56 protein-coding genes (2 of these 56 running past the window's edge) are annotated in these 57,671 nt (G+C 45.2%); 37 read left to right on the top strand and 19 right to left on the bottom strand.

The genetic code is table 11. The annotated features are described in order from the left end of the window. The 19 genes from mnmE to AC0J2X_RS12065 form a co-directional block, all read left to right on the top strand. Positions 1-526 carry the 3' end of a tRNA uridine-5-carboxymethylaminomethyl(34) synthesis GTPase MnmE gene (mnmE, locus tag AC0J2X_RS12155; RefSeq protein ID WP_014951461.1) on the top strand. It extends 863 nt beyond the left edge of the window, so only the last 526 of its 1,389 coding nucleotides appear in the window; the start codon falls outside the window, past its left edge; its stop codon occupies positions 524-526. A gap of 97 nt (positions 527-623) precedes the next feature. Then, positions 624-1,061: an FMN-binding protein MioC gene (gene mioC, locus AC0J2X_RS12150; protein ID WP_014977843.1), complete on the top strand. Its 438-nt coding sequence runs from the start codon at positions 624-626 to the stop codon at positions 1,059-1,061. A gap of 27 nt (positions 1,062-1,088) precedes the next feature. Then, entirely contained in the window at positions 1,089-1,757 is a 669-nt protein-coding gene (locus tag AC0J2X_RS12145) for a DnaT-like ssDNA-binding domain-containing protein (RefSeq protein WP_278711887.1), read from the top strand. A gap of 6 nt (positions 1,758-1,763) precedes the next feature. Beyond that, complete coding sequence (locus tag AC0J2X_RS12140) at positions 1,764-2,591, top strand: ATP-binding protein (RefSeq protein WP_014951458.1); 828 nt, start codon at positions 1,764-1,766, stop codon at positions 2,589-2,591. Between the two features lie 895 nt (positions 2,592-3,486). Then, entirely contained in the window at positions 3,487-5,388 is a 1,902-nt protein-coding gene (gene mnmG, locus AC0J2X_RS12135; RefSeq protein ID WP_039228881.1) for a tRNA uridine-5-carboxymethylaminomethyl(34) synthesis enzyme MnmG, read from the top strand. Positions 5,389-5,696: 308 nt separating this feature from the next. Next, positions 5,697-6,332, top strand: a complete 636-nt coding sequence (gene rsmG / locus AC0J2X_RS12130; RefSeq protein ID WP_014951456.1) for a 16S rRNA (guanine(527)-N(7))-methyltransferase RsmG — start codon at positions 5,697-5,699, stop codon at positions 6,330-6,332. Between the two features lie 35 nt (positions 6,333-6,367). Next, positions 6,368-7,162, top strand: a complete 795-nt coding sequence (locus AC0J2X_RS12125) for a ParA family protein (RefSeq protein ID WP_014951455.1) — start codon at positions 6,368-6,370, stop codon at positions 7,160-7,162. 45 nt (positions 7,163-7,207) lie between these two features. After that, positions 7,208-8,086 carry a ParB/RepB/Spo0J family partition protein gene (locus AC0J2X_RS12120; protein WP_014951454.1) on the top strand — a complete coding sequence of 293 codons (879 nt, stop codon included), beginning with the start codon at positions 7,208-7,210 and terminating at the stop codon, positions 8,084-8,086. 206 nt (positions 8,087-8,292) lie between these two features. Continuing rightward, positions 8,293-8,679 (top strand): ATP synthase subunit I, encoded by a 387-nt coding sequence (locus AC0J2X_RS12115; protein WP_014977839.1) that lies wholly within the window; start codon positions 8,293-8,295, stop codon positions 8,677-8,679. Between the two features lie 101 nt (positions 8,680-8,780). Beyond that, positions 8,781-9,614, top strand: coding sequence for a F0F1 ATP synthase subunit A (gene atpB, locus AC0J2X_RS12110; protein WP_012520223.1), 834 nt, complete (start codon positions 8,781-8,783; stop codon positions 9,612-9,614). 99 nt (positions 9,615-9,713) lie between these two features. Beyond that, complete coding sequence (gene atpE / locus AC0J2X_RS12105) at positions 9,714-9,935, top strand: F0F1 ATP synthase subunit C (RefSeq protein WP_012520222.1); 222 nt, start codon at positions 9,714-9,716, stop codon at positions 9,933-9,935. A gap of 45 nt (positions 9,936-9,980) precedes the next feature. After that, positions 9,981-10,451, top strand: coding sequence for a F0F1 ATP synthase subunit B (gene atpF / locus AC0J2X_RS12100; RefSeq protein ID WP_014951452.1), 471 nt, complete (start codon positions 9,981-9,983; stop codon positions 10,449-10,451). Positions 10,452-10,465: 14 nt separating this feature from the next. Next, positions 10,466-10,999 carry a F0F1 ATP synthase subunit delta gene (gene atpH / locus AC0J2X_RS12095; protein ID WP_014951451.1) on the top strand — a complete coding sequence of 178 codons (534 nt, stop codon included), beginning with the start codon at positions 10,466-10,468 and terminating at the stop codon, positions 10,997-10,999. A 13-nt stretch (positions 11,000-11,012) separates the two neighbouring features. Beyond that, positions 11,013-12,554: a F0F1 ATP synthase subunit alpha gene (gene atpA, locus AC0J2X_RS12090; protein WP_014951450.1), complete on the top strand. Its 1,542-nt coding sequence runs from the start codon at positions 11,013-11,015 to the stop codon at positions 12,552-12,554. Between the two features lie 58 nt (positions 12,555-12,612). Then, on the top strand, positions 12,613-13,473 hold the full coding sequence (atpG, locus tag AC0J2X_RS12085) for a F0F1 ATP synthase subunit gamma (protein ID WP_012520217.1): 861 nt from the start codon (positions 12,613-12,615) through the stop codon (positions 13,471-13,473). Positions 13,474-13,506: 33 nt separating this feature from the next. Further along, on the top strand, positions 13,507-14,892 hold the full coding sequence (gene atpD / locus AC0J2X_RS12080) for a F0F1 ATP synthase subunit beta (RefSeq protein ID WP_014951449.1): 1,386 nt from the start codon (positions 13,507-13,509) through the stop codon (positions 14,890-14,892). Positions 14,893-14,952: 60 nt separating this feature from the next. Then, positions 14,953-15,366, top strand: a complete 414-nt coding sequence (locus AC0J2X_RS12075; RefSeq protein ID WP_014951448.1) for a F0F1 ATP synthase subunit epsilon — start codon at positions 14,953-14,955, stop codon at positions 15,364-15,366. Positions 15,367-15,565: 199 nt separating this feature from the next. Then, entirely contained in the window at positions 15,566-16,552 is a 987-nt protein-coding gene (locus AC0J2X_RS12070) for a hypothetical protein (protein ID WP_039228875.1), read from the top strand. Positions 16,553-16,715: 163 nt separating this feature from the next. Continuing rightward, positions 16,716-17,315: a glutathione S-transferase family protein gene (locus AC0J2X_RS12065; RefSeq protein WP_239238881.1), complete on the top strand. Its 600-nt coding sequence runs from the start codon at positions 16,716-16,718 to the stop codon at positions 17,313-17,315. A 23-nt stretch (positions 17,316-17,338) separates the two neighbouring features. Here the strand turns inward: AC0J2X_RS12065 and AC0J2X_RS12060 are convergent, their stop codons facing one another. After that, positions 17,339-17,920 (bottom strand): tRNA-uridine aminocarboxypropyltransferase, encoded by a 582-nt coding sequence (locus AC0J2X_RS12060; RefSeq protein ID WP_278711888.1) that lies wholly within the window; start codon positions 17,918-17,920, stop codon positions 17,339-17,341. Positions 17,921-17,999: 79 nt separating this feature from the next. On the opposite strand from AC0J2X_RS12060, the gene AC0J2X_RS12055 reads away from it, so the two are divergent. From AC0J2X_RS12055 to AC0J2X_RS12045, 3 genes are all read left to right on the top strand, one after another. Next, positions 18,000-18,338, top strand: a complete 339-nt coding sequence (locus AC0J2X_RS12055; protein WP_014951444.1) for an MGMT family protein — start codon at positions 18,000-18,002, stop codon at positions 18,336-18,338. Between the two features lie 67 nt (positions 18,339-18,405). Next, positions 18,406-19,605 (top strand): HD-GYP domain-containing protein, encoded by a 1,200-nt coding sequence (locus AC0J2X_RS12050; protein WP_101566496.1) that lies wholly within the window; start codon positions 18,406-18,408, stop codon positions 19,603-19,605. A gap of 350 nt (positions 19,606-19,955) precedes the next feature. After that, complete coding sequence (locus AC0J2X_RS12045) at positions 19,956-20,597, top strand: YiaD family glycine zipper/OmpA-like lipoprotein (protein WP_014951442.1); 642 nt, start codon at positions 19,956-19,958, stop codon at positions 20,595-20,597. Between the two features lie 52 nt (positions 20,598-20,649). Here the strand turns inward: AC0J2X_RS12045 and AC0J2X_RS12040 are convergent, their stop codons facing one another. Continuing rightward, positions 20,650-21,117, bottom strand: coding sequence for a nuclear transport factor 2 family protein (locus AC0J2X_RS12040; RefSeq protein ID WP_014977834.1), 468 nt, complete (start codon positions 21,115-21,117; stop codon positions 20,650-20,652). Between the two features lie 201 nt (positions 21,118-21,318). Between AC0J2X_RS12040 and AC0J2X_RS12035 the strand changes: the two genes are divergently transcribed. Continuing rightward, positions 21,319-22,488 carry an acetyltransferase domain-containing protein gene (locus tag AC0J2X_RS12035; RefSeq protein ID WP_278711889.1) on the top strand — a complete coding sequence of 390 codons (1,170 nt, stop codon included), beginning with the start codon at positions 21,319-21,321 and terminating at the stop codon, positions 22,486-22,488. 140 nt (positions 22,489-22,628) lie between these two features. Here AC0J2X_RS12035 and AC0J2X_RS12030 read toward each other — a convergent pair whose 3' ends face one another. The 3 genes from AC0J2X_RS12030 to AC0J2X_RS12020 are packed head-to-tail and all read right to left on the bottom strand — an operon-like array spanning position 22,629 to position 26,638. Then, complete coding sequence (locus AC0J2X_RS12030; RefSeq protein WP_014977832.1) at positions 22,629-23,630, bottom strand: LacI family DNA-binding transcriptional regulator; 1,002 nt, start codon at positions 23,628-23,630, stop codon at positions 22,629-22,631. A 45-nt stretch (positions 23,631-23,675) separates the two neighbouring features. Further along, complete coding sequence (locus AC0J2X_RS12025) at positions 23,676-25,283, bottom strand: MFS transporter (RefSeq protein ID WP_069945250.1); 1,608 nt, start codon at positions 25,281-25,283, stop codon at positions 23,676-23,678. Between the two features lie 17 nt (positions 25,284-25,300). Continuing rightward, positions 25,301-26,638, bottom strand: coding sequence for a GH1 family beta-glucosidase (locus AC0J2X_RS12020; RefSeq protein WP_069945249.1), 1,338 nt, complete (start codon positions 26,636-26,638; stop codon positions 25,301-25,303). Positions 26,639-27,164: 526 nt separating this feature from the next. Between AC0J2X_RS12020 and AC0J2X_RS12015 the strand changes: the two genes are divergently transcribed. From AC0J2X_RS12015 to AC0J2X_RS12005, 3 genes are all read left to right on the top strand, one after another. Further along, positions 27,165-30,095: a TonB-dependent receptor gene (locus AC0J2X_RS12015; protein ID WP_240491629.1), complete on the top strand. Its 2,931-nt coding sequence runs from the start codon at positions 27,165-27,167 to the stop codon at positions 30,093-30,095. Between the two features lie 143 nt (positions 30,096-30,238). After that, complete coding sequence (locus tag AC0J2X_RS12010) at positions 30,239-31,912, top strand: tryptophan halogenase family protein (RefSeq protein ID WP_069945247.1); 1,674 nt, start codon at positions 30,239-30,241, stop codon at positions 31,910-31,912. After that, the gene (locus tag AC0J2X_RS12005) at positions 31,890-33,395 is read left to right on the top strand and encodes a tryptophan halogenase family protein (protein WP_069945246.1); all 1,506 of its coding nucleotides are present in this window, start codon (positions 31,890-31,892) and stop codon (positions 33,393-33,395) included. Before AC0J2X_RS12010 ends, AC0J2X_RS12005 begins: the two co-directional genes overlap by 23 nt. Before the next feature lie 158 nt (positions 33,396-33,553). On the opposite strand, the gene AC0J2X_RS12000 is transcribed toward AC0J2X_RS12005, so the two are convergent. Beyond that, positions 33,554-34,417, bottom strand: coding sequence for a YicC/YloC family endoribonuclease (locus AC0J2X_RS12000; RefSeq protein WP_014977829.1), 864 nt, complete (start codon positions 34,415-34,417; stop codon positions 33,554-33,556). A 301-nt stretch (positions 34,418-34,718) separates the two neighbouring features. On the opposite strand from AC0J2X_RS12000, the gene rph reads away from it, so the two are divergent. From rph to tusA, 3 genes are read left to right on the top strand one after another with little or no spacing between them, the layout of a single operon-like run. After that, positions 34,719-35,432, top strand: coding sequence for a ribonuclease PH (gene rph, locus AC0J2X_RS11995; protein ID WP_014951432.1), 714 nt, complete (start codon positions 34,719-34,721; stop codon positions 35,430-35,432). A 57-nt stretch (positions 35,433-35,489) separates the two neighbouring features. Next, on the top strand, positions 35,490-36,131 hold the full coding sequence (gene pyrE, locus AC0J2X_RS11990) for an orotate phosphoribosyltransferase (protein ID WP_039228851.1): 642 nt from the start codon (positions 35,490-35,492) through the stop codon (positions 36,129-36,131). Beyond that, on the top strand, positions 36,121-36,381 hold the full coding sequence (tusA, locus tag AC0J2X_RS11985) for a sulfurtransferase TusA (protein WP_014951430.1): 261 nt from the start codon (positions 36,121-36,123) through the stop codon (positions 36,379-36,381). Before pyrE ends, tusA begins: the two co-directional genes overlap by 11 nt. Positions 36,382-36,402: 21 nt before the next feature. Here the strand turns inward: tusA and AC0J2X_RS11980 are convergent, their stop codons facing one another. From AC0J2X_RS11980 to AC0J2X_RS11955, 6 genes are all read right to left on the bottom strand, one after another. Beyond that, entirely contained in the window at positions 36,403-36,582 is a 180-nt protein-coding gene (locus AC0J2X_RS11980) for a hypothetical protein (RefSeq protein WP_014951429.1), read from the bottom strand. Between the two features lie 25 nt (positions 36,583-36,607). Further along, entirely contained in the window at positions 36,608-37,069 is a 462-nt protein-coding gene (locus AC0J2X_RS11975) for a hypothetical protein (RefSeq protein ID WP_014951428.1), read from the bottom strand. Positions 37,070-37,231: 162 nt separating this feature from the next. Then, positions 37,232-37,822: a YqaA family protein gene (locus AC0J2X_RS11970; RefSeq protein ID WP_049586428.1), complete on the bottom strand. Its 591-nt coding sequence runs from the start codon at positions 37,820-37,822 to the stop codon at positions 37,232-37,234. A 24-nt stretch (positions 37,823-37,846) separates the two neighbouring features. Continuing rightward, positions 37,847-39,139, bottom strand: a complete 1,293-nt coding sequence (locus AC0J2X_RS11965) for an amidohydrolase family protein (RefSeq protein WP_069945234.1) — start codon at positions 39,137-39,139, stop codon at positions 37,847-37,849. Between the two features lie 149 nt (positions 39,140-39,288). After that, complete coding sequence (locus AC0J2X_RS11960; RefSeq protein WP_069945233.1) at positions 39,289-39,873, bottom strand: DUF1285 domain-containing protein; 585 nt, start codon at positions 39,871-39,873, stop codon at positions 39,289-39,291. Next, positions 39,860-40,720, bottom strand: a complete 861-nt coding sequence (locus AC0J2X_RS11955) for a DUF3014 domain-containing protein (protein WP_069945232.1) — start codon at positions 40,718-40,720, stop codon at positions 39,860-39,862. The genes AC0J2X_RS11960 and AC0J2X_RS11955 overlap by 14 nt, the downstream gene beginning before the upstream one ends. A gap of 381 nt (positions 40,721-41,101) precedes the next feature. On the opposite strand from AC0J2X_RS11955, the gene AC0J2X_RS11950 reads away from it, so the two are divergent. Continuing rightward, complete coding sequence (locus tag AC0J2X_RS11950; protein ID WP_014951423.1) at positions 41,102-41,494, top strand: hypothetical protein; 393 nt, start codon at positions 41,102-41,104, stop codon at positions 41,492-41,494. Positions 41,495-41,584: 90 nt separating this feature from the next. Continuing rightward, positions 41,585-41,893 carry a DUF6482 family protein gene (locus tag AC0J2X_RS11945; RefSeq protein ID WP_014951422.1) on the top strand — a complete coding sequence of 103 codons (309 nt, stop codon included), beginning with the start codon at positions 41,585-41,587 and terminating at the stop codon, positions 41,891-41,893. 175 nt (positions 41,894-42,068) lie between these two features. Here AC0J2X_RS11945 and AC0J2X_RS11940 read toward each other — a convergent pair whose 3' ends face one another. The 4 genes from AC0J2X_RS11940 to AC0J2X_RS11925 form a co-directional block, all read right to left on the bottom strand. Further along, positions 42,069-43,436, bottom strand: a complete 1,368-nt coding sequence (locus AC0J2X_RS11940) for an ABC1 kinase family protein (RefSeq protein ID WP_069945231.1) — start codon at positions 43,434-43,436, stop codon at positions 42,069-42,071. A 375-nt stretch (positions 43,437-43,811) separates the two neighbouring features. Next, entirely contained in the window at positions 43,812-44,231 is a 420-nt protein-coding gene (locus AC0J2X_RS11935) for a hypothetical protein (protein WP_014951420.1), read from the bottom strand. 283 nt (positions 44,232-44,514) lie between these two features. Then, positions 44,515-45,099, bottom strand: coding sequence for a DUF6702 family protein (locus AC0J2X_RS11930; protein WP_014977821.1), 585 nt, complete (start codon positions 45,097-45,099; stop codon positions 44,515-44,517). Next, positions 45,089-47,551: a M1 family aminopeptidase gene (locus AC0J2X_RS11925; protein ID WP_014980757.1), complete on the bottom strand. Its 2,463-nt coding sequence runs from the start codon at positions 47,549-47,551 to the stop codon at positions 45,089-45,091. The genes AC0J2X_RS11930 and AC0J2X_RS11925 overlap by 11 nt, the downstream gene beginning before the upstream one ends. Positions 47,552-47,744: 193 nt before the next feature. Here AC0J2X_RS11925 and proB point away from each other — a divergent pair, with 193 nt between their 5' ends. The 4 genes from proB (at position 47,745) to AC0J2X_RS11905 (ending at position 51,340) form a co-directional block, all read left to right on the top strand. Continuing rightward, on the top strand, positions 47,745-48,845 hold the full coding sequence (proB, locus tag AC0J2X_RS11920) for a glutamate 5-kinase (RefSeq protein WP_014951417.1): 1,101 nt from the start codon (positions 47,745-47,747) through the stop codon (positions 48,843-48,845). Positions 48,846-48,970: 125 nt separating this feature from the next. Beyond that, positions 48,971-49,408 carry an acyl-CoA thioesterase gene (locus AC0J2X_RS11915; protein ID WP_472996057.1) on the top strand — a complete coding sequence of 146 codons (438 nt, stop codon included), beginning with the start codon at positions 48,971-48,973 and terminating at the stop codon, positions 49,406-49,408. Between the two features lie 3 nt (positions 49,409-49,411). After that, on the top strand, positions 49,412-50,428 hold the full coding sequence (locus AC0J2X_RS11910; protein WP_278711890.1) for a D-2-hydroxyacid dehydrogenase: 1,017 nt from the start codon (positions 49,412-49,414) through the stop codon (positions 50,426-50,428). Between the two features lie 9 nt (positions 50,429-50,437). After that, a complete protein-coding gene (locus AC0J2X_RS11905; RefSeq protein ID WP_278711891.1) occupies positions 50,438-51,340 on the top strand; it encodes a DMT family transporter in 903 nt (300 codons plus the stop codon). A 16-nt stretch (positions 51,341-51,356) separates the two neighbouring features. Here AC0J2X_RS11905 and AC0J2X_RS11900 read toward each other — a convergent pair whose 3' ends face one another. Continuing rightward, positions 51,357-51,632 (bottom strand): hypothetical protein, encoded by a 276-nt coding sequence (locus AC0J2X_RS11900; protein WP_014951413.1) that lies wholly within the window; start codon positions 51,630-51,632, stop codon positions 51,357-51,359. Between the two features lie 210 nt (positions 51,633-51,842). Between AC0J2X_RS11900 and AC0J2X_RS11895 the strand changes: the two genes are divergently transcribed. Then, a complete protein-coding gene (locus AC0J2X_RS11895; RefSeq protein WP_278711896.1) occupies positions 51,843-52,349 on the top strand; it encodes an RNA polymerase sigma factor in 507 nt (168 codons plus the stop codon). Beyond that, on the top strand, positions 52,342-52,962 hold the full coding sequence (locus tag AC0J2X_RS11890; RefSeq protein ID WP_278711892.1) for a hypothetical protein: 621 nt from the start codon (positions 52,342-52,344) through the stop codon (positions 52,960-52,962). Before AC0J2X_RS11895 ends, AC0J2X_RS11890 begins: the two co-directional genes overlap by 8 nt. A gap of 42 nt (positions 52,963-53,004) precedes the next feature. Here the strand turns inward: AC0J2X_RS11890 and AC0J2X_RS11885 are convergent, their stop codons facing one another. Next, positions 53,005-56,889, bottom strand: a complete 3,885-nt coding sequence (locus tag AC0J2X_RS11885) for a translocation/assembly module TamB domain-containing protein (RefSeq protein WP_278711893.1) — start codon at positions 56,887-56,889, stop codon at positions 53,005-53,007. Further along, a protein-coding gene (locus tag AC0J2X_RS11880; RefSeq protein ID WP_278711894.1) for an autotransporter assembly complex protein TamA crosses the window boundary here: on the bottom strand, positions 56,886-57,671 show its end. The gene runs 1,053 nt beyond the window's last position; the window shows 786 of its 1,839 coding nt (coding positions 1,054-1,839); its start codon lies off the right edge, out of view; its stop codon occupies positions 56,886-56,888. The genes AC0J2X_RS11885 and AC0J2X_RS11880 overlap by 4 nt, the downstream gene beginning before the upstream one ends.

Genomic DNA, 57,671 nt, shown 5'->3' with positions numbered 1-57,671 from the left:
TGGTATTGAGCGCGCGTGGCAAGCTATCAATGAAGCTGACCACGTATTGTTCGTTGTAGACTCTACCGCAACTGCTGTTATCGACCCTTATGAAATATGGCCAGAATTTATGGCCCGATTGCCACAAGGCATCCCAGTTACCGTAGTTCGCAATAAGGCCGACCTTAGTACCTTAGATATTGGACAAAGCACGGTTGCCACCGAGCAAGGTGATATCTCAGTTATTAATCTATCAGCCAAAGAAGGTAGCGGTGTCGACACGCTAAAAGCACATCTAGCCAAAACCATGGGCTTCGATACTACAACGGAAGGTCAATTTATTGCGCGCAGACGACACATAGATGCACTCGACCAAGCCTACAGTTATGTAAGCACTGGCGAACAACAACTGCATGATGCTATGGCGGGTGAGTTGCTTGCTGAAGAATTGCGCTTGGCTCACCAGGCACTATGTGAGATAACCGGTGAATTCACGTCAGACGATCTACTTGGTAAGATTTTTTCATCGTTCTGTATTGGTAAGTAGCGCAACCAATAAAGTTACAAGTAAGATGGTGAATAACGTAACGGATAAGCCGTACTTACGTTAAGACGATAATCGTAAATAGAGAAGCAACCTAATAATGAGCAAGCATTTTGAAATCATCGTTGGCACCATGTTAGGCGCCGCAGAATACGTGGCAGATGCCATTGCGGAAAAACTTGATGCGAGCGGGCACACCCACACTATTCACGCTGAACCAAATTTAGATGAGATTAAAACAGAATCAACGTGGATCGTGTGTACATCAACCCACGGTGCTGGCGAATTACCTGACAATATCCAGCCGTTCGCAAAACAGCTAGAGGGCGCGGATTTAAGCGCAGTAAATGCCTACGTTATTGGGCTAGGTGACACAAGTTACGACACCTTTTGTTTCGGCGCAAAAGAAATGGAAAAGCATATTAAAAACGCAGGTGGCACGTTAATTACCGACGCGCTATACATCGATGTGCTAGAACACCCTATCCCTGAAGATGCCGCCGTAGAATGGTTTGACGAAAAGCTTGCCAATGCTTAACAAGCGTTTTTACGTGGAACCAATGCGATGAACAGCAACCTTACCCAAGCTGAACTGGCGGCGTTGCAATCTCCCCTTTCTAACGATTGCCGGGTACTATATTTACTTGGCCTTCGAACAGGTGCAAATGCGGCAACGACATCGTCTTCCCCTATTGATTATAAGCAATTATTGAACTTGCTAAACGGCGACAGCAAAGACGAGCCTTACCAACGCGGTCGTCAAATCAATAGCTTGGTGAAGCAGCTTGAACAAGTGGGTTTGGTTGCCCTGCCCCTTGAACTTGATCTTGAGCATACAATCAACGGGAAAACCCTACTTCTTCCGCTTCTAAGCGAGCCACAATCGGACTTCGACCAACTACATGCCCGTCATAGCGCCATGACCCCTAATTGGACGCCCAATAAAGCGTTGTTTGAAGAAATGGCCTCGCTACTGGGTATTATCGATAAAACATTTGATGACAACGAGGTGGGTGAATTCATTGCCTATTGGTTGGGAAGGCCAAGTTCGGTGTTTAGCGAATTCCAATGGACACAAAAGTTTGCCAACAATATCAAGCGCAAGCGTCTCGCTTCAGGCTACGCCCCAACAAAAGTAGTGGGAACGCAACAAGTGAAAGTTGCAGCCGGCATAGAAGCAGATGATAATGCTAGAAAGCTGGTGGAAAAGTATGCCGCAACTAAGAAGAGTTAATTCGTTATGGATCGTATAACCGACAAAATTGCTAATTTAGCGAGAGCGCTCAACAAAGACGTCGATCCCAATCGTGAATACATCGACTATAAAACGCTGCGTAAGCAGTACGAGGCGAAAGCGAACGAAGAAGTATCACAACTACAGCAGCGTAGTAAAAAAGCCCGTGTAGAGGCTATTCATGGCCGTTCTGATCTGAATCCTAAATGGACCTTCGCCAACTTAGTTGAAGACAGTGACGATGTGATTGAAGCCGTTTCGATAGCTCAGTCTTTTATTGCTGCCCATGACGACCCTGCATGGCGTCAAAGCGGCTCGCATATGATGCTGTTTTACGGCGATTACGGTCGTGGTAAATCACATATTGCCGGTGCCATTGCCCATCAACTTATAGAGCAGTACGAAATTTCAGTGCTTTATCGTCAACTGTCTACACTGCTTGAAATGCGCAATTTCTCGTTTGATTTTGGGGCTTCAGACAACGCAGGGCAGCGCTTTAGGGAGATCAATCAGGAACTGCTAGACGTTGATCTGCTTATTCTTGATGAGGTGTGTGTAAACGAAAGCGTGTTAAAGAAAAATGCGCAGAGTTGGTTTGGTAACCTGCTTAGACAGCGCTTAGTAAACAAGAAAAACTGTATTTTGATCACCAATCACAATTTAGCCGAACTTGAAAATGCCCTTGGCCCCTATTGTTTTGAGTCGATTAAAGAGTACGACACTTACAAGGTTAGGTTCCAAGGTCCAAGCCGCCGTGAAGGCTTAACCATTGAACAAGAAGACATGCAAGGCTCTGTTTCACAGCCACGCTATCAACCCAACCAGGTGCGCTAATAGCACCTGGTTTCCTCTCTCTCGAAACCTAGCCTTTACTCTGCTAGGTCTTTTCCTTCATTAAACCTTATTGCATGTTCCTGTTGTGCCAGGTAATAGCGAATCACTTAGCCTATTGATCACACTTTTACCAAAACAATACTGTTTTAATTCATAGATACACTCAACGAACTCCTTCAGTCAAACAAATAACCATTCTTACAGACTGACTTCTTCCTTGTAAAAGTGACTGTATTTTGGTCATCTTCTATGTTTTTCTCCTGAAAAATGGTCTGTTTTGAAAAAATAATCTTGTCGTCCATAAAAACGTGCACATTTTTTGAAGGTGTTGATAAATGCGATCGGGCGATCTAATCACAGCTTTTGGAAAAGATCTCCTCCACAATGTGATCACGCTATAACGCACGTATCTACACGATCTTTTGATCGCGATACATAAATAGCAAACATTTTATCCCCAGTTGGATCACATCTTGATCACCCCTGTGGATAGGATCCTACAAACCACTGTGCATAAGCTTTGATCGAAAAAAGAATAACTTTTCAAACGATTCGGGGTGTGGATAAAAAGGCCATTTATACACAAGTTTGAGGTAGGGTTATGGATCGGGGTTTCCCAATGTTATTGATCGCGTAACTTGATGATCTTTATGTGCTTTGATCGGTTACCCACAGATCTTGATGATCCTAATAAAAGTAAAAATAAACAGATCTAAAAGAGATCTTAAGATCTTATAATTCGATCACACCTTTTCAAAAACAGGTTTTGAGGAAAATTTAATCATTTTCTTTATCCAATAAGTCAGATAAAATACGCGCCCTTTTTTCAGCAGTCTCTGCGTAAGAAAAATTAGTTTTTAATCGGCTTATCGTAAGTTAATAGTGAGGTTTAACCATGTTTTATGCTGAAGCATTTGATGTCATCGTTGTAGGTGGTGGACATGCAGGTACAGAAGCGGCACTTGCAGCTGCTCGCATGGGTGCAAATACGCTGTTGCTCACTCACAATATTGAGACGATAGGCCAGATGTCGTGTAACCCTGCAATTGGTGGGATCGGTAAAGGCCATCTTGTAAAAGAGATCGATGCGTTAGGTGGTGCAATGGCACTGGCTATCGACAAAGGTGGTATTCAGTTTAGAACATTGAATTCTTCTAAAGGCCCAGCGGTTCGTGCAACGCGTGCGCAAGCGGACCGTACGCTTTACAAAAACGCTATTCGCGACATTGTTGAAAATCAAGAAAACCTAACCTTGTTTCAACAAAGTGTTGATGATCTGATTGTTGAAAACGATCAGGTATGCGGTGTTGTTACGCAAATGGGCTTGAAGTTTAAAGCTAAGTCAGTGGTACTGACAGTGGGTACTTTCCTTGGCGGAACCATACACATTGGCTTGGAAAACTATCGCGGCGGTCGTGCCGGCGATCCACCGTCTATCGCACTTGCAGATAGACTACGTGCCCTTCCGTTTCGTGTTGACCGTTTAAAAACTGGGACACCAGCAAGACTTGATGCTCGCTCGTTAGATTTTTCTGTAATGCAGCCTCAACCTGGTGACAATCCTACGCCGGTATTTTCGTTCATGGGTGATAGAACCATGCACCCTACACAGATCCCGTGCTATATCACCCACACTAACGAAAAAACCCACGATATCATTCGCGGGGGATTAGATCGCTCACCCATGTTTACTGGGGTTATCGAAGGTATCGGACCGCGCTATTGCCCAAGCATCGAAGATAAGATCACTCGTTTTGCAGACAAGACATCGCATCAAATTTTCGTTGAGCCTGAAGGTTTAAACAGCATTGAAGTTTATCCAAATGGTATTTCAACCAGTTTGCCATTTGACGTACAGATGAACCTTGTCCGCTCGATCAAAGGTTTTGAAAATGCGCACATTGTTCGCCCGGGTTATGCGATTGAATATGATTTCTTTGATCCACGCGATCTGAAACAAACACTGGAAACGAAGTTTATTCGAGGTTTGTTCTTTGCTGGCCAAATTAACGGTACCACTGGCTATGAAGAAGCGGGTGCGCAAGGGTTAGTAGCAGGCGCAAACGCAGCGCTACAAGTTCAAGAAAAAGACCCGATGATTTTACGCCGCGATCAAGCATACATGGGCGTACTTATCGACGACTTAGCTACCATGGGTACGAAAGAACCGTACCGCATGTTCACTAGCCGTGCAGAATACAGACTTCTGCTTCGTGAAGACAATGCCGATAGCCGCTTAACCGCGATGGGCCGAGAGATTGGTCTTGTTGATGATGCGCGCTGGGCGAAATTTAACGACAAGATGGAAGCGGTAGAAAGTGAGCTACAGCGTTTACGCGGTCAGTGGATCCACCCTGATCACGCGGCAACGCCGGAACTCAATACCATGCTGAAAAATCCTGTGAGTCGTGAACATTCTCTTGAAGAGCTGATCCGTCGACCTGAAATGACTTACGGTCAGTTAATGGAAATTGAAAGTGTTGGCCCAGGTCTTGAAGATCCGATTGCTGCAGAGCAAGTGGAAATTCAAATTAAGTACGCCGGCTACATTGCCCGTCAAATGGATGAAATCGCGAAAACGCAGCGACACGAAAACACCCTGTTGCCGGTTGATATGGACTTCAGCAAGATTTCCGGCTTGTCTAACGAGGTTGTTGCCAAGTTAACCGAAGCCAGACCGGAAACTATCGGTAAAGCATCGCGTATTTCGGGCATTACCCCGGCGGCCATCTCTTTACTGCTGGTTTACCTTAAAAAACACGGCATGTTGCGCAAGCAAGAGAAAATCAGTGCGTAAAACACGCGCTTAACTCAACACATTACTCGCAGCGCTTAGTTTTTCCTATTTATTGGCGTATTATGATAATCATAATTGCCTAAACTAGAAAAACTCGGCGCTTTTCACACTGTCCCATTGCACCAATTTACATTCGTTGTGCGGCTTTGATTAATTTATGTGCACTTCTTCAAGTGCAGTTGTATCGAGCATGAAGAGCTGCATTAAGAAACGGCTGTAAATGAGCGGCAAATTACGATTCGCCACGCGTGTTTATGGTATGGACTGTGTAGAGCAAAAAACATTAACGCGAACAGACAGATTTTTCGATGACGATACAGCAAGAATTGCACACCATTTTGGTGTCTGGACTCGATGCCCTTTCACTAGATTTAAGTGATAAGCAACAGCAGCAGTTAGTTGACTATGTGCTGCTTATGGACAAATGGAATAAGGCGTACAATCTGACTTCTGTGCGCGATCCTAAGCAAATGATGGTGAAACACATTCTAGATTCGCTGGCGATTGTGCCCTTTCTTGATGGTAACAATATCATTGATGTTGGAACGGGCCCTGGCCTTCCAGGTATGCCGTTGGCAATCGCGTTTCCAGATAAATCATTCACATTGCTTGACTCATTGGGCAAGCGTGTACGGTTTATGACCCAATGTGTGCACACGCTTGGATTAACTAACGTAACTCCTGTGCAAAGCCGCGTTGAAGAGCACAATGGCGATACGCCTTACGATATTGTGCTAAGCCGAGCTTTCGCTTCGCTAAAAGATATGTTGCACTGGTGTCAGCATCTGGTAGATTCAGAAGGTCAATTTTTGGCGCTTAAAGGTCAGTTTCCACAAGATGAGATAGACGAAGTGAGTGATCACTTCCATGTGAGCAAAACGGAAAACCTCACTGTGCCAAATTTGGTAGGCGAACGACATCTGGTTTGGCTAAAAAAGAAATAGCCGAAAAATAGAAATAGACGAGAACAGGATCTAACGTGGCTAAGGTAATCGCGATCGCGAATCAAAAAGGTGGTGTTGGAAAGACAACCACTGCAGTTAACGTGGCAGCGTCAATGGCAGCAACCAAGCGTAAGGTGTTGCTCATTGATCTCGATCCACAAGGTAATGCGACCATGGGAAGCGGCGTTGATAAATACGACGTTGAATCTACGGCATTTGAATTGTTGATTGAAGAAAAGCCAATAAACGATGTTATCGTTAAAGCGACAAGCGGCAAGTATGACCTCATCGCGGCGAACGGTGACGTAACCGCGGCAGAAATCAAGCTGATGGAAATGTTTGCCCGTGAAGTAAGGCTTCGCAACGCGCTGAAGCCCGTTATGGATTACTACGATTTTGTCTTTATCGACTGCCCGCCTTCGCTAAACCAGTTAACGGTGAACGCCTTGGCGGCTGCCGATTCGGTAATGGTGCCTATGCAGTGTGAATATTACGCACTAGAAGGCCTCACTGCCCTTATGGATACCATTCAAAAATTGGCATCCGTAGTGAATCCAGAATTGAAGATTGAAGGCGTATTGCGTACTATGTACGACCCGCGCAATCGCCTTGCTAACGACGTTTCAGAACAGTTGAAGCGCCATTTTGGTGAACAGGTTTATCGCACGGTTATTCCGCGCAATGTTCGTCTAGCTGAAGCACCAAGCTTCGGTACGCCAGCGATGTACTATGATAAATCATCGACAGGCGCTAAAGCCTACTTGGCACTGGCGGGTGAAATACTGCGTCGTAGGGACAAAACAACGCCTGCACAGGCAAAAGCAAGTTAAACGACAATAAGCTGAACACTATCAGCACATGCCATAGAGGACACTATGTCAGCACGTAAAAGAGGCCTTGGCCGCGGTTTAGATGCGCTACTCGCAACCAGCCAATCATCTGCTCAAAAAGAACAAGATGCCGCCGAGGTAAATTCAACCAACGGTGAGTTAAGCAAGCTCCCTATTGAATACTTAGTGCCGGGCAAGTATCAGCCTCGTAAAGACATGTCACCTGAGGCATTAGAAGAATTGGCATCGTCCATTCGTGCGCAAGGTATTATTCAGCCTATCGTAGTGAGAAAAGTCGACGAGCACCGCTATGAAATCATTGCCGGTGAACGTCGCTGGCGAGCTTCACAACTGGCACAGCTAGACGAAGTGCCTTGTTTGGTTAAGAACGTGCCTGATGAAGCGGCAGTGGCCATTGCGCTTATCGAAAATATCCAGCGTGAAGATTTAAATGCCATGGAAGAGGCGCAAGCCCTCGACCGTTTAATGAATGAGTTCGCGCTTACCCATCAAGAAGTTGCTGAAGCGGTGGGCAAATCACGCACCACAGTGACAAATTTGCTTCGTCTGAATAATTTGAACGACGACGTGAAACTGTTAGTCGAGCATGGCGATATTGAAATGGGTCATGCTAGAGCGCTGTTAGCACTAGAAGGTGATACCCAGTCGGAAACTGCGCAAGTAGTATCGGGCAAAGGCCTTACCGTGCGCGATACAGAAAAGCTTGTGAAAAAGCTTTTGGAGCCAGCTAAACCTAAGCCTGAGAAGAAAGTTGATCCTGATGTGCAAAACCTTATGACACGACTTTCAGAAAATTTAGGCACTCCTGTGAGTATTGACCACAATGCGAAAGGCAAAGGCAAGCTGACAATTAGCTTTAGCGACCTTGAACAATTAGATGGGATTATCTCTAAAATTCAATAGCTTAAAATAAAATTAGTAGAGAAACCCCCTTTGCCTACCCGCAATTGATACGCTGTTCGGTGCAAACGCCGGACACTCTCCTTTCCGGTTATAGCAATAGAAAATTTTCAGAATAACTTTCAAAAAGCGTTGTACTGTTGAAAATTGTCGGTAAAACAGTATACTTCTGACGCTTTTTGTAAGACGTGAACAAGCTGCGAGTAAAAGTGACGAACAAGTTAGCAAAACGCGGGTTAGACCTCGCCAAGAAAGGGCTACTTTTTCAGGCTGTCACGGCCCTAGTCGTTACCGCTTTCGCAGGCGCCGCAGGAGGAAGTCATTCCGCCATGTCGGCAGCGGCAGGCGCTTTAATCAGCATTCTGCCGAACAGTGTTTTTATGGCTTTCGCGTTTCGTTACGCAGGTGCCAGTAAAAACGACCTTGTTGCACGGAGTTTTAGCCAAGGCTCAAAATTGAAGCTGGCACTGACAATCATTTTATTTGTAATTGCTTTTAAAGGCTTAAACGCCGCGCCATTAGAGATTTTCATGGCATTTGTGATTACAACCGCTAGCCACGGGCTAGCCATGTTTCATTACGGTACGAAAGAATAAAGACAGCGCGAGGCGTTGCGATAACGAAAACAACGTATTCGACTGATTGAGACAAAAGAACCAGTCACCAAATTTTTACACTTTACAACTTGGGTTAAACAATGGCATCTGAATACACTACCTCAGAATACATCAAGCACCACTTGACCAATGCCACCATGTGCTCAACTGACAACGGAATTGCTTTTAACAAAGCGTGTTCTGACGCCGGTTTTTGGGCATGGCATGTTGATACACTGGCATGGTCTATCGGTCTTGGTCTTCTTTTCCTAATCATCTTTAGAAGCGTTGCTTCAAAAGCGACAACCGGCGTACCTGGCAAAATGCAGGCGTTTGTTGAGCTAGTTGTTGAGTTTGTTGACGACAACGTTAAAAGCACCTTCCACGGTAAGAGCGCACTTATCGCGCCATTAGCGCTAACTATCTTTGTATGGGTATTGCTAATGAACCTTATGGATTTGGTGCCAGTTGACCTAATTCCATGGGTGTCTGGTCTTATCGGCCAAGCGGCTTTTGGCATGGATCCACACGACGTTTACAATAAGGCAGTTCCAACCACTGACCTTAACTTGACGTTCGCACTGGCTTCAGGCGTGTTTATTCTTATTCTTTTCTACTCAATCAAGATGAAAGGCATCGGTGGTTTTGCGAAAGAACTTACTATGCAGCCTTTCGGTCACCCTATCTTTATTCCGGTGAACTTTATTCTTGAAACGGTTACTTTGCTTGCGCGTCCGCTTTCACTAGCACTGCGTTTGTTCGGTAACTTGTATGCCAGTGAGCTAATCTTCATTTTGATTGCTACAATTGGTTATTTCCAGCTTCCACTGCACTTCATGTGGGCTGTGTTCCATATTCTGGTACTTCCGCTTCAAGCGTTTATTTTCATGATGCTTACCATCGTGTACTTAAGCCTGGCGTGTGAAGACCACTAAGCATTAACGGGTGTCGGTTTTGATTTTTAATCGACACCGTTTTTACAGAGTTTGACTTTTAAACATTAACTTTAAATTTAACTTAAATCGGAGACGTAAATGTTATACATCGCTGTTGCACTACTGATTGGTCTTGGTGCCCTAGGTACCGCTATTGGTTTCGGTCTACTAGGTGGTAAATTCCTTGAATCTGCTGCTCGTCAACCTGAACTAGCACCTCAACTACAAGTTAAGATGTTCATCGTAGCGGGTCTTATCGACGCCATCGCGATGATCGGTGTTGGTATCGCTCTATACCTATTGTTCGCTGTTGGTGCCTAATTCTACTAAACACTTTTTTAGCGAACTTTAAGAGGAGGGGCGATTGTGAATTTTAACGCCACTTTTATTGGTCAATTAATCGCCTTCGCTGTGTTTGTGGTGTTCTGCATGAAATATGTATGGCCTCCACTAATGGCAGCGATTGAAGAACGTCAGAAGAAAATTGCCGATGGGCTTGAAGCTTCTGAGCGTGCAGAGAAAGACCTAGAGCTTGCTCAAGCGAAAGCTACTGAGCAATTGAAAGATGCGAAAGCGCAAGCAGCTGAAATTATCGAGCAGGCTAAAAAGCGTGCCAACCAATTGGTTGACGAAGAAACGCAAAAAGGCCATGCGGAACGCGAAAAGATTATCGCTTCTGGTTATGCCGAGATTGAAGCTGAACGCAATCGTGCCAAAGAAGATTTGCGCAAGCAGGTTTCTGCACTTGCAGTAGCTGGCGCACAGCAAATCTTACAACGTGAAATCGATGCAAACGCACAAAACGACATTGTTGAAAAACTTGTCGCTGAGCTTTAATAGGGAGATGAGCCATGTCTGAATTGACAACCGTTGCTCGTCCTTATGCTAAAGCTGCTTTCGATTTTGCTGTCGAGAAAGACGCCGTTGCAAAATGGCAAGAAATGCTCGCCTTTGCAGGCGCTGTAGCAGCGAACGATGACATGCACCAGCTTTTGTCTGGTGCGGTTGCCGCTGACACGCTTGCCGACATTTTTAACAATGTTTGTGGTGAGCAACTCGACGAACACGGCCAAAACCTGGTTAAGGTTTTGGCTGAGAATAAACGTTTAGCCGCGTTGCCTGAAATTTCTACTTTGTTTGATGCATTTAAAGCAGATTACGACAAAGAAATAGAAGTGGACGTAACCTCAGCATCTACGCTGACTGATGCGCAACAAAATGAGTTGGTTGCATCTTTGGAAAAACGTTTGGCACGTAAAGTGAAGCTTAATTGTAACGTGGACCCTGCCCTGATCGCTGGAATGGTAATTAATGCCGGCGATACAGTTATTGATGGTTCCGTAAAGTCGAAATTGAACCGTCTAGCAGACGCGTTGCAAGCATAACGGGGATAAGAGCATGCAACTTAATTCCACTGAAATTGCTGAACTGATCAAGAAAAGAATTGAACAGTTCAATGTAAGCAGTGAAGCACGTAATGAAGGTACTATCGTCGCAGTAACTGACGGTATTATCCGCATTCATGGCCTTGCAGATGTAATGCAAGGTGAAATGATCGAGCTTCCTGGAAGCCGTTACGCAATTGCACTAAACCTTGAGCGAGACTCTGTAGGTGCAGTTGTTATGGGTCCTTATGCGGACCTTAAAGAAGGCGATAAAGTACAATCTACTGGTCGTATTCTTGAAGTACCAGTAGGTAACGCACTACTAGGTCGTGTTGTAAACACACTAGGTGAGCCTATCGATGGTAAAGGCGCAATCGACGCTGCTGGTTTCGAACCAGTTGAAAAAATTGCACCTGGCGTAATCGAGCGTCAATCGGTAGACCAGCCAGTACAAACTGGTTATAAGTCAGTTGACGCCATGATCCCAGTAGGTCGTGGTCAGCGTGAGCTTATCATCGGTGACCGTCAGTGTGGTAAAACAGCAATGGCTGTTGACGCTATCATCAACCAAAAAGGTACAGGCATTAAGTGTGTGTACGTAGCGGTTGGTCAGAAAGCATCTACTATCGCTAACGTAGTACGTAAACTAGAAGAGCACGGTGCACTTGACCACACTATCGTGGTTGCAGCATCTGCATCTGAGTCTGCTGCGCTTCAATACCTAGCGCCTTACTCTGGTTGTACTATGGGTGAATTCTTCCGTGACCGCGGTGAAGACGCGCTAATCGTATATGATGATTTGTCTAAGCAAGCTGTTGCTTACCGTCAAATCTCACTACTACTTAAGCGTCCACCAGGCCGTGAAGCTTACCCAGGTGACGTATTCTACCTTCACTCACGTCTACTAGAACGTGCTGCACGTGTAAACGAACAATACGTTGAGCGTTACACAAACGGCGAAGTGAAAGGTAAGACAGGTTCATTGACTGCGCTTCCAATTATCGAAACGCAAGCTGGTGACGTATCTGCATTCGTACCAACTAACGTAATCTCAATTACCGACGGTCAGATCTTCCTAGAAACTGACTTGTTTAACGCAGGTATCCGTCCAGCGGTTAACGCTGGTATCTCGGTATCTCGTGTTGGTGGTGCTGCACAGACTAAAATCATCAAGAAGTTGGGTGGCGGTATCCGTCTAGCCCTAGCTCAGTATCGTGAACTTGCGGCGTTCTCGCAGTTTGCTTCTGACCTTGATGATGCAACTCGTGAGCAACTTGAGCACGGTGAGCGCGTAACTGAGCTAATGAAGCAGAAGCAGTACGCACCACTTTCAATTGCTGATATGGGTGTATCTCTGTTCGCGGTAGAAAAAGGTTTCCTTAAGGGTATCGAGCTTAACAAAATCCTAGATTTTGAAGCCGCTCTTCACTCTTACATGAACAGCGAACACGCTGACCTTATGAAGACTATCAACGAATCAGGTAACTACAACGACGAGATTGCCTCTAAGTTGAACGACGCTTTAACAAACTTTAAAGCGACACAAACTTGGTAATCAATGGTGCTGGTGTTTAACCACCAGCGCAATTCGTTGAGTAATCGGAGAGATAGTCATGGCCAGCGGTAAAGAAATAAAAGGTAAGATTGGGAGTATCAAAAATACTCAGAAGATTACCAGTGCGATGGAAATGGTTGCTGCGTCTAAAATGAAAAAGGCGCAGGAACGCATGGCTTCTGGCCGTCCATATGCACAAAATATGCTTAAAGTGATTGGTCACATTGCAAACGGTAACCTTGAATATCGCCATCCTTATTTGGAAGAGCGTGAAGTCAAGCGCGTCGGTTACATTGTGATTTCCACTGACCGAGGCTTATGTGGTGGCTTGAACACCAATGAATTTAAGCTCGTCACTCAAGACGTCAAAAAATGGCGTGAACAGGGTGTAGAAGTGGATTTCGCTGCATTAGGTTCTAAGGCGTGCAGTTTCTTCAACCGCTTTGGTGGCAAGTTGCTTGCTGCTGAATCTGGTTTAGGTGACAAGCCGTCTGTGAGCGATGTAGTGGGTGTTGTACGCGTTATGCTTAAAGCGTACGACGAAGGACAAATTGACCGAGTATTCTTGGTATTCAATGACTTCGTTAACACCATGACACAGAAACCTGTGATCAATCAGTTATTGCCTTTGCCAAAGTCAGAAGACGAAGAATATCAACATCGTTGGGACTACATCTACGAGCCAGATCCAAAAGAAATTTTGGAAGCACTAATGGTTCGTTACATTGAGTCTCAGGTGTATCAGGGTGTTGTAGAAAACGCGGCGTCAGAACAAGCTGCGCGAATGGTTGCCATGAAGGCAGCAACCGACAACGCCGGTAACCTCATTGATGAGTTACAACTGGTATATAACAAAGCGCGTCAGGCTGCAATCACACAAGAAATCAGTGAGATTGTGAGCGGTGCCGCAGCGGTGTAGGCAAAGGTTTAAAAGAGATAACGAGGACAAATTATGAGTCAAGGTAAGGTCGTCCAAATCATTGGCGCCGTTGTGGATATTGAATTTCCACAAGATGCGGTACCAAGAGTTTATGACGCACTACGAGTTACCGAAGGTGACTTGTCAGGTCTAACCCTGGAAGTGCAACAGCAATTAGGTGGTGGTGTTGTTCGTGGCATCGCACTAGGTACTACTGACGGACTAAAACGTGGTCTTGCAGTAGAAAATACCGGTAACCCAATCATGGTTCCAGTTGGTACGAAGACACTTGGTCGTATCATGGACGTATTGGGTAACCCAATCGACGAAGCAGGTCCAATTGGTGAAGAAGAGCGTATGTCTATTCACCGTGAAGCGCCTAGCTACGAAGATCAGTCTAGCTCGGTAGAACTACTAGAAACTGGTATCAAAGTAATCGACTTGGTTTGCCCATTCGCTAAGGGTGGTAAAGTTGGTCTATTCGGTGGTGCGGGTGTAGGTAAAACCGTAAACATGATGGAACTTATCCGTAACATCGCAATCGAGCACAGCGGTTTCTCAGTATTCGCGGGTGTTGGTGAGCGTACGCGTGAGGGTAACGACTTCTATCACGAAATGAACGAATCAAACGTACTTGATAAAGTATCGCTTGTATACGGTCAGATGAACGAGCCACCGGGTAACCGTCTACGTGTTGCACTTACCGGTCTAACAATGGCTGAGAAGTTCCGTGACGAAGGCCGTGACGTTCTATTCTTCGTAGATAACATCTATCGTTATACCCTAGCAGGTACTGAAGTATCAGCACTTCTAGGTCGTATGCCATCTGCGGTAGGTTACCAGCCTACTCTTGCAGAAGAGATGGGTGTACTTCAGGAACGTATTACGTCAACGAAGACAGGTTCAATCACTTCAATCCAAGCGGTATACGTACCTGCGGATGACTTGACTGACCCATCTCCAGCGACAACCTTTGCTCACTTGGATGCAACGGTAGTACTTTCTCGTGATATCGCGTCTCTTGGTATCTACCCTGCGGTAGACCCACTAGATTCAACGTCTCGTCAGCTAGACCCGCTAGTAATTGGTCAAGAGCACTATGACGTAGCACGTGGCGTACAGACTGTTCTTCAGCGCTATAAAGAGCTGAAAGACATCATCGCGATCCTAGGTATGGACGAACTATCTGAAGAAGACAAGCAAGTGGTATCACGTGCTCGTAAGATTCAGCGTTTCCTATCTCAGCCGTTCTTCGTAGCAGAAGTATTTACTGGTGCACCTGGTAAATATGTATCGCTAAAAGACACAATCAGTGGCTTTAAAGGCATCCTAGACGGTGAGTACGATCACCTTCCAGAGCAAGCCTTCTACATGGTTGGTTCTATCGAAGAAGCGCTAGAGAAAGCCAAGAAAGCATAATGACAGGGCTAGCAGTTGCTAGCCTAGCATCATGCTAACGTACCTAATCAGGAGGTTCACATGGCAATGACAGTACATTTGGACGTAGTAAGCGCGGAGAAAGCGATTTTCTCAGGTCGCGTTGAAGCGATTCAGGTGACAGGTAGCGAAGGTGAGCTGGGTATTCACCCAGGGCACGCGCCACTTATCTCTGCTATTAAACCTGGTATGGTGCGTTTGGTTAAACAGCACGGTGAAGAAGAAGTAATCTATGTTGCTGGTGGTGTACTAGAAGTACAACCTGGCAATGTTACCGTACTGGCTGATACCGCGGTTCGAGCTGAAGATCTTGACGAGCAGGCAGCAGAAGAAGCCAAACGACGTGCAGAAGAGCACATCGCCAACCCAGGCGCTGACTTTAACTACGCTGAAGCAGCTCACGAGCTTGCAGAAGCTATTGCTCAACTTCGTCTTATTCAGAAGTTACGCAAATAAAAAGCACAGCTTTGAAAAAACCCGCCAAATGGCGGGTTTTTTATTGCCGAACGAAAAGTGGTCGTTCACATTCTCTTACGTTTATTTTTATTGCTATCGCACTACACAAAGCTTATCGTTAGAGCGTTTTAACCGATTTAAATTAAAACGTAATCGGCGCTAATTCTAGTGCCACCTTTGCCTGTAACGAATTATAGAAATGAAGCTTAACCCGTATTCCAACATGCACAAAGGTGCCTCTATTGGATTTTTTCCTCTGCTAACAACACTGATTTTACTTTCAGTGCATTATTTTACGGGTGCGTTAGATTGGCCTGAAGTGGGAAATGTACGTGCACAGCGGGATTTCAACTCTGCTATTGGTATGTCGCTTATTACAGGATACTTTTGGTTTGCGCTTCGTTTAATGCATCAAAACGTGGCTAGCACCCTTATTTCTTTGCTTGTAAAAACAAATCAGCTTAGTCAGTTTTCGGCGCATAGGCGAGAACTCGCCATTGAATTTAGACACCATATTTTCAATGCAATCATCATTTCTATTATGATCACGATTGTGTACTGCATATTCGAAGGATTGATCACGGTAAAACAAGAAATACACGTTTTATTCTTAACGGCCACAGCCGTCCCCTTTTGGTTCTTGGCCATTTTATTTTTGTTTCAGATCTCCTCCAACATTAAGTACCTAACTTCTAAAGTTTTGCCCCAAGCCGGTGGAAATATTGACCGACTTAAGTCCATCATGACGATTTTAAAATTAGGAACAACCAACAGCATATTTGCGATGGGGGCACTGGCCATTTTTCCTATCTTTTGGTTGAAAAAAGACATTCCTTCCATTGATGTACTAGTAGTCACGTTCTTCACGGGGATAGTGAGCGTTTATCTATTTTGGCCGGTAATAAAGCTTAAAAGTATGCTTGAGAAAGAGCAGAAAGCTGCTGTACTGCACCTAGAGGAAAACATAGAAGACGGTATTAAACGATGTGCAAAGCACGAAGAATTCTCTACAGCTGCGTCAATTGAGCAACTAGAAAGCGAAAAAGAACGAGTCTTAAAAATGGGGGCGCGGGTTTTTGCCCCAAGAGATAAGGCTAGAGTGGCTGCGTGTATTGCGTTAATACCGATTTCTTGGGTTCTGTTGTTCATTGTTGAATGGTTAATTCAACTCCCTCGCTATCATTAGTCTATTCGGGTCTGTTGTTCTTAGCCTTATCTTTTCGCAGCGGTCTATGTGGTATCTAGACAAGGCTCGCTTAATCCCTTCTCGCACCCTAACAGCTATTAATAATTGTCGTATTCACATTGCGTTGGTATGGTAAATCTTCTTAGGTCATAGAGATATCATTGTGCGAATATACGGCGACACGCGTTCAGGAAACTGTTACAAACTCCAACTGCTTCTTTCTTTGTTAGGTAAAACCTGCGAATGGATTGATGTGGACATTATGAAAGGAGAAACACGCGCTCCTTCTTTCCTAGAAAAGACCCCAAATGGGAAAATTCCGTTGCTTGAATTAGACGACGGCAGGGTGTTGTCAGAATCCAATGCCATCATGCACTATCTAGCATCTAACACTCCTTTAATCCCCTCTTCTCCCTATAGTTTTTCGCAACTTTTACAGTGGCAGTTTTTCGAACAATACAGTCACGAGCCTTATATCGCCGTTGCTCGTTACATCAATGTTTATTTAGGGCTACCCGAGGACAGGAAAGCGGAGTACGAATCTAAACAAGCGGGTGGATATCGCGCACTAGCTGTCATGGAGCATCAACTTAAAACTACGCCGTTTTTGCTAGGTGACATGTTAACTCTTGCGGATATTTCATTGTTTGCGTATACCCACGTTGCCCACGAGGGCGGGTTTGACCTTTCCGCCTATCCTGCCATTCGAAATTGGATAAGTTTAGTCAAAGATCAAAAGGGCTTCATTCCCATGAACGCGTAATGTGCGCTAAACGAAGTTCTACGCTACAAATGCCTTCTATGTGACATAGGGCCTTGCCACTTATCTTGTAAGGCTGTCTGTGCTCTGTAAAGCCCATAAACGTCGATTTGATCTAAGCACTGTAGTGCATAAGCTGTTGCTTCTAGCGTAGAAAGTGCATTGCTTAATGTCGTATGACGAATAGCATAGTTAGAAGTGGGTGCAGAAATGAAGTGAAACGCTGGTAACTTTGTTAACCATGGGTTCTGTTTAACTAGACCAAATGCTTGTTTCCAACTTCCATCTATTAGAATTAGCGTTGTGATCTCAGAACGTGCAACGGCATCGACATTTTCTATCGGTGTACTGCATTCACTTGGGTAAACAAGCACTGAATGTCGACGTGAGCAGTGTTCGGATAGGGATTGCATAGCGACGACATCATTAGCAAGTATGATTCGCGTCGAAGGAATACACAATGAAACTAAGCGCGCCGTATTCTTGGCGTGAAGTGCTTCTTTTTCGTGTTGAATTATCACAATCTCTAACGATGTATCTACTGTGTTAATGTGAGAGCAAATACAGGTTTTTTGAGGATATCCACAGTGTTCACAATAAAGGCGCATAACTGAATTTCTTTATTCTCTTTTGAACGTTTATCGCACTTATTAACTAAGTAACTTAATAGATAGGATAATATACAACATGCCGAATGAAGCAGTACAATCTCGAGTAGAGAAAACGCTTTCTTTAGTGCCTGAGGGGCAGGTAATAAGTTACGCCTTGCTCGCTGACCTGTGTGGATTACCCGGCAGAGCTAGAATGATGGGAAAGTGTTTAAGAGAGATAAATGCTGACTGCCACTGGCATCGCGTACTACGTGCTGACGGTAAAATTGCTTTTCCTGCTGGCTCTGATAAAGCGGATGAGCAGCGAGAGCGATTAGCAGAGGAAGGTGTGGTCGTTAAAAACTACCGAGTGAATATGACGAAGTTTGGTTGGAAGCCAGATTTACACACTATACTAGTAGAGTTAGAGTACTGAGCTTTCACTTTTTATACGAAAGCAGTTAGCAAATATATGGCGATTAATATAGTGCAGTGCATATAAGATGATAAAAAAGATTACTATTGATCAGTTAGTGCCAGGCATGTTTGTTCATCAAATTTTAGAGCAAAAAGGTGCGTTGAGGGTTACGAGCCAAGGCCGCGTTACGTCTGATGACGTGGTTAAAACACTTAGAAAGCGAGGTGTGAAAACCCTCGCCATTGATACAGATAAGGCGTTTAACGTTGAGCAACCTAGTTCATCGGCTACTGTGGAAAAGCACCAAAACTCGTCTTCTAATCAACCGGTAAAATCAAAAAAGATATCACTCGAAAATGAGCTGGTAAGAGCCGCAAAGCTTCACGAGCAAGGAAAGGCAATTCAAAAGTTGTTACTTGCCAATGTACAAAAAGAGACGCCTTTTGATGCGAGTATTCCCAAAGCATTTTCAAACAAGTTGGTAGAGTCGGTAGATAGAAACCCCGATGCGTTACTTTGTCTGACTAAAATTCGAGAAAAAGACGACTATTTACTAGAGCATTCTCTGAACGTTGCTATTTTACTCGCCAATTTTGGCAAGTATTTAGGGATGTCTGAAGAAGAGGTGCAAGACCTTTCCTATGCTGGCTTTCTACACGACTTGGGCAAAATCAAAATTCCAGATGAAATTCTTCATAAGCCAGGCCGCCTTACGGACAGCGAAATGGAGATCATGAAAGGTCATGTAAAGCACGGGGTCGACTATTTAAAAAGTACGGAAATTGCGCAGCCACTGATTCAAGCGATTAGTGAGCATCATGAGCGATTGGACGGGTTAGGCTACCCTGCTGGGACCAAAGGTGAGGATATTAGTCAAGCAGGCCGAATGCTTGCCATTGCCGATATGTACGATGCACTCACCGCGGACCGGGTGTATAAGGCCGGTATGTCTAGCCAAAAGGCATTCTCTATTTTGATGAGTGATGCGCCAACGCGTCTTGACCAGTCGCTCGTTCAACAGTTTATAAAGTGTCTGGGCGTATACCCCGTAGGGAGCCTAGTTCTATTATCAAATGATAAATTAGCGATGGTGCTTGAACAGAGAGACTCCCCGCTTACGCCACTCGTAAAGGTTTTTTATTCGGTTCGCAGTAACCACTATCTAACGCCGAAAGATGTTGACCTATCATCGGATAAAACAATCAGTATCAACAAAGCCGTCATAGCGTCTGACTATAAGATTGATGTGAACGCATTTTTTGAGCGTTCAGTTTCAATAGGCTAAAACGTTACTTTTTAGCAACACAGTGTAGTATTTACACTGTGTACCAACGCATTTTTTCTTCTTTATTCCAACGTTCATTTAGCTAACGTTCAGGTTTGATGTCCTACAATCCTCTAAACATGAAGTGCTGTAGTGCCTTTGAGTGCTGATTTTTAGAAAAAGTTAAGCAGGAAGCGAACTCGTGGCGCTCAGATACTCGTTGTTGCTTATATACAGAATATTTGCCAGTGGAACGCTTATTGCTATCACTGTAGTTGTTTAATGCAAAACTAACACTGAGCTTATTGAGAGTGGCAATGGATAAATGCAACTCATCAATATTGAGCTTTTAATTGAAATAAGAGGAAGTTATGAAAAAGACTCTTGCTGTAAGTTTGATTGCTGCGTCACTAACGGTAGCAGGTTGCGCAACTGATCCGAATAATACGCAAAAAGGTGCCGCTATTGGTGCGGTAGTAGGCGCATTGCTGGGTAAAGCGACAGGTGATAACGACAAAAGTCGTTATGCGTGGGGCGCTGCGGTAGGTGCAATCGCAGGTGGTGCGATAGGTAACTACATGGACAAACAGGAAGAAGAGCTTCGAAATGAGCTTTCTGATACTGGCGTTCAAGTTGTGCGAGAAGGCGATAATCTGCGATTGATCATGCCGGGCGACATTACCTTTGCTACTGACAGTTCTAGCATCAGCCCTAACTTCAATCCGGTTCTTCAAGACGTTGCCAAAGTCGTAAACAATTACGAAAAAACCGTTCTTATGATCAAAGGTCATACGGATGACACTGGCTCTGAGCAGTACAACCAGTCTTTATCTGAGCGTCGCGCAGGAGCGGTTAAGAATTTACTTATTAACTATTCCGTTAACCCGACGCGTATCACGACGGTAGGTATGGGCGAATACGCACCTAAAGTACCTAACAATAGTGCAGCAAACCGCTCGATGAACCGTCGAGTAGAGATGGAAATTCAACCACTCACACAGTCTAATACCTAAAGGTAGTTAAGACCCAAAGAGAAACAAAGGCCACGTTACGTCGGGGCTTTTTTTATTGCATGGTTTTAATTTGATTAGCAACGCTATCTGCAAGCGCGTTGGGGATAGGGATCGTTAAATGGTATTGGGTGACTTTCCACTTTGCTCCCTCTTTTATTAAGACACCCGTGCCTCGTGTTTCTCCCAGGCTTTCATTATCGAGCAGTTCATCGAACCAGGCTACATCGTGATTAGGGGAAAAATAGATATGCCTGTCTCGCGGGTGGTATGTCCATCCTCTGCCCTTGTCAAAGTGAGGTTTGGCATACGCCTTAAACGCTTCTTTGGTCCATACCTCAGATGCGTCGGTGCCAATAAAGATCGCGCTGTCGTGATACAAACCAAAATACTGCTCAAAGTCTGCAATAGACGCATTGTGATGTAGAGCATTAAGTGTCTGATTCACTGCGTCGCGGTCGTTGTTCGCAACGGCCGTCGTCGCAACAGCAAGCATGACCAGACCTAACAATAGATATTTCATAGTGACTCCGTTTTTCTTCTAGTATTTCTTATTATGCTGTTGAACGCATCATTAGTATATTCGAAGCAAATAATTGCCACTGTTTACTGCAATGTTATAGCATTGGGTTAATCGTTTAACTATCGATGCTGTGAGTGGCTAAAACTACCGCTAAATTCTGAACGAAGTTGTGTTGATAGCAAATATTTCCTCCTTGATGTAATGGCTAAAATGTCTTCTAGTATTCAACGAAACCGTATTCGAAGCATCGATATGATGCGTGGCTTGGTCATGCTCATTATGCTTATCGATCACGTGCGAGAGCGCTTTTTTCTGCATTTGCAGGTATCTGATCCTATGGATATCGATACTACGTCACCTTCTCTATTTTTCACACGGTTAGCCGCCCATTACTGCGCACCCACATTCGTGTTTTTAACGGGGCTGTCTGCATGGCTCTATGCCAATCCAATGGACTCAGCGAATAAGGCTAAACCGACACGTAATGTCAGAGAGTTCTTAATTAAGCGTGGATTGTTTATTTTGTTCTTAGAGGTCACATTTATTACGTTTAGCTGGGGGGCGAGTTTCCAAACGCTTTATCTTCAGGTGATGTGGGCCATAGGTATCAGCATGATTGCTCTGGCTGTATTGAGTTATCTTCCAAGAACTCTGTTGCTCATTTTAGGCCTCTTAATTGTCTTTGGACATAATGCACTAACGCCAATTAGCTATGTTCCACATGAAACAGGCTATACGCTTTGGACAATGCTGCACGATAGAGGATATATACTTCAGTCAGCCGCCCTAAACATTAAAGTGAGTTATCCCGTGCTTCCTTGGATAGGGGTAATACTGCTCGGTTATGCATGTGGGCCTCTTTACAGTCAACAGCTTGATAAAGCGCGACGCGGTCGGTGGTTGCTTGGTTTATTTGCAGTGTCGCTCAGCCTATTTTTCCTACTTCGCGGTTTAAATATTTATGGTGAGACCTTGCCTTGGGAGCTACAACAAAGTGCCATCACTACGTTGATGTCATTACTTAATTTGACTAAGTACCCCCCGTCTTTAGCATTTTTGCTCTTTACGCTGGCCGGCATGTTTCTATTGTTGTTTGCTTTCGAGCGCGTTAAGGATAAGCAGTTTGCGTTTCTCGACACCTTTGGCTCGGTCCCGATGTTTTTCTACATCCTGCATTTGTACGTATTGCTGGTGATGTACGGTATTGCATTCTTTATTTGGGGGGCGAATAAAGGAAAATACGTGGGCGTAGACCATATTTATCAAATATGGTTAATAGCTGCTGGCCTTAGTTTAGTGCTTTATTTCCCTGTTAAATGGTTTAGCGCCTATAAATCAAAGCACCACGCCCCTTGGCTTAAATACTTGTAAGACAGGCCTTCGCGTCTATTGTGGGTCGTATCATCATTAAGGTGGATAGCAAAGTGCGCTATTGGGAGCGAAAGGCGCTTAATTGAAAGTTTTAATTAAGAGTTTAGATGAAAGTCGGTTTTCGACTTACCAGCTTGGCTTCATCCTTCATGTTTTACCGTAGATTCCCGAACAACCAAGGAAGGTTCGAAATACAGCTGAACGTTATTAGCCTGACCATATACTTTATTAAGAATGTACTTGGCTGACATTTCAGCCATTTCCGCAATTGGGTTACTGACCGTGGTAAGACGAGGAAAAACATGGTGGGCAAATACCACGTCATCGAAACCAACCACAGACAAGTCGTGGGGAAGGCTCATGCCTAAATCTCTCGCGCAGCTTATCGCACCCGATGCCATCCAATCGTTGGCGCACACTAAAGCCGTGAAAGGAACATCGCGCGCCATGAGCTCTAACAAGCCAATCTTCCCGTCTTCTTCAGAATAGTCGCCGTTAAATATCAACTGTGGGTTTATGGGCAACCCTGCTTCCGACAAGGCGCGTTTATGTCCTTCCAAGCGCAAGCTCGCGTCACACTTGTCAGTCGGTCCAGAAATATATGCAATGTCTTTATGGCCTAGCTCGAGTAAGTGGCGGGTAGCCAGATATCCGCCCTTTTCATTATCGAGGCTAGTGCATGCCTCAGGTAGCCCCTCCACTTGTCTGTTAACCAAAGCAACGGGAAGTTTCGACTGGTTTAACTCCAATAAATACTCATCGGATAATGCTTCTGCATGCATGATGAGTGCATCGCAGTTACGGCTAATAAGAAACTCTACCGCATCTTTCTCTGTTTCTAGGCAATTCCGTCCTACCGAAATAATGACATGTTTATCTGCGGCGCGCAGCGTTGACTCTACAGCTTGCATCAGATCGCCAAAAAACGGGGCGTTGAGTTCAGGTACAAGTACCCCGACGCTGTCAGTGCGGTTATTTGCCAATGAACGAGCGACAGAGTTTGGACGGTAATTTAGCTCTTTAACCGCTTTCTCTACGCGTTCTTTCAGTACTTTGTTTACCGAAGCCTTACCATTTAATACGCGGGATACCGTAGATAAAGAAACACCTGCACGCTCGGCAACTTGATAAATGGTGGGCACGTGATAAGACCTCGTTCTCTAAAACAATCACTCTAACTGACTGTATTATGCCGATATCGGCGGTTGTTCGCTACGTCGAGAGAGTAAAGCTTGTGTAACTTCTTTTTGTTTTTCGTCATTTAATGGGTACAGACAGATTAACGCTGCGCCAGCAAAGCCAAATAGCGCCGGTATCCAACTCATTAAAGACTTCATACCTGGAAGCGTTTGATCAATTGTATTGATATCAAGACCGTTATAGCCATAGCTTCCCAATACTAGCAAGACGAGCGCCCCTGCAAAGCCTCCCCCTGTTTTTTGAACAAAAGAGCCTGCAGAGTAGACGAGTCCGGTGGCTCTTCGACCTGTCTTATATTCGCTGTAGTCTGCCGAGTCTCCTAGCATAGAGAAAAATAAGGTAGGCAATATGGCGGCAAAAAACTCTGCACTGCAACCTAGAATGAATATGGCGCTCACGCTTTTCTGAGGAACAAAATAAATGCCAGAGGTCAATACGCTACTTGCTAACAGCGCGATAATAAAGAGCTTCTTGCGACCAAACATAGCGGCTAATTTGGACGTTGCTAATGCGCCGAAAATCGACACTACCAGCAGTGAAATGAAAAAGTAGCCTGTGAGTAGCTCATTGCCCATGTAATATTTGAAATAGTAGGCAATAACGCCATATTTGATGCCATTAAACATCATGGTTAGAAAACCCATTCCTAACAGAATTAGCCAGGGTTTATTGGAAAGCAGGTCGATAATATCCTGCTGAGAACGGGTGTTTTCGGCATCCGGTCGGCGAGTTAACCGTTTAATTGCAATAGTAGTAAGCGCTATAACAGTAATGAAGATTGCCCCAGTTACAACGTCTCGATAATAAAAGAAGGCGGTTATTGCTGAAAGAGGAACTAGAATTAACGGTAGTTGCTTTCCCAAGTCGATGAGTTCAGATGTTAGTGAACGAGGAGCGGGCGCTACTTGGGTACCTGTCTCTGTTTTTGGAGAGTCCAGTTTAGTGTCTTGAGGCTTTGAAACCTGCTGCAACGTAACGCGCTCTTTCGTGGTAAAAACTGTTACACACATTAATATGACAAGCAACGTGGCAAACAACCACATGGTATATTGATACCCTACAGCAGTGTTCCCTTGGCCTAGCAAGTCCACCAGCATAGGCAAACAACCCATAACAAGCAGTCCACCAAAGAATGCCCCAGCAAAACGAAAGCCAGACAAACTTGTACGCTCTCTATCATCACTGGTCATCACGCCCATTAGCGCTGAGTACGGTACATTATTAACCGTATACGCTAAGGTTAGTCCGATGTAGGTCAGGTAAGCGTAAATGAGTTTGCCTGAATACGAGAGATCAGGTGTGGTAAAGCAAAGGACCATGAAAAGGCCAAGAAAAGGAGTGGAGCCTAATATCCAAGGGCGAAACTTTCCCATCTTAGTCTGGGTTCTGTCAGCAATCATTCCCATGATAATATCGGTCACACCGTCAGAAAGACGAACGACAAGAAATAGCATCGCAGCTGCAGCGGCTGTAATACCGAACGTATCGGTATAAAATACCGCCAAATATGCTAGTGCGCCCCGCCAAACTAAATTGGCCGCAGCGTCGCCCATGCCATAACCCACTTTTTCTTTTAATGTCAGCTTATGGTTCATTGCTATTTCCACTGTTGTTATGTTCGACTTGCTATGAGCGCTTTATAAGCATTGGCGCTAAGTTTAAGCGTACGCTTTTGCGTTTCAAAATCCACATAAACTAGCCCAAATCGCTTTTCATATCCTTCCGCCCACTCGAAGTTATCAAGGAGGCTCCATGCGAAGTAACCACTCACTTCCACTCCATCAATCACTGCGTTGTGTACCATGTTTAAATGGGCATTGTAGTAATTAACCCGATCCACATCATTAACAAGACCATCTTTGAGTTCGTCTGCCATTGCTGCACCATTTTCAGTTATAAAAATGGGAGGGAGCGTATATCGTTCGTTTAATGAAGTAAGTAAATCATAAAGCGCTTTTGGATAGATTTCCCAACCAATATCGGTCAATGGACCTTGATGAGGATGCTCGAAATACAATGCGCCTTTCTCTTTGGGCGCAGAATAGTGTAATCGCGTGTAGAAATTTACCCCTAAGAAATCGATGGGCTGACAGATTGTCTCCATATCACCAGCTTCAACTGGTGGTCTATCCGCTTCGTCTATATCAAATAACACTTCGGGGTAGCTTCCCTCCATTACAGGCTGCATATACCATTGGTTGATATAGTCATCTGCTTTGCGGGTGGCTAAGAGGTCTTCTTTCTTTTGTGTGGCGGGGTAGCATGGCGTAAAATTCAATACTATACCGGCTTCGCTATTTGGAACATTTTTTCTAAGCACCTTCATCCCAAGGCCGTGTGCTAGCAAAATGTGATGAGCCGCAGTTCTTCCGTATTTTCTACCCGTTCTGCCCGGGGCGTGTACGCCTATTTCATACCCTAAATAAGCACTGCAAAAAGGTTCATTGAACGTTGCATACGAAAAAACGGACTCGCCTAACGCCTGCGTTATTTTGTCAACATAGTCTTCAAATGCAAAAGCAGTTTGTCGGTAAAGCCACCCACCTTTATCTTCCAGGTGCTGCGGGAGATCCCAGTGATAAAGGGTAACAAATGGCTTAATGCCTTTTTCATTTAACGCATCAACTAGCGTTTTATAAAAGGCAACGCCTTTTGGATTTAGCTCACCTTCTTGAGTGATAACGCGCGGCCAAGAAATAGAGAAACGGTAAGCGTCTACGTTTAAGTCTAACAAAATGTCGAAATCTTCTCTCCAGCGAGCAATATGATCACAGGCGACATCGCCATTGGAGTGATCAGCGATGGCTGAAGGCCGTTCACAAAATCTATCCCAAATACATTCGAGACGGTTGTCGACATCCCCTTCTATCTGAAAACTTGACGTGGCAGTTCCATAAAGAAACGAATTTTTGAGTAAGGGACTGCCTGCGGGAAGCGAAATGCTGTTCATATGTCGATAACCTTTTTCTTACTGCACAAATTCTAAACGGATGCTGGCAGTACAATGAATCTGAAATAACAAAGCGGTTTATAGCACAAATAAAAAACAATTAGAAAGCGCTTTCTCATATTTATGTCATTTTTACGTTAATGGAATTAAGTGACTGATAATATTTATATGACTAATACCGGAATCTAATAGAGCTTTGGTTTTCTTGTAAACTATTGAATGTGTTGGTTTTATATTTTTTTATGAGGAGTTTGGTGTTCTCCTATATAGTTGTTACCTGTGAATTAATTGTAAAAAATGTGTTGATCTTAAACTTTTGTTGAATTAATGTTCGGAAAGCGCTTTCTTATGTCTGGGTGTTCTAGTTTCTCTTTGGGAAAGCCCTTTCTGGAGGCGCGTAAGGTTCACAACACACATAAAAGCCACTATTAAAGAGAGATAGACCGTGACACAAACAACACCAAATAAAAGCAAGATCGCAGCAAGTTTGTCATTGATACTCGGGACCGCTTTGAGTAGCGGCGTGATGTCATCTGCGACGGCGCAAGAAACAGAAAAAGACATAGAAGTTATTCAGGTATCAGGTATACGAAGTAGTGTTCAAGAGTCGATGGGTATCAAGCGTGACTCTGCTGGTGTTGTTGATGCCATCTCAGCAGAAGATATTGGTAAATTTCCTGATACTAACTTAGCAGAGTCACTACAGCGTATTACTGGTATTTCGATTAGTCGGAATAATGGTGAAGGAAGCCAAGTCACAGCGCGTGGTTTTGGACCTGACTTTAATATGGTAACGCTGAATGGACGTACGATGCCTGGTTCTGCGTTACCTGGTGGTGGCGGAGCAGCAAATTCTCGCGCCTTCGATTTTTCTGACCTTGCTTCTGAAAGTGTTAGAGCGGTTGAAGTGTACAAAACAGGTAGAGCGAGTATTGCAACTGGGGGGATTGGGGCTACGGTAAATATACGAACAGCACGTCCATTTCAAGCATCTGACAATGGCATTACCGCAAGTGTAGGCGCAAAAGCACTGCATGATACGACTAACCGTGTAGGTGATGATGTTACGCCTGAAGTATCTGGCTTCATCAATTACCTCAATGATGACAATACCTTTGGCGTTACGTTTACCGGTTCATTCCAACAGCGTGACAGTGCTGCACAAGGTGCGTTTGTGAACGAGTGGCGCGTAAATCCATTTGATGGCACGGTGCCCCAATCACCTGATCCAGCGAACCCAGATAGCGGTGACCCAATTGTGCTGAACAACGCACCAGCCATGGGACAGCTTTTCGCCATTCCCTCAGATTTACGTTATTACATGGCAGACCGAGAGCGTGAAAGAACGAATGCACAGCTAACGTTCCAGTTTGCTCCTTCAGAAAAAATGACGGCCACGCTTGATTACACCTATTCAAAGCAAGACTTATACGAAGCTCGAGCCGAGCAATCGATATGGATGGATGATAGGTACTTCACCGAACTAACCTTTGATGATGAAACGGTAAAAACGCCGGTATTAATCACTCAAGAACGCCGAGATTTGCTACCTCGTGATCTAGGTTTGGCACTTCAAGAACTAAACCAAGTCAACGAAAACAAGTCAATCGGTTTAAATCTTGAGTACTTCGTAAATGACGAGCTAACTCTAGTCTTCGACCTTCATAATTCGACGGCAGAAGGACGCCCAGATGCGCCCTATGGAACGTGGACAAATCTTGGTTTAGGCGCAAACGTAGTTAAAGGGCAAGGTGTCGATTTCAGAGGCGACTTCCCTATTATGTTCGTCGATTTTGACGATGAAGCTCGTGATAATCTTAACGGTAATGGCGTGCTTGACCAAGATGATGTAGGTACATCGATATTGGACATGAATTTCTCGTCGCAAGACACCGAGATTACTCAAGCTCGTCTTGATGGCTCTTACGTTATGGATACCGGAAGTATTAACTTTGGTATTGAGTCACGCTCAATGGAGAGCACATCGCTCCAATCTCTAACCCGCCACACCATGGGCAACTGGGGAATTGAGAACCCGGGTGAGCTTCCTGCTGGTTCTTTAACACCGCTGGATTTGGCGAGTGAGTTTAGCGATTTCAATACTGAGGGGATGTTCTCTCAGGGCTTTACCGGTAGTGTTGCGCAAATTGGTGCATTCGCTGCTCAAGAATACGGTTTTGATTTTCTTGCCAACAACCCGTTTGCAACTAACCGTACTATTGAAGAAGACATAACTGCGGTTTATTTCGAATTGGATTTATCTGGCGAGTTAAACGGCATGGAGTACAACCTGTTGGCAGGTGTACGCTACGAAAATACCGATGTAACTTCAATTGCAAATATAAGTTTACCTAGCGGCATTGCGTGGGAAGGTAATAATGACTTCAACGTCCGTTTTGGAAGCGATATGGAAGATGTTGAAGTTGAATCAAGTTACGACCATGTACTTCCTGCATTAGATTTCGATATCGAAGTTGTTGAAAACATGATTGCGCGATTCTCTTACAGTAAGACAATAGCGCGACCCACGTACAACAACTTGAGCGCCGCTGCGACAGTATCGCCTCAAAGCGGACCGACAATTCTTACTGACAGCATTACCGCCACCGCGAGTTCAGGTAACCCATCGCTGATACCATTAGAATCAGACAACCTTGATCTTTCATTCGAATATTATTTCGATGAGACAAGCTATGTGTCGGTTGGTTTTTACGATAAGCGTGTTAAGAACTTTATCGGTAATGAACAAGTTGAAGAAAATATCTTTGGGTTGAGAGACGTTACCAATGGACCGCGTGCAGAGGCGGCTCGCGCTGAATTAGAGGCGCGTGGTATTCCAATTAATGACACGTCATTGTTTAACATGGTTGCTGCGATGGAAAACGGTATCGAGTATGACTCGTTGACTGACGAGCAGTTTGAGCAGCAATTCGATGTGCTGCCCAATAGCGAAGATCCGTTGATTACCTTCATTAACTCTAAACCTGTTAACAATAAAGCGGCGAATATTTACGGTTTCGAACTTGCTGCGCAACACTTCTTTGGTGATAGCGGCTTCGGGGTACTGGCTAACTACACCACAGTGCAAGGTGATATTGGTTTTGATAATGACGCAAATCCATCGATAACTCAGTTTGCCCTTGTGGGACTAAGTGACACAGCAAACCTCATCTTGATGTATGAGAAAGATGCTTTGCAAGCGCGTATTGCCTACAACTGGCGTGATAAGTTCCTTGATACAACCTCTCAGTACATTAATGAGCCGGGCTATACCGAAGACTATTCACAAATAGACTTCAATATTTCTTACGACATCACTGAAGATCTTACGGTGTCATTTGAAGGGATAAACATCACAGATGAAAATATCCGTAGACACGGCAGAACAAGTGCTATGTTGTGGAAATTAGATGAGCTTGGCGCTCGCTATGCACTGGGAGTTCGCTACAAGTTTTAACGATTGGGGTGTGTTTACCCGCTAAAGTGCTTAGGGTTGCGCTTTAGCGGGTTTTTTTGTCATAGTGCTGTTTGAATAGTAACCAGAAAAACGACTGAACATGTTTGTAGAAGTGCAGTGGGGCATATCGTGGTTCTTAACGTATGAGTGATAACGAAAGTCATAGCAGTATGCATCGGGTCGTCATTGTCGGTGGTGGTACGGCTGGGTGGCTTGCAGCAGGGATACTTGCCGCAAAACTAAGCGCGAATCACACCGTTACCTTGATAGAGTCACCCAACATCCCTTCTTTAGGTGTGGGCGAAGGCTCTTGGCCGTCACTGCGCGACACCCTTCTTGATATTGGTATTAGTGAAACGGAATTCTTAACGGTGTGTCATGGTGCTTTCAAGCAAGGCTCCAGCTTTGTTAATTGGCGTAAAGGCGGGCACTGCTATTATCATCCATTTACCGTTCCAACAGGCTACAACGAGCTCGATATTTATACATGTTGGAAATCAATCGCACCAAACACATCGTACGAAGATGTGTTTTCGTTACAAGCCGCCATGTGTGCCGCAGGCAAGGCGCCAAAGCAAATTGCTACGCCGGACTACGCCCATGTGCTCAATTACGGTTACCATTTCGACGCCACAAAGCTTGCTGAGCTGTTAAAAAATCATTGCGTAGACAAGTTAAATGTCGCTCACGTCGTTGGTCATGTTGACAGTGTTCACTCTCATCAAAACGGAGATATTGAAAGCGTATCAACAAAGGACGGGAAAAAAATAGTTGGCGATCTATTTATTGACTGTTCAGGCCACAGCGGCCTGCTCATCAATAAACACTTTACTATTCCCTGGATACCCGTTAAGCGCACAATGCTCAATGATCGCGCCGTTGCGCTTCAAGTGCCTTATTCAAACGAAGATGCTGAAATAAAAAGTACCACAGTGGCCACTGCACAAACCTGTGGGTGGACGTGGGATATTGCGTTGCAGCACCGCCGAGGTGTAGGCCTAGTTTACTCTTCTCAATTCACAGATGAAGATCAAGCAAAGCAGGTGCTGATTGACTACGTTCGTGAACGTTACCCTAGTGCACAAGATGCAGAGCTTTCTTTTCGTACACTCTCCTTTGAGCCTGGCTATAGATCACAGTTTTGGGTAAAAAACTGTTTGAGCTTAGGTATGTCTTCGGGGTTTGTTGAACCGCTTGAAGCATCAGCCATTGCTATGGTCGAGCTTGGCTTACGTATGCTCTGTGAGGCTTTTCCGCAAAACAAAGCACACATGGAAATAGTCAGTAAGCGCTACAACTCGCGCTTTGCATATCGCTGGCAGCGCGTTATCGACTTTCTAAAACTACATTATGCTTTAAGCGATAGAGAAGAGCCGTATTGGTTAGCGCAAAGAGAGAAGGCGTCCATACCCGATTCTCTCGCTGAATTGCTTGAACTGTGGAAGTATCAAAGCCCTTCACGCTTAGATCTTATCGAGAACGAAGAGATTTTCCCCTCTGCTAGCTATCAGTATGTACTATATGGAATGGGCTTTTCTTCTTCTACATCGCCTTTACGGCTAAATGAAGAGCATAAGCGTAAAGCAGTTCACATTCGCGAAACCTTACAACAAACTAAAAACGCTTATCTGCAGGGATTGCCGTCTAACAGAGTTTTGCTCAATGATATTGCAAAGCGCTACAGCAACGAAAAACAACACGTGCCCTCGCATGCTCAACGTGAAAAGAACGAGCACGCTTCAGCTTCGAGTTGTAATGACATAAAAAATACTTCAGATAAAAAGGACGCCTCTTATGACCGTATCGGGTTTAGATAGCAGTAAAAATCAAACGCCCGTTAAGAACGTAGTCATTGCGGGTGGCGGTACTGCGGGATGGATGGCGGCCACAGCGCTGTCACGGCTTTTGGGTAAGTCAATAAACGTTACGTTAGTCGAGTCGAAAGATATTGGTATTGTAGGTGTGGGCGAGGCGACTATTCCGCCTATCAGAACATTTCACAAGTTGCTTGGCATCGACGAAAAAGCATTTATGCGTGCCACACAAGCCACGTTCAAACTGGGTATTGAGTTTGAAAATTGGCGTGAACAAGGTCACAGCTATATTCATTCTTTTGGTATAACCGGAAGAGAGTGTTGGGCTGGCGAGTTTCACCATTTTTGGCTGAGGGCTAAAGAATACGGATTTGGTGGTGAATTTGGTGATTATTGCCCGGAACTTATTGCCGCTAAACAGAGCAAGTTCGCCACATCAGAAGCCATGCCGCTTAACTTTGCCTATCATTTTGATGCCGTTGCTTACGGTCGATTTTTAAAGTCTCTAGCGTGTGATGCTGGGGTAACTCACAAGGAAGGAGATATAGAAAAGGTCGTAGTATGCCCGCAATCAGGCAACATCCAGTCCCTTCGATTAGCAAGCGATGAAGTCATAGATGGCGACTTTTTCATAGACTGTACAGGCTTTAAAGGGCTGCTTATTGAACAAGCCCTTCACACCGGTTACGACGATTGGCAACACTATCTATTTTGCGATAGTGCGGTAGCCATGCAAACTGAGCTTACAGCGCCGCCTGTGCCATACACCAAAAGTGTGGCACATCAGGCCGGTTGGCGCTGGCAAATACCTCTTCAAGAACGAATGGGTAATGGATTGGTATTTTGTAGCCGATTTATGAGCGATGAAGACGCCATCAATACACTTAAATCGCAGGTGACAGGCGCGCCAATTAATGAACCTAGAGTCATTCGTTTTACGCCTGGTAAACGCAGGCGAGGCTGGAATAAAAACTGCGTGGCGCTAGGGCTATCCAGTGGCTTTATTGAGCCTTTAGAGTCGACCAGTATCCATCTAATCATGACTGGCCTTATACGCTTAATGCGCCTATTTCCTTTTGATGGCATCACCCAAAGCGCAATCGACGAATACAATAATAAGTTTGATAGCGAAATGTCGGCCATACTCGATTTTATTGTTATGCATTACAAGGTGACACAGCGCGAGGACAGCCCCTTTTGGCAGCAGTGTCAACGCATGGACATTCCGTCTTCTCTTAAACATAAATTGGATTTGTTTGCTGAATCTGGCCGTGTATTTTTAGATGACGGAGATATTTTCCGTGTTGATTCCTGGACCCAAGTATTAATGGGCCAGGGCATGACACCTAGCCAGTATCATCGTGTTGCCGATGAGATGAGTGAACAGTCACTTAAGCAGTTTATGGCAGGATTAAAGCAGCAAGTGGATAATCACGTGGCTAAACTCCCCTCGCATGAGGCCTTCTTAACACAATATCTGAAATGAGTTATTAGAAGCGTTAGATGTTGGCGGCAGGTAGCGCGTCAACAGTGACTCAAGCAGCTCGTAACCGACGATCTACCAAACGCTCTACAGAAGTATCAAACCCAGCTAGAAAGCTGGGGTTGGTGTTATTTATTGAATGAGTTTGAGTCTGCTTTTAATTACTCAATATTCTGAATTTGCTCGCGCATCTGCTCAATCAGGACTTTAAGTTCAACCGCCGATTGTGTGATGTCGGTGCTGATAGACTTTGAACCTAACGTGTTCGATTCGCGGTTAAACTCCTGCATCATGAAATCAAGACGGCGGCCTACTGCTCCACCCTTTTTAAGGATATTACGGGTTTCCTTAACGTGAGCATTCAGACGATCTAACTCTTCTGCTACGTCTACTTTTTGCGCCAGCATGATCATTTCTTGTTCAAAACGGCCTGCATCAAGTTCAACCTTTGCTTCTTCAAAGCGGGTTTGCACTTTTTCTCGCTGCCACACCATGATTTCAGGCATACGCGCGGCTACTTTTTCAGCTTCCACTTCTATAGCGTCAAGGCGCTGCGTAATCATACCTTTAAGGGCTTCACCTTCGGTAGCGCGGGCACTGATAAAATCGTTAAGAGCTTGGTCGAACGCGGCCATTACGTCAGCGTGGATGGCGTCCATATCGGCTTCTTCCGCTGCAATTACCCCAGGCCAGCGCAAAACGTCTAGTGGGTTAACCCCCGTGGATTGGCCATGGGATTGCACCCAGTCAGCGGCGTGAAGCACTTGCTTAGCCAACTCTTCATTTAAGCTTAGCTTAGTTACAGCAGCATCGTTGGCAGTAAAACGCAGCGCACATTCCACCTTACCTCGGGCTAGCTTTTTACGGAATCGTTCACGTAAAACCGGCTCCAATGAGCGAAACTGTTCCGGCAGGCGAAAGTAAGTTTCTAAAAAGCGTTGGTTGACCGAGCGTATTTCCCACACGGCTGAGCCCCACTCTTTTTTGGTTTCTACGCGTGCAAACGCTGTCATGCTGTAAATCATAAATATCCTTTAAATTTAACTGAAAGCCTGCAAAAACAACCCGAACGTCGTGTTGTATACGTGAATATCTACAGCAGGTTTTCTTGTATTTTGTATATTAGCGCACATTTACGTAATTCAATAAGCAAACATGTAAAGTTCGTTTTTAACGGCCGCGGGTATTGCGTTATACTTAGGCGCAATTTCGTAGCTACATCGAATTTATAGGTTTTGACCGCGAATTGGGCTTTCTATTCACATATCGCCAATAAAACCTGTAAAACGCTACCCTTTTTTAAGCACTTACGTTGTGGAGAACACTATGCGTCCAAGCGGCAGAACCGCCAGTCAAATTCGCCCTGTTACAATTACTCGCCAATACACTTGTCACGCAGAAGGCTCTGTTCTTGTAGAGTTTGGTAACACTAAGGTGTTGTGTAATGCGACGGTAGAAGAAGGTGTGCCACGCTTTATGAAGGGCCAAGGGAAAGGCTGGATTACAGCTGAGTACAGCATGCTTCCACGTGCTACTCATACGCGAAGCGGCCGTGAAGCGGCGCGCGGTAAACAAGGCGGCCGCACGTTAGAGATCCAGCGTCTAATTGCGCGTTCACTACGCGCAGCGGTAGATTTAAAACTTCTGGGCGAAAACACCATTACGTTAGACTGCGACGTTATTCAGGCCGACGGCGGTACGCGTACAGCGTCAATTACCGGTGCGTGTGTAGCTCTTGTTGATGCACTTACTTACATGCGTGCAAAAGGCATTATCAAAACTAACCCGCTTAAACATATGATTGCCGCTCTTTCAGTAGGTATTTACGAAGGTACGCCAATCGCTGACCTTGAGTACACCGAAGACTCTGAGGCAGAAACAGATATGAACATTGTAATGACCGAAACCGGCAAGCTGATTGAAGTTCAAGGTACTGCAGAGGGCGAACCGTTCTCGTTTGAAGAGCTTGACGAGATGCTGAAAATTGGTAAGCACGGTTTACGTGAATTGTTCGACATTCAAAAAGCGGCGCTAGCATAAGCGAGTCATCGACACGTAGTTAGAACCAACGCGTAAATTAGAAATTAAGAGGTCATCATGAAAGCGTTTCAGCGTGATTTTATTGAGTTTGCCATTGAACGTGGCGTACTGAAATTTGGCGAATTCACTTTAAAGTCAGGCCGCGTTAGCCCGTACTTTTTCAATGCCGGTTTGTTTAATCGCGGTGGCGATTTGGCTAAGTTGGGGCGTTTTTACGCTGATGCGTTAATGGACGCAGGCGTTGCGTTCGATGTACTTTTTGGTCCAGCCTATAAGGGCATTCCTATTGCGACAACAACAGCCGTTGCATTGGCCGATAGCCACAAGCTTGATGTCCCTTATTGCTTCAACCGCAAAGAAGCGAAAACCCACGGTGAAGGCGGCAATCTAGTTGGCAGCCCACTAGAAGGTAAGGTTATGCTGGTGGATGACGTGATCACTGCGGGTACGGCTATTCGCGAATCGATGACCTTAATCGAGCAGCAGCAGGCTAGCTTGTCTGGCGTGCTGATTGCGCTAGACAGACAAGAGCGCGGTAATGGCGAACTGTCAGCTATTCAAGAGGTCGAGCGCGATTTTGGCACTCAGGTTATCTCTATTGTATCGCTTGCCGATGTCGTGGCTTATCTGACCGAGAAAGGCGGGTTTGATAGCGAAATCAGCGCCATTAACACCTATCGTGAAAATTATGGCATCTGATTTTGACAGCGCATTTAGCGCGGCTAGTCAGCATTTAGATGCGCTAGGATTGCGTTGCCCAGAGCCAGTAATGATGGTGCGTCTGAATATTCGAAAGCTGGCCGATGGGGAAACTTTATCGGTCACGGCTGACGATCCCTCAACGGCCAGAGATATTCCTAGCTTTTGCCGCTTTATGGACCACACGCTGGTTGCGTCTCAAACCGAGACCATGCCTTACCAATACGTTATTAAGAAAGGGCGCGCTTGAGCGCCTTTTTTGTTACTGTTTCTATTCGCGGCCGCTAGCAGCCTGCAATAAAAGTTGCTTCAAAACCTGCTTGCTTCGCGAACAGGTACAGTGAATATCTGTCATGTGTAGCACTTCACCATTAAGCATTTTTTGAAGTACAGAAGCTCTAACGTTTAATGAGACAAAGCCGTCTTCGCTTGAAATTTGTTTCGACGCCATAACTATCTCCTTTTATCTAAAGTATTTAATGCACGGCCACAGAAGCGAGTCGTTTGCTTGCTTGGGGGACATAGGTTTGCTCAAGGGTATGCTGAATGGCCGCGATTAGCCTGCATATAGAAGGATTGGTGGCATGCAGGGGTAATATGGCAATAAGCTGTTGCTGACATTCTTGTAAAATAGCGTGAGATTCTCGCTTCCTATGTTCTTCGGCAAGCAGAGAAGATAAGTACATTCCCATAGTGGAAAAAGCGAGTACGTCTTCTTGAACTACACTGACCTTCTGCAAAGAGGTAGGCTGAAGCGCATTAAGGATAACCTTTGCGGCCTCAAAGGTTTGATAGCCTAACTCTCTCGCATAATCCAATCTGCCCTGTTGATGGGCTTGCTGCGTCTGCGCTTGCATAGCATAGCGATGCTGTCGCGCGTTTGAAGGGTTTAGCTGTAGCCACTTTTTGTAAACTGGGCATAGCCGCTGAACATTCATATAAGCACCTCCTGTTTTTTATTACATTAGTGCAAATAAGAATCATTATCAAATGTAAAGTTCAAAAAATCTATTGGGTTGATTTGATATTTACGTTGTCGTGAACCAACGGCATCGTTTGTCTCGCCTATTAAGTGCTTTGAGTCACTAGTACAGGCGAGCTTATTGGCTGATTAAATTTGAAAGCCACCATAAAAGAAGCACTGCAACTGTGATAGCAATAACCGCTTTCATTTTGTAGCGCTTAATGAGCTGCTCAGCTTTGTCTCCTGTGTAATAAACCACGGCTGCGAGTCCGAAATAGCGAATTGAACGCGCAATAACAGTAGCTAAAAGAAAAAGCGGAAGTGAGTATTGGGTTGCACCTGCTGCAAGCATCGCAACCTGAAAAGGAATAGGGGCAATACCTAAGGTCATTACGAACCAAAAACCTTGGTTTTGCATCTGCTGTTTTACATTGTCGAATTGCTCTTGGCTAAAAAAAGTATCTATAAGCCACTGACCAACCATATCGAAGAGGTAGTAACCGAGGGCATAGCCGAAGACTGCGCCAATCACACAGCCTATGGTGGCCATTAATGCAATTTTCCAAAGCGACTCCCGTCTTGCTTGCATTAGTGGCACCATTACGGCTTCTAGTGGTATGGGAACAATGGTTGATTCTAAAAATGAGGCAAGAGTGATGCCCTTTAACATATGCTTAGAATCGACAAGTTTTTTGGTTTTGTGCTTAACCTTTTTACCTAGTTCCATGTAATCCCTACCACTTTATTTTTTCTACTGCTTGTAAACGACTCCGTCTTTCATCACAAAAGACACGCTTTCCATAAGCGATATATCGTCAAGCGGGTTGCCTTGAACCGCAACAATATCAGCCAACTTACCCTCTTCCAGCGTGCCAAGAATATCGCTGATACCTAGTAAATTCGCGCTATTCACGGTGGCACTTAGCAGCGCGTCAGCAGGCTTCATACCCGCTTCAACCATTAATGAGAACTCTTGCGCATTGTCGCCGTGGGCTGATACACCACTGTCTGTACCAAAAGCAATTTTTACGCCTGCTTTATGTGCTTGTTCAAAGGTATTTTGGATAAGCGGGCCAATGGCTGCAGCTTTCGGGCGCACCAATTCCGGAAAGAAGCCATCAATTTTGGCTTTGTCTGCTACAAACTTTCCTGCCAGTATTGTTGGTACATAGTAGGTGCCTTGCTTCTTCATTAATTTGCGGATTTCGTCATCCATATAAGTGCCGTGTTCGATAGAATCTACACCGGCTTCAATAGCCCGCTTCATTCCCTCTTTCCCATGCGCGTGCACCGCCACTGTCATACCGTAGTCTTTTGCCGTTTCAACAATTGCTTCTAATTCATCGGTCATGAATTGTGGGTTTTGGCCGCTTTTAGCAACGCTCAATACGCCGCCGGTTGCGGTGATCTTGATTAAGTCCGCACCATCTTGGTAACGAGTCCTTACTGCCTCTCGCGCTTCAGCTTCGCCATTAACCACTCCTTGCTTGGGGCCTACATCCGGGCGAAGTAAATGAGATAAGCCGTTACTTGGGTCGGCATGTCCGCCTGTAGTAGCAATAGATTTAGCAACGGTATAAATACGCGGGCCTGTAGCATAGCCTTTACTAATAGCGTTCCTTAGCGCAACGGTTTCGTTGTAGCCATCCCCTAAGTTGCGAACCGTGGTGAAGCCCGAATCTAACGTAATCTTAGCGTAGTTCGCTGCCCGTAATGCATAGTCGGCTTCATTTAGTGAAAAGCGCTCCAGATACGTTTGAGGACCACCATGTTGAGAAGACAAATGAACATGCATGTCCATCAGACCTGGCATAACGGTTGACGTCTTCAAGTCGATGACAGTATCGCCTTCTTGGGCTTCAGCAAACCCCTTTTTTACCGCTTTGATCTTGTTGTCTTCAACAACAATAGTCACATTTTCCTGAAGAGAGTTTGATGTGCCAGTAAACACTTTTCCTGCATGAATCAGCGTGTCGGCTACAGTGGAAAAGGGCGATGAAAGTAAGGCACTGGCAACGGCCAGCGTAATCAGAGGCTTTTTCATGATATAGGTCTTCTTGTTGATTGTTTTATAGACTATATCGAATGTAATGCAGTCAGAGGTATAACGCAAAACAAAGCGCTGTTAACGGTGCTTTATTGAAGATGAATTACGTTTTGATATGTTCGAAGAGACAGAAGCAACAAAGTAGGCTAGTTGCTTACTTCACCTAAAATAAAGGTGATGCCGTTTGACTGAATACTAAATTGCGTGCCGGCTTCATCCGGTTTTTCATCAGCTTGTTCAAGCAGTTGATAATAGGCATTTTGATGTAGTCTTGCCCACAAGTTTCTGCGAACGCATAGGTAGGGAATGGGCGTTGCCTCTGGATCTTGTATGGCTTTAGGCGGAACGCGAAGTTCGAGCTGATCAGCACGCTCTAACCTTACAATGTCGCCTGTTTGTGTGGTAAACACATAGGTGTTATCACTCGCTGATTCACCCTCTTCCCTATGCCATTGAGTTACAAGAAAAGGTGTGTCTTCAACGGTAATGCCTACTTTCTCTACGGGAGTAACTAAGAAGTACTTGTCACCTTCCCGCTTTAACACCGAAGCAAAAAGCTGAACCAAGCTTGCGCGCCCAATAGGACTGCCTTCATAAAACCATCTTCCATCAAGCGCTATAGTTAGATTAATGTCACCGCAAAAATCGGGGTTCCATTGTTCAACAGGAGGTAAAGGGCGCGCTTTTGACGACGTGCCCTTAAGCTGCTGCTGAAATCTAGTTAGATCCACGCTCTTCAACCAATACTTTTAGTTCGCGTAGCTTTGCCTTTATGCGACGCATGTTATCTGGGCCAGTACGAAGAAGTTGTTTCTGTGGCTCGTTTAAACTCTCTAGACGATCATCAGCATACTTGTAGGCGACCGAGTCGGTGTAAACCTCTACAGGAACCGGCACTTCAGGTGTATCAAGAAGCTGATCAATCGCTTCAAGCAATACGCTGTTGAAGTCTTGGTCAGGGCTTCCAATTTCGGCGTACTTCGCCTGAATGTCGTCTTTATAAATACCGTATATGTTAAGCAGTGCTTCGTTATTGAATGACTCCAACATATCTACGTATGGTGTATAACGTTTATAGCTTGCTGCATCAATCCATTGCTTGCCTGCTTGAGAGTATACGCGGAAGTTCTGCTCAGGTGGCGTTAGTAACTGGTGATTAGGCGCCATTTCATCATTTGCTAGATTCGTAACCGACACCACAAAGCGTTGAATTAGACCTTCATCAACCAGCATGCGGTTAACTGTTTCTTCGCTCGCAGACGAACTCTCAATAAGTGAAGCTTTCACCGCAGGATCGCTGGTATCCAGAGGTTCCGGTTCTGGTTCAACTGGCTCTGGAAGCGGCTCAACCTCGTCTTTTTCTTCAAGCTCTACTGTTGGGGCTGGCTGAGTAGGCTCAAATACTTCAGGCTCTTCTGGCGTAGTCACTTCAGGTTCAGTCACTTCGGGCTCAGGCTTAACTACTGGCTCAGGCTCATCGTCGCTGGGCCAAAACACAACAGCCAGAATAACAACAAGAAGGATGCCTACAATGATAAAGTGTGGGCCTAACGATTTCTTTTCCGACGATTCGCTCATAATGACTCCGCTACAAAACTATCCTTTTGGTAATACTACCAGAGATAACACCCAAATTTAGAAAATCAATCAAGAGAAATGTTCCCTTAGATTGTAAATTCCTTATTTTGAACACTTTTTAACGTAAAAAAGTCACTTTCCGATTTCTTTTTATACAAATTTAGTGGAAAACCCTCATTTTTTCTTCTCATTCACATTCGATATTATGTAAATGCAAAAATAATTTTAAAACAAATGTTTAACAAATTGGGTTTGTGTACTAATGTGTTGATTAGTCATTGAAAAGCAAATGCTAGCTCGTTGTTATCTATAATAATTAGTGAATATTTCGAGCCTCACGACCCCGTTTCAACTTAAATGTGCCCTTATAGGATAATTAGCGTGAGTAAGTTTAGACAGTATCACCCTAAATTACACCGAGCAGTAAAACGCTACAGTGTTATGCAGCATCTAATCATGCTGGGAGTAATGCTTTATCTCCTTTTAAATATCAATAACTTGTCAACTAAGCATCAGATCATTGCTGTAGCGACTGTCATTGTTATGAGTATACAAAATGGCTTTATACTGTCTAAAGCGAAAGTCGCTTTAGCTGTTGAAGGCCCTAGGTTGCTGGTATTTCCATTACTATGGATTGCTTCTGGAATGGGAACGGCGGCGTTCCTATACAGTGCCTGCTCTCTTGCATCCTTGCTGGTGTTGGCAAATGCAGTACGGTTTAAAAACCACCGACCTCCGCTAGACCTATCTAATGAACCTGAGCACCTTGCTTAACGTATATATTCTGTTTTTTCGCCCTAACCTCCGTCATTAAATAAGAATATAGGGCGTGCAAGGTGCATACTTGGTTCATGAGGTAGAAAAATGCAGAAGTTCTATTTTCGAGATATTGAAGAGTCGCCTACCGCGATAGATTATCTGGAAGTTCAGTCGTATGAGATGAATGTTTACTTGGTTTATCTCACTATCGGCAGTCAAAGTGGCATGCTTTACGACAACAAAGATAAGCCCATGCGTTTTTTTAGTGCCGGCCACATTCGCGAAGCCTTCGCGCATTGTCATGTTCAGCAGGCGGTAATGAAGCACGATACGCCTTACGATGAAATGATTGGCAACCCGCCAAAAAGTAAAGAACAGATGGCGTTACCGTTCAGTATGGATTTGCCTTACTAGACTGTTGTGCGAGTGCTGTAGGCTTTTTGAAGTGGGTCCTATTTGAGTTCAGTAAGGTCGCAGCGCAACGTTTTCACAGTAAAACATGGCACAGCACCGCAAAACCGATTTAAACGATATATAAGCTGCGTAATAAGTAGTTTCTTACTCGCTTAACACACCAACGAAGTGCAGGTTATAGATTCAGCCATGTACCTGCAGCCTTTCGCATATCTACTTTAGCTTTCAATCGTTTAGCCAACAGAAATAAGCCACCTAGCTTCCTGTGTATAAACAGGGCATCTACTGGCGGCGTGTGCCAAAAATTGTGCTCCATAGTCAGCGCCATTCCCTTTTCGTGAAGCCTTGCAATAAGGTCGCTTTGTCCAAAGTCATAAGCGCCCTCGCAGCGAATCGCTTCACACGCCTCCATACCAATGTTTATGACGGCGTCGACTTGCGTTTGAGAGTGGCTTTCGTCAATTAATCCTATGCGAAACGCGGCTTGCTGCATCATCGCTCTATCGTTGGCTGCGGCGCTGTTGAGTAACGTTTGATACTGGGCTGAAATGGCGTCAGGCACATCCCGTGTAGCACCAAAATCTAACAGAACGATTTCTTTTGTATCGGGTTTAAACTGGTAGTTGGCTAAGTTAGGGTCGCTCTGCAGCAGCTTAAAATGAAAAATTTCATTAAAAAATAAAGTCATTAGCGCCGTCATCACGGCATCTCGGACGTCCTGAGGCTCGTTTAATAGCGCATCTAAGTCTTGCGCCTCTATGAAATCCATCGCTAACACGGTACCGGTGGTAAGGGGAGCAAAGGTTTGCGGAATGACAAACGCATTACTCCCCTTGTTTTGGATGTCGGTGCTTTCAACCAACGCGCGATAACGGTTGAGCATGTCAGCTTCTCGCACATAATCAGCTTCTTGGTGAAGCTGAGCTTTAGCTTCTTGTAAAAGCGGGTTGATATCTAATGATTTGGGTACCAAGCCAGTGAGTTTTATAAGTGTAGCTACGTTGTCTACATCGCTATCTATGCTTTTTTTCACACCAGGATACTGCACTTTTACTGCTAACATCCGACCGTTCATCGTAATGACTTTATGCACCTGACCAATAGAGGCCGCAGCTATAGGGGCAAAGGAAAAGTAAAGTAAGTCATCTTGCCATTTTTCGCCCCAAGACTGATTCAGCGTGGCAATTAACTGGTCTTTTGGCATCGGGTCAGCGTCGTCCCGTAATCGCCCTAGAATTACCGCAAGCTCTTCGGGGAGAAAATCTCCTGCATCCATTGAAATAAGCTGCCCGAGCTTCATAGCTGCACCACGCATACTGGCAAGCTGATCTGCAATGTTTGAAATGTTTTTGGGCGTTAAGAGCAGCGAAGACAACGCGGGCTTCTCGCCCTTTAACAGTTGTCCTGCACCTTGTGATACTACGTTACCTGCAATTCTACCTGCCAATGAGCCCAAGCGGCCTATGCGCGATAAACGCGACGACGGTACCGCTCTACTAGAACGGGTTGGTGATTCAGCGGATTTATTGGGCTTCTCTGCCATAGGCTCACTCAGTTTTATTAAGGGCGAAGGGTAACGTTTGGTTTGTTATTGGCTAAACATAACCTAAAAAAGTAACTGGAGTTTATAAATTATACTGTCGGACAAAACGTCTGGATCGGGTTTCCAGCCAAAAGTCATTGAGGACCTGTTGACCATTGCTGTACATCAAAGATCAACAGGACTTAATGTTTAGGAAGTGAGGTTGCTAACAGGGCAATCAACGGATAAGACAGCTGTTTAAACAGAAGTCTGATTTAAAAGCCGCGTTTAGATTGCCCATAATGTACTTAAAAGAAATGTGTACTTGCCGTTCCTAGTCGCTTAGCGCTTTCTTACTAGGAGAGTTGTACAAGGCAATTGTAAAAACACTGTGTGCTAGATTATCTGTGAAATAAATTGAATCACTAGTCCAACAACGCTTCCGTAAGCAAACCCAGCCCAGCCACTTGTCGCTCTATAACGCCAAAGTGCTGCACCAAAAAAGCCACACCAAAGCATGGCAGAATAGGTGGAAACAAGGCCGCCGCCCATCCCTGTATCTGGCAAAAACAGCATGACGACAAAGGTTAGCGCCATTGCGCCACTTAACAGCACCCACATGATATTTTTCTTATCAGCGAACGCATTGTTTTGTTTGACGTTCTTTGCATCGGCATCTTGCATTTGCTGCGCATCTTCTGCTTGAACAGCGCACTGAGCTGCTTTGGATGCACGTAGTTTTCGTGCACTACGCTCACTTCTTGATTGGGGTTTCTTGACCTGTGAAGGCAACGGTGATGCAGCGCTATGGGTCATGATGTACCTCATTAACTGAATTTAGTAACTGTTTATCCATAATTAAGGTAGAGCATGCATGCCAAGATGACTATACGACTTCGGTCTCACACGACAATTAGAAAACGTGTTTTAGGATTTTCCCTATTCGAATGCGGCGCTCGAATTAGAGGGGCAAAGGCTGAGGTAGGCATACATTATCTATAAGAACACCGTGAAGCACGTAAACAAAAAAGCCCACCCGCAATCACTGCCGTTTGACAAGGAATGCGGGTGGGCTTTCATAAACTTATACCGTTAGGTATTAGTGATGGTCGCTATTTTGGCTTTTGAAGCTTACTTCCAGCAAATTTACGCTATCAGCAAAGGTCAGGGTTTTGATATCACCCTTGCCTTCTACATTTAGCGTATTCACTTGTTTTGGCCACAAGTCACGCAATGCATCATGGCGAATTTTAATGCCTTCAAGTACAGGCGGCTCAGCAGTTTCCTGATAAACCCAAAAGTGCTTACCTTCAACTTCAAAACCAACATCAGCAAGCTTTAATGGCTCGCCTGCTGCATTTAAAATTGCAAAGTGGTGGGCGACGTAATCAGCGAATTGTTGCTGCGTTTCTATGTCGTCCATAATATCTGCGTGCTTGTCGAACAGTGCCTTAACCGCGTGTTCAGCATCGTGCAAATTAAAGCGGTGCATCACCTCAATATTTTCTGTTCTAGGATTGAACAGTACCGTGGTAATTGCTGCTTTTATTTGATGCGCTTGGGCTGCAGTGCTGTACGACATTGCGCTAACTAATAGCGCAGCCGTAATTGCGAATGCACTTACGCTTGCAAGCAGAGCATGAGCGCTCTGCTGCAAGCGAGCCAAAGACAACTTATTCGTCATCTTTGTCCTCGTCGTCGGTTTTCAGTTCGGTCTTTGAGTCGTGCATAAGGTCGCGGTACTCGTAAGTGTTACGCGGCTTATTCTTATACGCTTCAATACGCGAAGGAATGATACGACGCGGGTAGTGGTTATTTTCCACATCTACGTCTGCGGTTTCCCAGTGCGGATCAACGGTTACGCTTACCAGCTCTTTGTCTTTGTCGGTAACAATAAGCTTGCTTACGGCTTTAGGTGTACGACGCCAGATTTCCGCAGGAATACGCATTTCTTCTTTCGTGCCGTCTTCAAACGTTAGTTCAAGAATGATTGGCATTACCAACCCACCCTTGTTGCTGAAATCTAGCACGTAGTAGTTTTTGTCTTCTTTCACCGCACGCTCAAACGCTTTACGCTCCCAAGGCTCAAGATCTTTCAAGAATTTCTTGTACTTGTTACGCTCTTTGTTAGTTACGGTGTAACGATCGTTTTCGTCGTAGAAGTCACTGATATCTTCAAAGCGATCTACCCAAAGCTTTTTGCCTTCTTCTTTATTACGAAGGTCGGTAAGTGACTTCGGTTTTTCCATTTCTGCTTCGCGTTCGCGAGCAAAATCGATATCTGGATCTTCAGTGTCTAAACGAAGCTTGTATACGCTGTCTAGGCTAATATCTACATGGTCTGTGGTGTAAAACCAACCACGCCAGAACCAGTCTAGGTCAACGCCTGACGCTTCTTCCATAGTACGGAAGAAATCTGATGGTGTAGGACGTTTAAACATCCAACGCTGCGCGTACTCTTTAAACGCGAAATCAAACAGCTCACGGCCAAGAATAGTTTCGCGAAGAATGTTAAGTGCTACTGCAGGCTTGGTATAGGCATTTGGGCCAAGGCGAAGAACTGAGTCAGACTGGGTCATAATTGGCACCTGTGTCTGAGACTTCATGTAGCCTGTGATATCACGTGGCTCTACGCCCCACGGGATCGTAGGATCCCACTCACGACCGGCAACGCCGTCTAGGAAGCTGTTAAGACCTTCATCCATCCACGTCCACTGACGCTCGTCAGAGTTAACTGTCATAGGGAAATAGATATGACCTACTTCGTGAATAACCACACCAATAAGGAAACGTTTCTCAGCAAGCGAGTACGTGCGTGAACCATCGTCACGAAGCTCTGTACGCGGGCCGTTGAAGGTGATCATGGGGTATTCCATGCCGCCAACTGGACCATTTACTGATTGGGCTACTGGGTATGGGTAATCGAAGCTAAAGCGGCTATAAACATCCATGGTGTGGATGATTGATTCTGTAGAATACTTCTGCCATAGCTCGCCACCTTCTTTCGGGTAGAAAGACATGGCCATTACCAATGGTTGAGTGTCACCGCCTTGCTGATAACCACGCGCATCCCACGCAAATTTACGCGAAGAGGCCCATGCAAAGTCACGTACGTTTTCTGCCTTAAAGGTCCAGGTTTTAAGCTTAGTCGTGCCTTCTTTTTCGTTCTCAATTGCTTCTTCTGGTGAAACGATGAAGACGATACGGTCAGCTTTTTCTGCCTTTTTCAGACGGTCGCGCTGTGTTTTAGTTAACACGTCTTTCGGGTTTTGAAGCACACCCGTTGACGATACGATGTGGTCAGCAGGAACCGTAATATCTACTTCGTAGTTACCGAATTCTAGCGTGAACTCGCCACGGCCAATAAATTCTTTATTAGTCCATGCTTCGTAGTCGGTGTATGCAGCTAGGCGTGGGAACCACTGTGCTAGCAAGAAGATGTCGTTACCACCTTCACGTTCGTCATCTGGGAAATGCTCGTAACCTGCACGTGCTGAAACAGCGTCTTCTTCAACAATGTTAAACGCAAAATCGATATCGAACGTAACTTTGCTGCCTGGCTTCAACGGTTGAGCCAAGTCAACACGCATTAAGGTGCCAACTACTGTGTGACGTAAGTCATTGCCCGCTTTGTCTTCAACTCGAGAAATGGTATAGCCCAGCTCGTTGTCGTCAACAAACTGCTGACGGCGCAATGCACCCATGCTTAGCTTAGCTGGCGCATCGCCGCTAGCAGCTTGCGTACCCGGCCCGCGGTTACCGATACCGCCAAACGTGGTAGTAAGCGCAGACATTGAATCGTCGCGGAATTTGTTTTGGTCAAGCTGGATCCACAAGTACTTAAGCGTATCTGGCGCGTTGTTGTGGTAAGTAATGGTTTCGCTTGCTTCAATGCGGCGTTTGTCTTCAAGTAGCTTTACGTCAATATCGTAATCTACTTGTTGTTGCCAATATTGGTGGCCTGGCTCACCAGCGGCGTTACGGTATACGTTTGGAGTAGGGAGAACTTCGTCCAGCTGACGGAATTTATCTTCGAAATCGCCTTTAGTTTGTTTAATAGCGGCGGTACTAGGAAGAGAAATCAGCATAGACAACACTGGCGCTAGCCAGAAAAAGTGTCGTTTTGCGGTGCTCATGCAGGTTCCTTGCAACTTGTAAGTTAGAATTGTTATAAGATAACACCGCCTAGTATATAAGTATGCCTGTCACAATCCAATTTTTTGACCGTAAACTAACCATGTTTTAACAAAAAAAAACTGTAACAGATCGTTTTGTTTCGCGCTTTAACTGTCGTATTCTTAAGCTCTTGTTTTCTTTTTTCTTCCCCCTATGAACCGTTTTAATTGGCAACGTGCCGTTATAAAAGTTGGCAGTGCGCTTATTGCTCCTGAAGGCAATGAGTGTAGTGGGCGTTATTTACTGTCTCTTGCTCGATTTATTACTGCTAGTCGCGAAGCTGGCAAAGAAATTATTCTTGTCTCTTCTGGCAGTGTTGCCGCGGGCCGCAGCAAAGTGAAGGTTCGTCACAACGCATCTATTGCAGAAAAACAAGCCATGGCTGCGATTGGCCAGAATTTAATGATGGCCAACTGGCAGCGCTTTTTCGACTTTCCCTGTGCACAAGTATTGTTAACGGCGGATGATCTACGCGATAGAACCCGCTACGTAAATATTAAAAATACCTTGCGCGAAATTTTGAATCACAATGCGTTACCTATTGTGAATGAAAACGACACCGTAGCTGTCAACGAACTCAAAGTGGGTGATAACGATAACTTGGGTGCTTACACCGCCCTGGTCGCCCAAGCAGACACCCTCATTATCTGCTCAGATATCGACGGCTTATTTACCGCAGACCCAAGAAAAGACGCCAGCGCCACACTCATTCCACAGGTAGATAAAATAGACAGCACTATTTACGGCCTTGCCGGCGGCGCTGGAACTGCGGTAGGAACTGGCGGCATGCGCACAAAAATTGAAGCGGCAGACAAGTGCACCAGTAGCGGTATTCAAACTCTTATTGTAAACGGGCGAAAAGGCGAAACCTTCGATGCGTTACTTGAAGGTAAAGTGCCGGGAACCCTATTCAATGCTAGTAGCACTCCCGCTAGCGCGCGCAGACTGTGGCTTACCCATACGCTTAAAACCGCTGGCAGAATAGACGTTGATAGCGGTGCGAAAGAGGCGTTAGTGCGAAAAGGCGCGTCATTACTGCCATCGGGTATTGTTGATGTCGTCGGTTTGTTTGAACAAGGCGATGCTGTTGAAGTGGTGTGCCAAGGCGAAGTTATTGCCAAGGGGCTTTGCCTTTATAACGCAAAAGACTTAACGCTTATAAAAGGGAAAAAGTCGAAAGAAATTGCCAGTGTGTTAGGTTATGAAACAACGGATGTTGCCATTCACCGTGACGATATGGTGCTTTACTCATAGCGCTACTCAAAAGAATCGCTGCAATAGACTACCGCACATTAAACATTAATTGGCGTTAGTCGTTCATCGATTTCCATTATTTGCGCCAACAACAAAGCGATACATTTATTCACTAAGGGACGATCATGACTGATATCACACCTACACTTGCCGACTACCCTTACAAAGTCACTATCGCCACGCGTTGGCAAGACAATGATGCGTACGGACATATCAACAATGTTGTGTACTATGGTTTCTTTGATACCGCGGTAAACCGTTTTTTAATTGAAGAAGGTGGGCTAGATATACACAACGGGCAATCCGTGGCGTATGTGGTAAGCAGTCAGTGTCAGTACATTGCTCCGGCAGCCTACCCTGAAGACATTTTTGTAGGCTTGCGCGTTATCAAAATTGGTAGAAGTTCAGTGACTTATGGTCTATCGGTTTATGCCGGAGAGAATAAGCGACGCGTGGCTCATGGCCAATTTGTGCATGTGTTTGTAGATAGAAAGGCCGACAAGGCCATTCCTATTCCTGTTAATGTGAAAACAGCGTTAGAGTCGATTGTGGAAGTAATGTAGAGCATGGCAAAAATGACGAAACACAATGCATCACAAGCGATGAGCAACGGCAATCAAAAGCAGGTTGTCTTTCTAGACGCCGAAACCATGGATTTGCCCAGCCTTGATACCTCGTCACTAGATGACTTACAAACTAATTTCGGCGCAGGTATTACGCTTCATCAACAAACTCAAGCCGAAGATGTGGCCGAGCGCATTAAAAATGCCGATGCTGTGCTGGTTAACAAAGTCGTGCTACAAGCCAAAGATTTACAGCAGGCCAGTCAGCTTCGCTATATTGGTGTAACTGCGACCGGCATGAACAATATCGACCGTGATTACTGCGAACAGGCTGGTATTACCGTTCAAAATGTAGAGGGCTACGGCACTGATAGCGTTGCTCAACATACGTTGACCTTGGCGTTAAATTTGGCCACCAATTTTGTGACGTATCAGCGCGATATGCGCAACCAAGCATGGTCTGCATCTTCTCATTTCTGCTTACTCAATCATCCCGTGGTGGAATTGGCGGGTAAGCATGCGGTAATTGTTGGGCATGGCGAGCTTGGCAAGCGTGTAGAGGCATTGTTTAAGGCTATGGGTATGCAGGTGAGTATCGCTGCTCGCCCAGGTAAACAAGGCGACCCTCGTCCAAGTCTTGCATCGCTTTTACCAAATGCCGATGTGGTAAGTCTTCATTGCCCGCTTACTGAAGCCACCGATAAGCTGATTAATGCCGAGACGTTGTCGCTGATGAAGCCAACCGCTTTTCTCATTAATACGGCTCGCGGCGGTTTGATTGATGAGGAGGCACTCTATCATGCGCTTAAAAACAACCAAATTGGTGGCGCGGGATTAGATGTACTAAGTGTCGAGCCTCCGCCTTTTGATCATATATTGCTTAAAGAGGCACTACCTAACTTGCTGGTAACGCCGCATAATGCGTGGATTGGTAATGGCGCTAGGCAAAAACTGCTAGATAGTGCTATCGACCATTTATCTGCCCACTTATCTTCTTGTTTATCAGCTTCCCAGGGCTAGAACACCGCTATGAATAACGCAACCTTATTTGCTCTGTGCTGCCTGATTTGGGGCTCAACCTGGATAGCCATCACTTACCAAATAGGGCATACCTCTGAAACGTTTGCCATTGCGCTGCGTTATTTATTGGCGTCGGCCTGTTTAGGGATTTACTGTGTTATTAGGCGTTTGCCGCTTAAGCTACCGGTACATGTTCATGTGAAAATGGCCGCAGTCGGTCTCTTTTTATACAGCTTAAATTACACGCTGCTGTATATGGCGCAAGCGCACATAATTAGCGCGCTGTTAGCCCTTATGAGTTCTTGTATTATCTACATTAATGTTGTGCTTCGGCGATGGTGGCTTAAAGAGCCTATAAGAAAAGAAGTGGTTATAGGTGCTACATTTGGCTTGCTGGGCATTGTGTGTTTGTTTGTGCCGGAGTTTTCCAAAGTCTCCATGGATGCGGCGCTTGCTACCGGCCTCGCTATAGCGTTTGTCAGCTTTTTCTGCGCCTCAACAGGTAACGTTATCTCCGAGCGTATTTTGACCTCGGGTACGCCTGTTATCCAAATGAACTTCTATGCCATGAGCTATGCCATGGTGCTGCTTTTCATCACCTCACTGGCAATGCCGGGTAAGTTGGTCATTCCTACCCAACCCGAGTTCTATCTGTCGCTGCTTTATCTGGCTATCTTTGGCTCTGTGTTTGCGTTTGGCGCGTACATGAAACTGTTAAAGCAAATGGGCGCTGACAAGGCTGCATATGTGGTCTTGGTATACCCCATGGTTGCACTGGTTATTTCCACCTTTTTCGAAGGCTATACCTGGAGCGTTTTATCTGTGGTTGGGGTGGTCATTGTGCTGGTAGGCAACGCCATTGCAATGGGAAAAATTCCCCGCTTTAGCCGTCGCCCACCGGTGTCGAGCTAGGAGCTGGTAAAACCGTTTATTTGAGCGCGTTGATTTTCTTATTCAGTTCGTAAGCAGGCTCGGTAACAATGGTTTCAAGGGTTTCGATTCGCGCCATCAAAGCTTCAATCTGCGCATCTTTTTCCTCTAAACGCTGCTGCTGTTTGTCGGTCACGCTTTTAACGAACGGGTTGCTGCACTCGCCGTTCATCCAGTCGTTTAGTCGCCACTGAAATTTTGCGTCTAAGTAGCTTGCCAAAAGCACAAGCGACGTCAGGCTGCCAATTAACAAAACTATACTTAACGTAGACATAATTTTTTCCTAATCCAAATTTCAAGGTTGAAGGCTTTTAGGGAAAATGCCCTAAACGCACGTTACTGCACTTACTGTTTTAACTAGTCGTTTGTTGCTTAAAAAAATTACAGCATTGACGAAAAAAGTTTGTAATAAAAATTCGTGGGGGCAGACTGATAGAAGTAACACAATAAAATAACAACAGTTTTTGTGATTAGGGATGTGACGTTGGGGCAGGGTTTTGAAGATGTTTTTGCGCAATACGGGGCAATACTGAGCCGTGTAGCCAACAGCTATGAAGCAAACGAAGCGATGCAGCAAGAATTATTGCAAGAAATTGCTATTGCCGTCTGGCAGGGTCTGTCTCGCTTTAAGGGCGATAGCAGCGTGAAAGCCTATATTTTGAAGATAGCTCATAACCGCGCAGTTACTCACGTAGCAAATCAAGTGAAGCGTCTCGATACCCATCAATATGACCACGATGATTTGGGCTCTGACGGGTTCGAGAGTACTACCCATTCACCAGAGGAAATGTCTAGTCAACACCAGTCATTAGAACGCCTACTTCGCGCGGTACGGGCACTTCCATTGCAGTCAAGACAAGTGCTAACGCTTTCTCTTGAAGGCTTAAGTTACGATGAAATTGCAGACGTCTGTGGTCTGACTAAAAATCATGTTGGTGTGATATTAAAGCGCGCCAAGCAAAGTATCATGCAGGAGCAACCGCATGCGTAATTCAGATAATGAGAATCAAACGAACCCGCCCGTATCAGTAGACGATGCGCAAAATGATGGCCTTTCTGCGCTATGGCAAGCTCAGCCAGTTACGACTATCAACCTCTCTGAAGTAAAAGCCAGTTTAAGCAGCGAGCGAACCAAGCAACGCTGGTATATGTTGGTTGACTCCTTAGCGTTTATCCCAGCGATCTACTTGCTAGTTGTTACTTGGGAAAAGTTCACTTTTGTCGCCCACGCGATGTTTGTTTTTATGCTGGTCACGGCTCTTCCCCTGCTTGTTTATCAGCTGTGGTTAAGAAGAGTGGCCGCATTTTCAAAAGACACTCAAACCGCTGACCACCTAACGCAGCTAATAAAGCAAATTAAGAATAACGTTAAGATTGCTGTAATCACTAAACACTCGACATGGACTGCAGTGTTATTTGGATGTGCCTTTCTGGTGGAGCGCTATTTTTATGGGGAGCTTACCCCAGAGAAAGTTATGAAGATGGCTATAGTTATGACGTCCATGAGCGTTGTGATGATAGTGTGGTATGTGTGGGCGAGCAAAAGACAAAAGCGTTTTGAGCGTCAACTCGAAACGCTTGAGAAGATGGCACAGCAGCGTTAAGGGCGCATGAGTGCAAAAGTACGATGTTTTGACTTTGAGCGCTTAATTGTTATTACTTGTGCTCGGAGTGCTCACATTATCTTTCAGATCTTGCTCTGCGCTTTCATTGGACTCGTCAGCTTCACTGTCGTCTTCATCACTATCTCTACGGGTTCTGTTATCACCCAAGAAAAACTCATAATAAAGGTCTAACGCGAACTCAGATTGGTCTTCCAGTGTGGTTTGAATGGCTTCTAAATATAAACTAGGTAGAAGCTGATATTTTACCGCCAAGTCAGGCGGTAGTTGTCTGCGTCGTAGCGTGCTATTGGCGTCGTTGTTACTTAGACCAACGTCTACATTGTATTCCACAGATAATCGCTTGTTAATCTGCCCTCTTACCGACAGTAAATCTTCGTTAGTGCTTAAACTAAAATCATCAATACCTAGCGCGCTTCCTACTTGTCCTGTCAGGGTTTTGGTGTTGGATAAACCAAAGCCTACCAGCAGCGCAGCGTAGTTAGGATCTTGTGTGCCCGAGTTCGGTCCAGAACCTGTAAGTAGATATGACAATACGCCCTGTTGATCCATCGCAGGCTCAGAGAACAGGTTAATACTCGGCGAGTCAGCCGCGCCATCAATTCGGATACCTGCAATTACGTCGTCATCGGTTTTAGCCGGGTCGCGGATGGCTTCGACCAGCAACAAAGGTTGGTCAATTGGGCCGTTAAATTGTACTTCACCGGTTTGAATAATTAACTGTTGTCCGTAAGCGTTGTATCGACCATTTAAAATTTGAAGGTCACCATAGCCCACAAGTGCAGGTTGAGTGTTTACGCGAATGCCACCATATAAACTTGCAGTAAGGCCAAACGCTTCGAGTTTTACTTCTTCGGTTTTGTTTTTGTCGATGTTGACCAATACCGAAGCGTGGACGATATCTAGCGGTTCCTCTCTATCCGGTTCGCCACGCAGGTGCACGTCTTTTGATGGTGAAACAGCACTCTCAGGTAGCGACTCTATTTCAATTCTCGCCCAAGGAATATTTACCTCGCCACTCACGTCCACTTTTTCTTTTGTGGCGGCGATATCGATATTCGGTGATACCTTGAGTCGAATGTTTGGCTGACGAATTTCGAAACCGTTTCCCTTTAAATTAAATGTCGCACTGGGGTTGGATGACCAGTCTAACTCGCCTTTTAACGCCCCTTTTCCTCCGCCTAGTAAGAAGGTGCCGTCTAGAGCAGCGGTTTGACCATTAAGCGATACTTTTTGATTCCAATCGGCCAGTGTCACAGGTGTATCTTGTATATCGATAGCGCCATTTGAAACCGTCAATTCACCGTTAAGCGTAGGGTCGTCAATGTAACCACTCAACGATACGTTCCCATTTAACTTTCCTGTAAGGGTTCTGATAGCAGGGGAAAGGGGTTTGAATGGTGCAACATTAAGCCCTTGCATCTCTAGTTTACCATCGAGTGGTATACGCGATTCGAAAGGGCGGGTATTCAAGGTTAGTGTTGCATCCCCGACATCTTGGCTTGAGATCACAGATGTTGATGCTAACTGCCCCTGCTTTATCTCTCCTTTAGTTTCTATGGAGTTAATAGTGAGCGTTAGCGGGCGCGTTTCACCAAGTTGCCATGGCGCAGAATTCATAGACGCAGTAAATGTGGCATCGATGGGATCGTTAGCCGAGTAGCTGCCTTTGGTTTTTACGGTAAGTGTTGCCTGTGAGGGACTTGAAACAACAGTAGGCGCTAACTCGTTCGCCCATAACCCGATGGGCAGCGCCGTCGCGCTGATATCCCAACTGGCTTTGTTTTGTTGATAATTCACGTTTGAAATACACAGCTCACCTTCTTTTCGAGAGGTCCAACAGTGCTGACCTATTTTAGCCGTTATAGGTGAGGTGCCTATATCTACACTGAACGGGCTTGATAGCGTCCACTGCATATTAGCGAGCTTCAATGCGGTATCACTAATTTCCCCCACCCAGTGATTGTTCGTCCATGCACCTTTTAAAGACAGCCCGATATTATTGTTGGGCACAGCTAGGTCAATATCTGCGGTGTGGTCGCGATAGGTACCGTTAACTTTGATTTCGCCGTTCAATGGTCCTTGCTGCGCGGCAGAGGCATTTAAATTGGGTGACACAGCAATATTAGATAGGGCGAGTGTGCCGTTAGCACTTGGGTTTTGCCAAGGACCGGCGGCTGTGATATTGCCACTTATCGCACCTGTCACTTCTGGGTATAGGCTTGAAATAGCGTTAACGTTTATCGCAATATTTGCATTTAAATGCCGCTTATTCAGTACTTGAGCAATGGCGCGTATCGTGTTTCGCTCTTGCTCGTGTTCTTGAATGATATTGACGTTAGTAACGAATAAGTCGCTGGGGCCAGCATAAACCGCATTCCCCTTCACCTGAAGCGGTTTGCCCTGAAGTACGCCCGAGACAGTCATATCTCTTAGGCTCATGTGTAATCCGCCGCGCTCAGAGTATTGCAATATACTGTCTATTTCTCCGCTAATTTTTTCGGGCGCATAAGTGCTGAATTGCCGCCCTGATACATTCTTAAGCGTTGTCTTACCTTCCCACGCGATACTCTCATTTAGATAAAGGGTACCTGTGTTGGTTAAGCTCCCTTCCAAAGCGTTTATATTGGCTTGATTAACAAAAATATTGTTCTTTTTCAGCACCACATCAAGTGATACCGGTACATTGCCAATGTCAGGCAATGTAGCTGCGCCAGCTCCTTTAAGTACGTAATCACCCATGGTGCCGGAAAGCGTTAACTGTCCTTCTTTGAGCGTAGTGTTTTCCACTGTCGGTATGGCTTGTTCTTGCCAGTTCGCTGTGAATTCTATGGGAAGGTTGCTGTCTAGAATGTTGGCCATTAGGTTAGCGTTTGCGGTTACCGCGCCTTTGGCTACAACTGACAGCGTTAAGTCGTCCAACGCACCCGCGGCCGCTACACTCAGTTCTTGTGGTGTGTCGCCAAGCTTCGTTTTCGCGTTAATAGCCACATTTAATGGGAAATTTCCGTCAAGTGTTGCGCTCGCTTTTCCTTTCACCTCACCTTGTTCATGTACAACGGTCATTTCTTCAATAGCGACATCGCTGCCCTTAAAGTGAGCCTCTAACAGCGAGATGAGTGAAATGTGTTGTTTGCTCTCCCCTTGAATTATGTGTAGATCTTCTACTAAAAAAGTACCAAGAGACAAAGGAATAGGCGTAGCTATATTCGGTAGTTCGGGGACGTCGTAGCTTAGTGAGTATGACGTAGGCAAAGCGCTATCAGCACTTGGAGCCTGTTCTTTTTTGGGAGCAGGTTTTTGAGCAGGCTGCTCACTATTAGTTTCCGATGCATTGGTCATGGCTGCCGGTGAAGAGCTGGCAGCTTCATCTTGGTTTAGCAGAGCAATGCGAACACCTTTCGCGGCTATGCTGTCAAGTATGAGGTCGCTATTTCCTTCAAAATCGGTTAGCTCTAGTTCATCAATTTCTACTGTTGTCGTAAGTAGAGCAAGTTTGATATTCGTTAGCGCTAAATACCCAACATCAATAGGCAGCGGTAATTCAATCTGGCCACCTGCAGGTGCATCATCGGAAGAGTCAGGCGCGTTTGAGCGCTGTGTAAGCGTAGCGTTTTCCAGCGTGACTTCATTGACACATACTCTAGGCTCAAACAAACAACGCCAGGTAATATCAATGTAGGCATATTGTGCAGACACCTTCCATTGCGGGTTTTCCCACTCCACATTATGCACTTCTAGTGTGTCAGCAAACCCACCGTCAATGGCATCGATGGAAAGGTTTTCAACAAACGTGTTGGCCAGTAACTTAACGGTAGGGCCGCCTAGAGGACTTATCAAAACGGCATACAACGCGACCAGTATAAGAACCGGTGAAAGTAAAATGGCCGAAAGCGTACGTTTTCTCATAGCTCAGGCCCCAACAAAATATGTAACTGCCATGTATTCTCGTCTGGCGCAAAGCCTCTTGCCACGTAAAGTCTGACTGGACCAATTGGTGAAAGCCAATGTACACCAGGTCCAACGCTATATGTCAGCGTTGTGCTGGTGTCGTTTGTTGCTGTACCTGCATCAACAAACGCTGCCACTCTCCAATTATCTGCCACTTGATAGGCATACTCTACACTCGATGTAGCAAGGTACTTCCCTCCAATAGAGTCAACAATGAGTTCTCCTGTTTCTGGATCAATGACTTCAGCTGTCGGAGAAATTTCGCGATAGTCGAAGCCGCGAACACTTTTATCGCCCCCTGCATAGAAACGCAACGACGTTGGCACTTCATCAAAACTATTGGTTTTAATAACCCCCGCTTCACCGCGTATGGTTATTCTGTGCACATTGTTAAAGGTACGGATAAGCGTGGCTTCAACTACTGCCTTGGCAAAGTCGATATCAGAACCATAACCTTCTCTGCCTATTTGAGTGAGCATTTGAAGGTAGGTACCATTATTAATGTTGAGCTCACTGTCTTTATCGCGATAGGTTAACGAGTACCCGGGTAATACTAGGGACGTGGTGTTTGTGCTCAATTCCCCTTGATCATAAGTTTCACGTAGGTAGGTCACCGAGCCATCGTGTTGCCATGGTGAATTGTCATGTTGCCAGTAACGGTGTGCAGACAAAGATAGGGTTTCACTCTCAAAGGAAGTGTTGCTGTACTCTATAAATTGGTAACCCGCCTCTATACTCGC

The organism is Alteromonas sp. R7, from assembly GCF_055755235.1.
The sequence above is the reverse complement of the archived record's forward strand: the minus strand, read 5'-3'. Positions and strand labels throughout refer to the sequence as shown.

What these genes read in the sequence shown, in the direction of transcription:
- atpB (WP_012520223.1), top strand. Translation starts at nt 8,781, where the DNA reads ATGGCATCTGAATACACTACCTCAGAATACATCAAGCACCACTTGACC.
- AC0J2X_RS11890 (WP_278711892.1), top strand. Translation starts at nt 52,342, where the DNA reads ATGCGTAATTCAGATAATGAGAATCAAACGAACCCGCCCGTATCAGTA.
- AC0J2X_RS12050 (WP_101566496.1), top strand. Translation starts at nt 18,406, where the DNA reads ATGATAAAAAAGATTACTATTGATCAGTTAGTGCCAGGCATGTTTGTT.
- proB (WP_014951417.1), top strand. Translation starts at nt 47,745, where the DNA reads ATGAACCGTTTTAATTGGCAACGTGCCGTTATAAAAGTTGGCAGTGCG.
- AC0J2X_RS12055 (WP_014951444.1), top strand. Translation starts at nt 18,000, where the DNA reads ATGCCGAATGAAGCAGTACAATCTCGAGTAGAGAAAACGCTTTCTTTA.
- atpD (WP_014951449.1), top strand. Translation starts at nt 13,507, where the DNA reads ATGAGTCAAGGTAAGGTCGTCCAAATCATTGGCGCCGTTGTGGATATT.
- AC0J2X_RS11955 (WP_069945232.1), bottom strand. Translation starts at nt 40,720, where the DNA reads ATGAGCGAATCGTCGGAAAAGAAATCGTTAGGCCCACACTTTATCATT.
- AC0J2X_RS11980 (WP_014951429.1), bottom strand. Translation starts at nt 36,582, where the DNA reads ATGGCGTCGAAACAAATTTCAAGCGAAGACGGCTTTGTCTCATTAAAC.
- rsmG (WP_014951456.1), top strand. Translation starts at nt 5,697, where the DNA reads ATGACGATACAGCAAGAATTGCACACCATTTTGGTGTCTGGACTCGAT.
- AC0J2X_RS12120 (WP_014951454.1), top strand. Translation starts at nt 7,208, where the DNA reads ATGTCAGCACGTAAAAGAGGCCTTGGCCGCGGTTTAGATGCGCTACTC.
- AC0J2X_RS11930 (WP_014977821.1), bottom strand. Translation starts at nt 45,099, where the DNA reads ATGACGAATAAGTTGTCTTTGGCTCGCTTGCAGCAGAGCGCTCATGCT.
- AC0J2X_RS11945 (WP_014951422.1), top strand. Translation starts at nt 41,585, where the DNA reads ATGCAGAAGTTCTATTTTCGAGATATTGAAGAGTCGCCTACCGCGATA.
- atpG (WP_012520217.1), top strand. Translation starts at nt 12,613, where the DNA reads ATGGCCAGCGGTAAAGAAATAAAAGGTAAGATTGGGAGTATCAAAAAT.
- mnmG (WP_039228881.1), top strand. Translation starts at nt 3,487, where the DNA reads ATGTTTTATGCTGAAGCATTTGATGTCATCGTTGTAGGTGGTGGACAT.
- atpH (WP_014951451.1), top strand. Translation starts at nt 10,466, where the DNA reads ATGTCTGAATTGACAACCGTTGCTCGTCCTTATGCTAAAGCTGCTTTC.
- AC0J2X_RS12145 (WP_278711887.1), top strand. Translation starts at nt 1,089, where the DNA reads ATGAACAGCAACCTTACCCAAGCTGAACTGGCGGCGTTGCAATCTCCC.
- atpA (WP_014951450.1), top strand. Translation starts at nt 11,013, where the DNA reads ATGCAACTTAATTCCACTGAAATTGCTGAACTGATCAAGAAAAGAATT.
- AC0J2X_RS11970 (WP_049586428.1), bottom strand. Translation starts at nt 37,822, where the DNA reads ATGGAACTAGGTAAAAAGGTTAAGCACAAAACCAAAAAACTTGTCGAT.
- AC0J2X_RS12005 (WP_069945246.1), top strand. Translation starts at nt 31,890, where the DNA reads ATGACCGTATCGGGTTTAGATAGCAGTAAAAATCAAACGCCCGTTAAG.
- AC0J2X_RS11900 (WP_014951413.1), bottom strand. Translation starts at nt 51,632, where the DNA reads ATGTCTACGTTAAGTATAGTTTTGTTAATTGGCAGCCTGACGTCGCTT.
- AC0J2X_RS11965 (WP_069945234.1), bottom strand. Translation starts at nt 39,139, where the DNA reads ATGAAAAAGCCTCTGATTACGCTGGCCGTTGCCAGTGCCTTACTTTCA.
- AC0J2X_RS11940 (WP_069945231.1), bottom strand. Translation starts at nt 43,436, where the DNA reads ATGGCAGAGAAGCCCAATAAATCCGCTGAATCACCAACCCGTTCTAGT.
- AC0J2X_RS12025 (WP_069945250.1), bottom strand. Translation starts at nt 25,283, where the DNA reads ATGAACCATAAGCTGACATTAAAAGAAAAAGTGGGTTATGGCATGGGC.
- AC0J2X_RS11915 (WP_472996057.1), top strand. Translation starts at nt 48,971, where the DNA reads ATGACTGATATCACACCTACACTTGCCGACTACCCTTACAAAGTCACT.
- pyrE (WP_039228851.1), top strand. Translation starts at nt 35,490, where the DNA reads ATGAAAGCGTTTCAGCGTGATTTTATTGAGTTTGCCATTGAACGTGGC.
- AC0J2X_RS12015 (WP_240491629.1), top strand. Translation starts at nt 27,165, where the DNA reads ATGTCATCTGCGACGGCGCAAGAAACAGAAAAAGACATAGAAGTTATT.
- AC0J2X_RS12020 (WP_069945249.1), bottom strand. Translation starts at nt 26,638, where the DNA reads ATGAACAGCATTTCGCTTCCCGCAGGCAGTCCCTTACTCAAAAATTCG.
- AC0J2X_RS11935 (WP_014951420.1), bottom strand. Translation starts at nt 44,231, where the DNA reads ATGACCCATAGCGCTGCATCACCGTTGCCTTCACAGGTCAAGAAACCC.
- mioC (WP_014977843.1), top strand. Translation starts at nt 624, where the DNA reads ATGAGCAAGCATTTTGAAATCATCGTTGGCACCATGTTAGGCGCCGCA.
- AC0J2X_RS12010 (WP_069945247.1), top strand. Translation starts at nt 30,239, where the DNA reads ATGAGTGATAACGAAAGTCATAGCAGTATGCATCGGGTCGTCATTGTC.
- AC0J2X_RS12035 (WP_278711889.1), top strand. Translation starts at nt 21,319, where the DNA reads ATGGCTAAAATGTCTTCTAGTATTCAACGAAACCGTATTCGAAGCATC.
- AC0J2X_RS12060 (WP_278711888.1), bottom strand. Translation starts at nt 17,920, where the DNA reads ATGCGCCTTTATTGTGAACACTGTGGATATCCTCAAAAAACCTGTATT.
- AC0J2X_RS11925 (WP_014980757.1), bottom strand. Translation starts at nt 47,551, where the DNA reads ATGAGCACCGCAAAACGACACTTTTTCTGGCTAGCGCCAGTGTTGTCT.
- AC0J2X_RS12040 (WP_014977834.1), bottom strand. Translation starts at nt 21,117, where the DNA reads ATGAAATATCTATTGTTAGGTCTGGTCATGCTTGCTGTTGCGACGACG.
- atpE (WP_012520222.1), top strand. Translation starts at nt 9,714, where the DNA reads ATGTTATACATCGCTGTTGCACTACTGATTGGTCTTGGTGCCCTAGGT.
- AC0J2X_RS11910 (WP_278711890.1), top strand. Translation starts at nt 49,412, where the DNA reads ATGGCAAAAATGACGAAACACAATGCATCACAAGCGATGAGCAACGGC.
- AC0J2X_RS12140 (WP_014951458.1), top strand. Translation starts at nt 1,764, where the DNA reads ATGGATCGTATAACCGACAAAATTGCTAATTTAGCGAGAGCGCTCAAC.
- AC0J2X_RS11905 (WP_278711891.1), top strand. Translation starts at nt 50,438, where the DNA reads ATGAATAACGCAACCTTATTTGCTCTGTGCTGCCTGATTTGGGGCTCA.
- AC0J2X_RS12075 (WP_014951448.1), top strand. Translation starts at nt 14,953, where the DNA reads ATGGCAATGACAGTACATTTGGACGTAGTAAGCGCGGAGAAAGCGATT.
- AC0J2X_RS12045 (WP_014951442.1), top strand. Translation starts at nt 19,956, where the DNA reads ATGAAAAAGACTCTTGCTGTAAGTTTGATTGCTGCGTCACTAACGGTA.
- AC0J2X_RS11885 (WP_278711893.1), bottom strand. Translation starts at nt 56,889, where the DNA reads ATGAGAAAACGTACGCTTTCGGCCATTTTACTTTCACCGGTTCTTATA.
- AC0J2X_RS12000 (WP_014977829.1), bottom strand. Translation starts at nt 34,417, where the DNA reads ATGATTTACAGCATGACAGCGTTTGCACGCGTAGAAACCAAAAAAGAG.
- AC0J2X_RS12070 (WP_039228875.1), top strand. Translation starts at nt 15,566, where the DNA reads ATGAAGCTTAACCCGTATTCCAACATGCACAAAGGTGCCTCTATTGGA.
- rph (WP_014951432.1), top strand. Translation starts at nt 34,719, where the DNA reads ATGCGTCCAAGCGGCAGAACCGCCAGTCAAATTCGCCCTGTTACAATT.
- AC0J2X_RS11975 (WP_014951428.1), bottom strand. Translation starts at nt 37,069, where the DNA reads ATGAATGTTCAGCGGCTATGCCCAGTTTACAAAAAGTGGCTACAGCTA.
- tusA (WP_014951430.1), top strand. Translation starts at nt 36,121, where the DNA reads ATGGCATCTGATTTTGACAGCGCATTTAGCGCGGCTAGTCAGCATTTA.